The organism is Flavobacterium sp. H4147 (genome assembly GCF_029360735.1).
Classification (GTDB): domain Bacteria; phylum Bacteroidota; class Bacteroidia; order Flavobacteriales; family Flavobacteriaceae; genus Flavobacterium; species Flavobacterium endoglycinae.
The window spans coordinates 1,153,428-1,211,098 of record NZ_JARKNB010000001.1 but is presented as its reverse complement, the minus strand read 5'-3'; the positions used below and the strand labels follow the sequence as shown (position 1 = coordinate 1,211,098).

50 protein-coding genes and 1 tRNA gene (2 of these 51 cut by a window edge) are annotated in these 57,671 nt (G+C 31.9%); 21 read left to right on the top strand and 30 right to left on the bottom strand.

Annotation, left to right across the window (positions count from 1 at the left end; all coding sequences use genetic code 11):
• The 6 genes from P2W75_RS05360 to P2W75_RS05335 all read right to left on the bottom strand — a co-directional run.
• Positions 1-2,025, bottom strand: the 5' portion of a protein-coding gene (locus P2W75_RS05360) for a helix-turn-helix domain-containing protein (protein WP_276379330.1). It extends 255 nt beyond the left edge of the window; the window shows 2,025 of its 2,280 coding nt (coding positions 1-2,025); its start codon is at positions 2,023-2,025; the stop codon falls past the left edge of the window.
• Positions 2,026-2,134: 109 nt separating this feature from the next.
• Complete coding sequence (locus P2W75_RS05355; RefSeq protein ID WP_207298465.1) at positions 2,135-2,710, bottom strand: OmpH family outer membrane protein; 576 nt, start codon at positions 2,708-2,710, stop codon at positions 2,135-2,137.
• A gap of 646 nt (positions 2,711-3,356) precedes the next feature.
• Positions 3,357-4,205 (bottom strand): bifunctional 2-polyprenyl-6-hydroxyphenol methylase/3-demethylubiquinol 3-O-methyltransferase UbiG, encoded by an 849-nt coding sequence (locus P2W75_RS05350; RefSeq protein WP_276379328.1) that lies wholly within the window; start codon positions 4,203-4,205, stop codon positions 3,357-3,359.
• 220 nt (positions 4,206-4,425) lie between these two features.
• Positions 4,426-6,297: a tRNA uridine-5-carboxymethylaminomethyl(34) synthesis enzyme MnmG gene (gene mnmG, locus P2W75_RS05345; protein WP_276379326.1), complete on the bottom strand. Its 1,872-nt coding sequence runs from the start codon at positions 6,295-6,297 to the stop codon at positions 4,426-4,428.
• Between the two features lie 537 nt (positions 6,298-6,834).
• Positions 6,835-7,254, bottom strand: coding sequence for an rRNA maturation RNase YbeY (gene ybeY / locus P2W75_RS05340; protein ID WP_276379325.1), 420 nt, complete (start codon positions 7,252-7,254; stop codon positions 6,835-6,837).
• Positions 7,251-10,664 (bottom strand): DUF4175 family protein, encoded by a 3,414-nt coding sequence (locus P2W75_RS05335; RefSeq protein ID WP_276379323.1) that lies wholly within the window; start codon positions 10,662-10,664, stop codon positions 7,251-7,253. Before P2W75_RS05335 ends, ybeY begins: the two co-directional genes overlap by 4 nt.
• A 163-nt stretch (positions 10,665-10,827) precedes the next feature.
• Here P2W75_RS05335 and gltX point away from each other — a divergent pair, with 163 nt between their 5' ends.
• Both gltX and P2W75_RS05325 read left to right on the top strand, forming a co-directional pair.
• Positions 10,828-12,333, top strand: a complete 1,506-nt coding sequence (gene gltX / locus P2W75_RS05330; protein WP_276379322.1) for a glutamate--tRNA ligase — start codon at positions 10,828-10,830, stop codon at positions 12,331-12,333.
• A 250-nt stretch (positions 12,334-12,583) separates the two neighbouring features.
• Positions 12,584-13,567, top strand: a complete 984-nt coding sequence (locus tag P2W75_RS05325) for an SPFH domain-containing protein (protein WP_207298459.1) — start codon at positions 12,584-12,586, stop codon at positions 13,565-13,567.
• 20 nt (positions 13,568-13,587) lie between these two features.
• Here P2W75_RS05325 and P2W75_RS05320 read toward each other — a convergent pair whose 3' ends face one another.
• From P2W75_RS05320 to P2W75_RS05300, 5 genes are all read right to left on the bottom strand, one after another.
• The gene (locus P2W75_RS05320) at positions 13,588-13,842 is read right to left on the bottom strand and encodes a DUF6327 family protein (RefSeq protein WP_276379320.1); all 255 of its coding nucleotides are present in this window, start codon (positions 13,840-13,842) and stop codon (positions 13,588-13,590) included.
• Positions 13,843-13,847: 5 nt separating this feature from the next.
• Positions 13,848-14,198, bottom strand: a complete 351-nt coding sequence (locus tag P2W75_RS05315; protein WP_276379318.1) for a competence protein — start codon at positions 14,196-14,198, stop codon at positions 13,848-13,850.
• Between the two features lie 77 nt (positions 14,199-14,275).
• Positions 14,276-14,602, bottom strand: coding sequence for a YtxH domain-containing protein (locus tag P2W75_RS05310; RefSeq protein ID WP_207298456.1), 327 nt, complete (start codon positions 14,600-14,602; stop codon positions 14,276-14,278).
• Positions 14,603-14,694: 92 nt separating this feature from the next.
• On the bottom strand, positions 14,695-15,171 hold the full coding sequence (locus P2W75_RS05305; RefSeq protein WP_276379317.1) for a hypothetical protein: 477 nt from the start codon (positions 15,169-15,171) through the stop codon (positions 14,695-14,697).
• Positions 15,172-16,145: 974 nt separating this feature from the next.
• On the bottom strand, positions 16,146-18,263 hold the full coding sequence (locus tag P2W75_RS05300) for a glutamine--tRNA ligase/YqeY domain fusion protein (protein WP_276379315.1): 2,118 nt from the start codon (positions 18,261-18,263) through the stop codon (positions 16,146-16,148).
• Between the two features lie 118 nt (positions 18,264-18,381).
• Between P2W75_RS05300 and folB the strand changes: the two genes are divergently transcribed.
• Both folB and P2W75_RS05290 read left to right on the top strand, forming a co-directional pair.
• Positions 18,382-18,741 (top strand): dihydroneopterin aldolase, encoded by a 360-nt coding sequence (folB, locus tag P2W75_RS05295; RefSeq protein ID WP_207298453.1) that lies wholly within the window; start codon positions 18,382-18,384, stop codon positions 18,739-18,741.
• A gap of 94 nt (positions 18,742-18,835) precedes the next feature.
• Positions 18,836-18,906, top strand: a tRNA-Cys gene (locus P2W75_RS05290).
• 503 nt (positions 18,907-19,409) lie between these two features.
• On the opposite strand, the gene P2W75_RS05285 is transcribed toward P2W75_RS05290, so the two are convergent.
• The 3 genes from P2W75_RS05285 to rnr are packed head-to-tail and all read right to left on the bottom strand — an operon-like array spanning position 19,410 to position 22,979.
• On the bottom strand, positions 19,410-20,090 hold the full coding sequence (locus P2W75_RS05285; protein ID WP_207298452.1) for a LysE family translocator: 681 nt from the start codon (positions 20,088-20,090) through the stop codon (positions 19,410-19,412).
• Between the two features lie 12 nt (positions 20,091-20,102).
• Entirely contained in the window at positions 20,103-20,771 is a 669-nt protein-coding gene (locus tag P2W75_RS05280) for a head GIN domain-containing protein (RefSeq protein WP_207298451.1), read from the bottom strand.
• 24 nt (positions 20,772-20,795) lie between these two features.
• The gene (gene rnr / locus P2W75_RS05275) at positions 20,796-22,979 is read right to left on the bottom strand and encodes a ribonuclease R (RefSeq protein ID WP_276379313.1); all 2,184 of its coding nucleotides are present in this window, start codon (positions 22,977-22,979) and stop codon (positions 20,796-20,798) included.
• A 110-nt stretch (positions 22,980-23,089) separates the two neighbouring features.
• Here rnr and P2W75_RS05270 point away from each other — a divergent pair, with 110 nt between their 5' ends.
• Complete coding sequence (locus P2W75_RS05270) at positions 23,090-23,323, top strand: putative signal transducing protein (protein ID WP_207298449.1); 234 nt, start codon at positions 23,090-23,092, stop codon at positions 23,321-23,323.
• An 825-nt stretch (positions 23,324-24,148) separates the two neighbouring features.
• On the top strand, positions 24,149-24,580 hold the full coding sequence (gene rpiB, locus P2W75_RS05265) for a ribose 5-phosphate isomerase B (RefSeq protein ID WP_207298448.1): 432 nt from the start codon (positions 24,149-24,151) through the stop codon (positions 24,578-24,580).
• Between the two features lie 149 nt (positions 24,581-24,729).
• Here rpiB and P2W75_RS05260 read toward each other — a convergent pair whose 3' ends face one another.
• Positions 24,730-24,999, bottom strand: a complete 270-nt coding sequence (locus tag P2W75_RS05260) for a DUF1294 domain-containing protein (protein ID WP_207298447.1) — start codon at positions 24,997-24,999, stop codon at positions 24,730-24,732.
• 96 nt (positions 25,000-25,095) lie between these two features.
• Here P2W75_RS05260 and P2W75_RS05255 point away from each other — a divergent pair, with 96 nt between their 5' ends.
• Together P2W75_RS05255 and P2W75_RS05250 are read left to right on the top strand one after the other, a co-directional pair.
• Positions 25,096-25,917, top strand: coding sequence for a Bro-N domain-containing protein (locus P2W75_RS05255; RefSeq protein ID WP_276379311.1), 822 nt, complete (start codon positions 25,096-25,098; stop codon positions 25,915-25,917).
• A 126-nt stretch (positions 25,918-26,043) separates the two neighbouring features.
• On the top strand, positions 26,044-28,167 hold the full coding sequence (locus tag P2W75_RS05250) for a Tex family protein (protein WP_276379309.1): 2,124 nt from the start codon (positions 26,044-26,046) through the stop codon (positions 28,165-28,167).
• 107 nt (positions 28,168-28,274) lie between these two features.
• Here the strand turns inward: P2W75_RS05250 and P2W75_RS05245 are convergent, their stop codons facing one another.
• The 8 genes from P2W75_RS05245 to P2W75_RS05210 form a co-directional block, all read right to left on the bottom strand.
• Positions 28,275-33,803, bottom strand: coding sequence for an Ig-like domain-containing protein (locus P2W75_RS05245; RefSeq protein WP_276379307.1), 5,529 nt, complete (start codon positions 33,801-33,803; stop codon positions 28,275-28,277).
• 26 nt (positions 33,804-33,829) lie between these two features.
• Positions 33,830-34,129 carry a hypothetical protein gene (locus P2W75_RS05240; protein WP_207298443.1) on the bottom strand — a complete coding sequence of 100 codons (300 nt, stop codon included), beginning with the start codon at positions 34,127-34,129 and terminating at the stop codon, positions 33,830-33,832.
• Between the two features lie 16 nt (positions 34,130-34,145).
• A complete protein-coding gene (locus P2W75_RS05235; RefSeq protein WP_276379306.1) occupies positions 34,146-34,649 on the bottom strand; it encodes a GNAT family N-acetyltransferase in 504 nt (167 codons plus the stop codon).
• Between the two features lie 12 nt (positions 34,650-34,661).
• The gene (locus P2W75_RS05230; protein ID WP_276379304.1) at positions 34,662-35,180 is read right to left on the bottom strand and encodes a phage tail protein; all 519 of its coding nucleotides are present in this window, start codon (positions 35,178-35,180) and stop codon (positions 34,662-34,664) included.
• A 30-nt stretch (positions 35,181-35,210) separates the two neighbouring features.
• Entirely contained in the window at positions 35,211-35,732 is a 522-nt protein-coding gene (locus P2W75_RS05225) for a phage tail protein (RefSeq protein ID WP_239023327.1), read from the bottom strand.
• 24 nt (positions 35,733-35,756) lie between these two features.
• Entirely contained in the window at positions 35,757-36,266 is a 510-nt protein-coding gene (locus P2W75_RS05220) for a phage tail protein (RefSeq protein WP_276379302.1), read from the bottom strand.
• 37 nt (positions 36,267-36,303) lie between these two features.
• Positions 36,304-36,969, bottom strand: a complete 666-nt coding sequence (locus tag P2W75_RS05215) for a hypothetical protein (RefSeq protein WP_276379300.1) — start codon at positions 36,967-36,969, stop codon at positions 36,304-36,306.
• 226 nt (positions 36,970-37,195) lie between these two features.
• On the bottom strand, positions 37,196-37,372 hold the full coding sequence (locus P2W75_RS05210; protein ID WP_035646675.1) for a twin-arginine translocase TatA/TatE family subunit: 177 nt from the start codon (positions 37,370-37,372) through the stop codon (positions 37,196-37,198).
• A 210-nt stretch (positions 37,373-37,582) separates the two neighbouring features.
• On the opposite strand from P2W75_RS05210, the gene P2W75_RS05205 reads away from it, so the two are divergent.
• The 8 genes from P2W75_RS05205 (at position 37,583) to P2W75_RS05170 (ending at position 46,799) form a co-directional block, all read left to right on the top strand.
• Positions 37,583-38,083, top strand: a complete 501-nt coding sequence (locus P2W75_RS05205) for a peptidase (protein ID WP_276379297.1) — start codon at positions 37,583-37,585, stop codon at positions 38,081-38,083.
• A gap of 11 nt (positions 38,084-38,094) precedes the next feature.
• Positions 38,095-39,579, top strand: a complete 1,485-nt coding sequence (locus tag P2W75_RS05200) for a GH3 auxin-responsive promoter family protein (protein WP_276379296.1) — start codon at positions 38,095-38,097, stop codon at positions 39,577-39,579.
• 130 nt (positions 39,580-39,709) lie between these two features.
• Positions 39,710-41,389: a hypothetical protein gene (locus P2W75_RS05195; protein ID WP_207298436.1), complete on the top strand. Its 1,680-nt coding sequence runs from the start codon at positions 39,710-39,712 to the stop codon at positions 41,387-41,389.
• Between the two features lie 8 nt (positions 41,390-41,397).
• Positions 41,398-42,387, top strand: a complete 990-nt coding sequence (locus P2W75_RS05190; protein WP_276379295.1) for a hypothetical protein — start codon at positions 41,398-41,400, stop codon at positions 42,385-42,387.
• Positions 42,388-42,463: 76 nt separating this feature from the next.
• Entirely contained in the window at positions 42,464-43,012 is a 549-nt protein-coding gene (locus P2W75_RS05185; RefSeq protein ID WP_207298434.1) for a hypothetical protein, read from the top strand.
• 151 nt (positions 43,013-43,163) lie between these two features.
• Positions 43,164-44,435, top strand: coding sequence for an oligosaccharide flippase family protein (locus tag P2W75_RS05180; RefSeq protein WP_276379294.1), 1,272 nt, complete (start codon positions 43,164-43,166; stop codon positions 44,433-44,435).
• The gene (locus tag P2W75_RS05175; protein ID WP_276379293.1) at positions 44,435-45,697 is read left to right on the top strand and encodes a hypothetical protein; all 1,263 of its coding nucleotides are present in this window, start codon (positions 44,435-44,437) and stop codon (positions 45,695-45,697) included. The genes P2W75_RS05180 and P2W75_RS05175 overlap by 1 nt, the downstream gene beginning before the upstream one ends.
• Entirely contained in the window at positions 45,687-46,799 is a 1,113-nt protein-coding gene (locus P2W75_RS05170) for a glycosyltransferase family 1 protein (RefSeq protein WP_276379292.1), read from the top strand. The genes P2W75_RS05175 and P2W75_RS05170 overlap by 11 nt, the downstream gene beginning before the upstream one ends.
• Before the next feature lie 7 nt (positions 46,800-46,806).
• Here the strand turns inward: P2W75_RS05170 and P2W75_RS05165 are convergent, their stop codons facing one another.
• Positions 46,807-47,583, bottom strand: coding sequence for a 2OG-Fe(II) oxygenase (locus P2W75_RS05165; protein ID WP_207298430.1), 777 nt, complete (start codon positions 47,581-47,583; stop codon positions 46,807-46,809).
• A 136-nt stretch (positions 47,584-47,719) separates the two neighbouring features.
• On the opposite strand from P2W75_RS05165, the gene P2W75_RS05160 reads away from it, so the two are divergent.
• From P2W75_RS05160 to P2W75_RS05145, 4 genes are all read left to right on the top strand, one after another.
• Positions 47,720-48,808, top strand: a complete 1,089-nt coding sequence (locus P2W75_RS05160) for a DUF1972 domain-containing protein (protein WP_276379290.1) — start codon at positions 47,720-47,722, stop codon at positions 48,806-48,808.
• Between the two features lie 466 nt (positions 48,809-49,274).
• Positions 49,275-50,108 (top strand): O-antigen ligase, encoded by an 834-nt coding sequence (locus P2W75_RS05155; RefSeq protein WP_276379287.1) that lies wholly within the window; start codon positions 49,275-49,277, stop codon positions 50,106-50,108.
• Between the two features lie 31 nt (positions 50,109-50,139).
• Complete coding sequence (locus tag P2W75_RS05150; RefSeq protein WP_276379285.1) at positions 50,140-51,084, top strand: hypothetical protein; 945 nt, start codon at positions 50,140-50,142, stop codon at positions 51,082-51,084.
• A 108-nt stretch (positions 51,085-51,192) separates the two neighbouring features.
• Complete coding sequence (locus P2W75_RS05145; RefSeq protein WP_012023123.1) at positions 51,193-52,176, top strand: UDP-glucuronic acid decarboxylase family protein; 984 nt, start codon at positions 51,193-51,195, stop codon at positions 52,174-52,176.
• 56 nt (positions 52,177-52,232) lie between these two features.
• Here P2W75_RS05145 and P2W75_RS05140 read toward each other — a convergent pair whose 3' ends face one another.
• From P2W75_RS05140 to P2W75_RS05115, 6 genes are all read right to left on the bottom strand, one after another.
• Positions 52,233-53,420 (bottom strand): glycosyltransferase family 4 protein, encoded by a 1,188-nt coding sequence (locus tag P2W75_RS05140; protein WP_276379279.1) that lies wholly within the window; start codon positions 53,418-53,420, stop codon positions 52,233-52,235.
• Positions 53,420-54,508 (bottom strand): non-hydrolyzing UDP-N-acetylglucosamine 2-epimerase, encoded by a 1,089-nt coding sequence (gene wecB, locus P2W75_RS05135; RefSeq protein ID WP_276379277.1) that lies wholly within the window; start codon positions 54,506-54,508, stop codon positions 53,420-53,422. The genes P2W75_RS05140 and wecB overlap by 1 nt, the downstream gene beginning before the upstream one ends.
• 165 nt (positions 54,509-54,673) lie before the next feature.
• Positions 54,674-55,201 (bottom strand): ORF6N domain-containing protein, encoded by a 528-nt coding sequence (locus P2W75_RS05130; protein WP_276379276.1) that lies wholly within the window; start codon positions 55,199-55,201, stop codon positions 54,674-54,676.
• A gap of 41 nt (positions 55,202-55,242) precedes the next feature.
• Positions 55,243-56,553 (bottom strand): phenylacetate--CoA ligase family protein, encoded by a 1,311-nt coding sequence (locus P2W75_RS05125; protein WP_276379275.1) that lies wholly within the window; start codon positions 56,551-56,553, stop codon positions 55,243-55,245.
• Complete coding sequence (locus tag P2W75_RS05120; protein WP_276379273.1) at positions 56,553-56,855, bottom strand: HigA family addiction module antitoxin; 303 nt, start codon at positions 56,853-56,855, stop codon at positions 56,553-56,555. The genes P2W75_RS05125 and P2W75_RS05120 overlap by 1 nt, the downstream gene beginning before the upstream one ends.
• Before the next feature lie 11 nt (positions 56,856-56,866).
• A complete protein-coding gene (locus tag P2W75_RS05115; RefSeq protein WP_276379271.1) occupies positions 56,867-57,148 on the bottom strand; it encodes a type II toxin-antitoxin system RelE/ParE family toxin in 282 nt (93 codons plus the stop codon).
• 96 nt (positions 57,149-57,244) lie between these two features.
• Between P2W75_RS05115 and purD the strand changes: the two genes are divergently transcribed.
• Positions 57,245-57,671, top strand: partial view of a phosphoribosylamine--glycine ligase gene (gene purD, locus P2W75_RS05110; protein WP_276379269.1) — the beginning only. Its footprint extends 848 nt past the window's final position; 427 of the gene's 1,275 nt are visible here — the first part of the coding sequence; it begins with the start codon at positions 57,245-57,247; its stop codon lies off the right edge, out of view.

Genomic DNA, 57,671 nt, shown 5'->3' with positions numbered 1-57,671 from the left:
GAGTTCGTGCGTTTCTTCGACAGTAGTTTTTTTTGGGCCTTTTTCGGCTGTTTTATCAGCTTTTTTGGCAGTATAACTACTGAGAGGTTCTTCCACGTGAAACATATCCGTATTGGCGCTTTTTTGCTCGTCTCTAATTTTCGAAATCTTATCAGATTTATAATTTTTTATGGCTGGAGAAGATAAACTGTCTTTGTTAATGGTTTCACGGGAAACCACAATATCCATCAAAAGTCTGGCTTTCATTAACCTCAAAACAGCCTGCGTCTGCAGGTCATCTAAAAATGCTAATTCTTCGTAGAACTCTTTAACTTTTTTAAACTTCTGAATTTCAGCCATTTTATTCAAAATATCAGTAACCAATTTATCCATCGGTTTAAAGAAATAATCGTAGGCTGCCTCTACCCTTTCTTTTACAAACACCAAATCAACGGTTTCTCCACCAAAAATCTTATTGAGCTGCGCAATAAATTTTTGAGCTGGATTCACGAGCTGTTCAATAGAATCTAAGCGTTTATGAGCCCATGCCGAATGTTTTGATTTTTCAGATCCTGTCGCATTTTCATTATAACTAAAACGATGATTTCGCCATTCTTGTGCAAGATCTGTCCAGTTGAAACTGTCTATCAAATACTTATGAATAAAATTTTTGGTTTCGAAGTGAAGGGAATTTTTAAGATCGTTTTCGTTTGCTTTGTTCAGAGCATAGTCCATTACATCTTGATCATTTGAAAGTCCATTCATCTGCATTGCAGAAAGCAAAATAAGCCCATTTAAGGACGTTAAACGAGAAAGCGCTACATAGGCTTGCCCCGGAAGGAAAACTTGCGATACATCGAGCGCAGCTTTTTCAAAAGTTAATCCCTGGCTTTTATGAACGGTAATTGCCCACGCCAATTTGATTGGATAATGCGCAAATGTACCTAAAACCTCTTCTTCAATGTCTTTTGTAAGTTCATTTACTTTGTAACGGATGTTTTTCCACTCGTATTTTTCAACTTCTATGGTTTTATTTTCTTCTGGAAAGTGAACAAAAATTTCTTGATCAGAAAGTGATTTTATAACGGCCATTTTTCCGTTGAAATATCGTTTTTCAAATGATAGATCGTTCTTAACAAACATTACCTGTGCTCCTACTTTGAGTTTGAGGTTTTCTTCAACTGGATAAATTTTTTCTGGAAAATCGCCTACTACAAATGGCAGAAAAGTAAATTCATTTCCGCTCAGATCATTGATTGCTTGTTCGTTAATAGTATCTGCTTTTGCATTATGAGTTGTTAAAGTTATGTATCCCGGATTCAATTTTAAATCAAAATCTGCTTTTACATATTGGTTTAAAACCTCGATATCTTCTTTACTGATCTGATTGTTTCGAAGGTTGTTCAAAACCGAAATAAAAACATCATCACTCTGGCGGTAAATCTTTGATAATTCGATATATAACGGTGGATTCTGTTGTACTACATGCGAATGAAAAAAGAATTTTCCTTTATAATAATTTCGCAGTGTTCGCCACTCTTCATCACGAATTACGGGCGGAAGCTGTAATAAATCTCCAATAAAAAGCACCTGAACACCTCCAAAAGCTCTCGTATCTCTACGAACGGTCTGCATCATAAAATCGATAGCGTCCAGCAGATCAGCGCGCAGCATACTGACTTCATCAATGACCAAAAGCTCCATATTTCGAATCACATTTCGCTTTACATTGTTCATTTTGAAATGTCTGCGAAGTGATTCTTTGTTTTCAAATTTTACGGTTTCAGTAAACTGAGAACTGTCTTGATAACTAGGAATAAAGGCTGAAAATGGCAGCTGAAACATCGAATGTATCGTTACACCTCCTGCATTTAATGCCGCAATACCTGTAGGTGCTACAACAACTGTATTTTTGTGTGTAGTGGCAATAATTTCGCGCAATAAAGTAGTTTTTCCTGTACCGGCTTTTCCAGTCAAGAAGATCGATTTTTGCGTCTGATTTATGAATTGTAAGGTGTAAGCAGCTGCTTCAGAAACGTTTTGCATTATGCAGATATTAAACGTCAAAAATATCGCATTTTTATAAAAGAAAAAAACCTAAATCAGCAAGTGATTTAGGTTTTTCCAATTTTAGTTTTAGTTAGTTTGGCATTTTTTATTTTTTAGCCTCTTCTTTTGCTGCTGGTTTTTCTTCAGCTTTTGGAGAAGCTTTGTATTTGTCATTCAAAGCTTTAATAACCTCTTTTGTGATGTCATATTTATCTTCAGCATACAATACAGTTGCTGCATCACCAGTACCATAGATGTATGCATAACCGTTTTTCTTACCGTATTCTTTGATGAATTTTTTAACTCCGCTTATCAAAGAGTCCATTTCAACACCACTTTCCTGCTGTAATTGCTGTGATAATTGTTGTTGAGCGTATCCTAACTGCTGCTCTCTTTTTTGTAATTCAGCACCTCTTTGTTGTGCCCATTGCTGGCCATTTGCCTGCGCCTGGCTTTGAAAATTAGCAGCATCTTGTTTAAAACGATTAATTTCAGCTTGCAATTGTCTACCTTTTTCTTCTGCCTGAGCTTTGTATTTGGCTTCAACATCTTTTGCCTCAGTGTATTCTTTCATTAAAAGTGAAGTATCGATATAAGCTGTTTTTACTTCCTTAACTTCTGCCGTCTTATTACACGAAACAGCCAAAATTGAAAGTCCGATAATTACTAATGCTTTTTTCATTTTCTAAATTTCTATTTTTTTATGTATTGAAGACAAAAATATAAAAAAATAAATAGGATCGACATAAAGTTTAAAAAATGCTGGAATTTTAGCATATTAGTTTTTTTTATGGATCATATTTATTCTATAATCTATAATTATTAAAAATGGCTTTCATATCTTTTCTTAAAACAATCTTCTCCAAAAAGGAATATAAACCCACCATTTTATCCAATATAATGCTTTAAAAACGCTTATTTTACGTTTTTATTACTTTTGAAGTACAAAAGTTAGATGAAAGGTATTTTTCCTCTAAAATTTGAAAATTTTATCTGATGGCTTAAAAAAATTCAGCCATTTAAATTTTGGGAAGCATACTTTCAATTTTAAAAAATTACCACACACAAAAATTCAATCTTAAAATTTAAATTTTCATTTTTTCGAAGTCGGAAATTAAAAATAAATAAAACGAACAAAACCTTAAAAATTTGAGAAAAAATGAACCATTTTTCAAGTATTAGTTTTCTTTATCGCTACTCGATTAACTATAAAGCAACCCTATAAAAAGTGGCTTTAATAGCTTTTACTAGAGCGGTTTTCTCAGAAAAGACAATACAAACACCTCAATAACACGAAAAAAGCGCCTTAAAAGCGCTTATTTTACGTTTTATTTGTTTTTTAAGACATAAATGTGTGACGAATACTCTTTTGTACTCGAAGCTTTCATATTTGATTTTAAACCAACAAAAAATGCTTTGACAAAATTCATTTTTCCGGTTTTATATTTTTCAGATAAAAGACTCACGTAAAAAGAATCAAATTTCATGGGAAGTATTTTTTCTAATTTCATATCGACTTTTTCAAAAAGCGACTGAATGGCTTTTTTTGAAAAATGCCAAAAGTGAATCGGCACATCAAAAGCGGCCCAAAATTCTCCGTAATGTTTCGCGTCGTAAGATTTAAAATTTGGAACCGCAACAATTAATGTTCCAGTTGGTTTTAAAAGTCGCTTCAATTCTTGGATTTGTAATTCTAAATTTGGGATATGTTCCAAAACATGCCACATCGTAATTACGTCAAAAGAATTATTTTCAAGTTCACTGGTTTCTTCCACAAATGAAATTCCTTTTTGCTTTGCAATATTTTTTGCTCGGTCGCTTGGTTCAATTCCAAAAGTTTCCCAACCGTCATTTTTTGCCGTCAATAAAAAATCTCCTGTTCCGGCTCCAATATCTAAAATTTTTCCTTTTTGAGATTGTTCGGAATTGATCAAATTCAATTTGTTTTTTAAAGCAATACTTTTTACAAAATGATATGCTTTTTCAAAAAAGGAACGTTTGTTATCTGTGTGCGAAATATAATCTTCGCTTTCGTAATATCTTCCTAAATTTTCTAATTCGGGCTGCGGAGAAGTAATCAGCATATCCAGATTTTCATCATAGTACAAATCGAAAATTTCTTTTGAAACAGAATGGTCTTTTACAGTAAGAAAATGTTTTTTGTTTAAAACGTCCATTTTTTAATTCTAGTTATTTTTTGGTTTAATTGTATAACAAATCCTAAAAACGAAAATTTTCATTTTTAGGATTTCTATTCTATATTTTATTCTTCAAATTTATTTTGAAAACCGAGATTATTAAATTTTTAAAATAGTTTCACGTGGAACATTTTTAGTTTCAGTCGCAGTTTTAAGTTTATAGTAAAACTATGACTGAAAACTGCGACTGTCTACTTTTTTATCTTCCCATATAAATCAAAAGCACAGAAATATCACTTGGTGATACACCGCTGATTCTTGATGCCTGCGAAATTGTAACCGGACGAATTTTGCTTAATTTTTGTTTCGCTTCAATCGACATTGATTTAATTTTATGGTAATCGAAATTCTCTGGAATTTTTACTTCTTCTAAACGATTTAGTTTATCAGCATTATTTCTTTCCTTTTCGATATATCCAGAATATTTAACTTGAATTACGGCTTGCTCTACAATTTCTTTATCAAGATCATTTTCTTTTATGTATGCATCTACTTTTTCAAATTTCAACATATCCTCCAATTCGATCTGTGGACGTGAGAAAACTTTAAACATTTTATCTCCTTGTGAAATTGGCGCAGATTCTTTCTCAACTAAAATTGGATTTGTTTCGGCAACCGTAACACTTGTTTCTTTAAAGAACGCAACCATCTTTTCAGATTCATTTAATTTGTGTTCCATTCTTCGCATTCTTTCTTCAGAAGCTAAACCAATTTCATACGACATTGGCGTCAATCTGAAATCGGCATTATCTTGTCGCAACAATGTTCTATATTCTGCTCTTGATGTAAACATACGATACGGCTCTTCTGTTCCCTTCGTAATTAAGTCGTCAATCAAAACTCCAATATAGGCTTCATCACGTTTTAAAATCAAAGGCGATTTTTCATGCACTTTCAAATGCGCATTTATTCCGGCCATCAAACCTTGCGAAGCTGCTTCTTCATATCCTGTTGTTCCGTTAATCTGTCCGGCAAAATATAAACCTTCAACTAACTTTGTTTCCAAAGTATGTTTCAATTGTGTCGGCGGAAAATAATCATATTCGATTGCATAACCTGGACGAAGGAATTTCACATTTTCAAAACCGGCAACTGAACGCAAAGCTTTAAACTGAATATCCTCTGGAAGCGAAGTTGAAAATCCGTTTACATACACTTCACAAGTTTTCCATCCTTCCGGTTCAACAAAAAGCTGGTGACGTTCTTTATCTGCAAAACGATTAATTTTATCTTCAATCGAAGGACAGTATCTCGGACCTAAACTTTTTATCCTTCCGTTGAACATTGGCGAACGATCAAAACCTTCTCTCAAAATATCGTGAACATTCAATGACGTATACGTCATATGACAAGAACGTTGATGCGTTAACGGAACCGTTAAATCCGAATAAGAAAACTTATCCGGTTTCGCATCTCCTTTTTCTTCGTTCATTTTCGAATAATCCAAAGAACGACCATCGACTCTTGGAGGTGTTCCTGTTTTCATTCTTCCCGCTTCAAATCCTGCTGCGATCAAATCTTCGGTAATTCCGGTTGCGGCACTTTCTCCTGCTCTTCCTCCACCGAATTGTTTTTCTCCAATATGGATCAAACCATTCAAAAAAGTTCCGTTTGTCAAGACCACCGATTTCGAACGAATCTCAACTCCAAGAGAAGTTCTGATTCCTTTTATTTTTCCGTTTTCGATAATCAGCCCTTTTACCATCTCTTGGTAGAAATCCAAATTTGGAGTTCCCTCCAACATCATTCTCCATTCTTCTGCAAAACGCATTCTGTCACTTTGAACTCTCGGTGACCACATTGCAGGTCCTTTTGATTTGTTCAGCATCTTGAACTGAATTGCAGTTCGATCTGAAACAATTCCTGAGTATCCACCAAGCGCATCAATCTCACGAACGATTTGTCCTTTTGCAATTCCACCCATCGCAGGATTGCAAGACATTTGCGCAATGTTTTGCAAACTCATTGTAACCAGCAAAGTTTTGGAACCCAAATTTGCTGCCGCTGCCGCGGCCTCGGAACCGGCATGACCGGCACCCACAACAATAACATCGTATTCTTCTAAAAACATTTTTGTTTTATTTTTTCTCCGAAAATCGTTCTAAAAACGTTTCAGAATTACTTTTTCTTTTCTGTTCCACGTGGAACCAAATATTCTAAACTCCATTTTAGAAACTCCAAATTCCAAAACAATTATGTTTCACGTGGAACGATTCGCTTCTTTTTAACTCTCTAAAATCTAATTTAAATTTGTTTCACAAACTCAAATCAAGATATTTTTTTACATTCAAAACGTTTCACGTGGAACACAATTTTCAGGTTAAAAAATCAAATTTCTCAGTTCAAACAGAATCGTTCCACGTGGAACGAATATTTAAAATCTTGAAAAATTGAAAATTTTCTCTATTACATGTTTCACTTGGAACGTTGTTTTAGAATCAAAAAATATATAAAAAGAGCTTCTTATTATATTTGTTCCACGTGGAACTAAATAAAAATCACTTATCTTTTATCTTAAATTGTTTCACGTGGAACTAAAACTTTTTTAAAAATTCAGAAAACGTTTCACGTGGAACAAAAATTTTCATTGTTTTTTTTAGATGTTTAATTAGCGTTCCACGTGAAACATACTGATTTTTTCATCTTCTTTAGAACGCATTAATTCTGCATCCTCATCTGATTTATCTTTATATCCACAGTAGTGTAATATACCATGCGCAAGAACTCGCTTTAATTCTTCTTCAAAAGAAACATTAAAATCCTTAGCATTGTCCTCTACTCTTTCTACAGAAACAAAAATATCTCCGCTGATTTCATTACCAACTGTATAATCAAAACTGATAATATCAGTTAGTGTGTCGTGATTTAAATACTCTACATTTATTTTATGCAGGTATTCATCATCGCAAAATATATAATTGATTTCTCCCTCATTCTTCTTTTCAGAAACAATTACTGAACTTAACCAATCGTTATAGGCTTGTTCGTTTTCTAAAGTAAACTCGGTTTCGTAATTAAAGTTTATCATTTTGTATTAAAATATTCTTGAACTTTTTGATTAAAATTTGAGCGCAAAGGTAGCGATTGTCTATTTAAAATTTCTACACTATTTAAATATTCAGTTAATGAGCTTGGTAACGCATTTGATTTATTAGAAAACTCAGCTTTATTTGTTTCAGATTGGCGCTTCGTATCTTGGCCTTGTTCCTGAACTGCGTTGTTTAATTTCCATAATTCTTGTTGGATATTTAGAATTCTCTGCAGGTTTTCATTCTTAAAACCTTTATTCAAAATTTGTTTTTCTGAAGCTTTCATCTGTTCAATTACAGGTCTACCTTGTGCATCTAATCCTTTTTTAGATAATTCTTTTTGCAATGCTTCACGAAGTTTTACCTGTTCTTTGTAAATCTCCATAATCTTTTCAGCATCTCCTTCTCCATCCTCACCTTCATTTCCGTCATTGCCTTTACCTCCACTTTTATTTCCCTGTCCATTTTTACCTTGTCCGTCTTTTCCATCTTTCCCAGATTCCCCTTTTCCGTTCCCATCTTTACCCTGACCATTTTGGTTACCTTGTCCTGGTTTTCCTTCTCCGCTTTTTCCCTGCTGTCCACTTCCAGGTTTATCACCGGGCTTCATTCCTTCTTTCATTTTATCAGCCAGACCTTTTTGTTTTTGAATAATATCCGGTAACTGCATTCCTTGTCCGTCGCCTGGTTTTGGTTTTCCTGTTCCCGGTTTAGACATTTGCATCTGCATATTATTTAAAAGATCACTTAAAAAATCTGCTAGTTTGTTTGCTGATGATACCGCATATTGCTGATGAGAAACTCCTTTTGGTATTTGAACTTCGGTTAAAACTTCAATTGCTTTGTCCATATTATATTGTACGTTTCCAATTTCCTTAGTTACATCTTCGGCAATTTTTGGATTTCTAAGTGACATTGCAAACAAGCTGTCATCAACATGTCTGAATTGTTGTTTTAAATTCTGCTGTATTTTTATGTTTTTAGTAAAGGCCGAAGAACCTAATTTCATCGATTTAAATTGTTTCATTACATCTTCTTGTGATAATGAAAATGCTAAAAGGTTATCCAAAATCTGACGAAGCATGGCAACATCTTCTTCTAATTGTTCCTGCTCTCCGCCTTCCATACTCGAACTCATTTCCTGAGCCATGCTTTTCATTTTCTTTGAAGCACTCTTTTGTTTCTGTTTTGCTGAAGAAGAATTGTTTTTACTTAACTCTTCTGAGGCTTTATTCAAATCATTTTTTACATCTTTTTCTTTTGAAGCATCTGATGGAATATCCAAAGGAGCTTTCAAACTTTTGTTCTCGTCTTTTAAATCTTTAAGATCTTCCTGAATTTTATCGAATGATTTATTGATATCATCCTGCTTCTCTTTGGTATTTTCTTTGTCTTTATTAGATAACTGTTCCTGTTGTTCTGATAGTTTATTTAATTTCTCAGCAACTTGTTCTGCTTTCTTTTCTACATAAAAACGTTTCGTTAATTCAACTAATTGTTCTAAATTACGAGATTGGTTTTTACTAATTTGTTTAAACTTTTCCATCTTATCAAACAGTTCTTCGCTGTTCAATTTGTCGTTTAGGTTCTTTAGTTCATCTAATAGCTTTTGATTTTTCTCTAAATCTTTCTCAGCATTATCTAAACGTTTTTGTAAATCATCAGCCGTTTTATCCTTTTTGTCAGAGCTGTATTTATCTAAATTCTTATTCATTTTTTCAGCAAATTGTTTCATCATTTCGTCTTGTTGTTTCTGACGTTTGATAAAATCATTTACTTTCTGCTGATCTTTGAACTCTAAATTATCTTTTTCTTTTCCTGTATTTTTCAGTTTATCCATTTCAGAAAATTGCTTTTCTTGATTCTTCAATGACTTCGATAAACTGTTTATGTTAGCATTTTGCTGTTGCAATTCTGCATCCTGAATTTCATCTGTAGTAGAAACTCGATCTGAAAATGTAGAAGATTTTGTGCTCTTGAATCCATGCAAAACATCATTATCAAAAACCTCAAAATAGTATTCATAAGATACTCCTTCCTGAACTGCAAGGTTGCTTGGGAAGTTAAAAACAAACTGATCGAACACTGCCTGCTTTACTGGAATGGTTCCTCGTTTTGCAGTTTGTGGTTTGTTACGTTCGTAATATACTATCTGTAATTTTGATAAACCGTAGTCATCACCTAGTCTTCCTAAAACATAATTCTTATCTAATTTTAAACTATCTGGAGCTGGCGAAACGGTAATTGTTGGATGCTGATCTTTGATAACTGACAGCTGATAATCTAATTTTTCGTAGTTTTTGACCTTATTATTTGAAGTAAGAATTTGATATTCTGTATTTTGAACTATATTTTTAGCCAGTTTAAATTCGTTTTCATCCTTTTTAAAGTTAAAAGTTGAGTGCTGATCCTTCCAAACTACCTCTTGAGTTGACTGCGTATTCATTCTCCAAGTTACAGTTGTCCCTTCTGGTACGATTGCATTTCCAGTTCCCTGAATAATTTCTGATTTCTTTTTTAGGTAAGATGGAAAGTTTAAGATCATTTCGAAGTTGGCAATTGAAGGAACAGTTATCACTTTCAATTCGTATTCATTTGATGAAACTGAATTTCCTTCAAAAGAAAAAGCAACATTCGAAGTTGGTTTTTCAATCTTAAATTCGAACTTTCCAGTTTGCGAAGATTCCATAAAATAGCTTTCATTGCCAATATGGATCATGACATTTTCGGGAACAATATTTCCTTCTGTTTCTACTTTTACAATAAAATCTTTGTTTTGCTCGGTCTGCAAATTGTTATTTAAAACTACAAATTTGAAAGGAGCCGGCGGTAAAAATGAAGCATTAAAATGCACTACTCTATTAAAACTCTGCGAAATTATATTGCTGTTTCCAGAGATAAAAAACACAGCAAACAACAAAACCGGAATCAAAGCCAATGGCAAATACTTCTTATTCGATTTAAAATTAATCGCATTCCCAAACGGAATTGGCTGTAAAGAATTTGCTTTTTGCTCAATTGAAGCCAGCATCAATTCTGAACTTTCAGCAGAATTTTCATTTGAAGAAAGCTGTAAAAAGTTCGTCAGCTTATCACTTACTTCTGTAAAATGGTTTCCAATAATTGCCGAAGCCTGATTGTAATCAATTCCTTTTTGAAGTTTGAATAGTTTAAAAATTGGAAATAATATAAATCGAAACAGCAAGAAAACTTCGACTGCAATAAATAACCAAAATAAAAGTGTTCTTCCCACAGGTTTCAGCCATAGAAAATATTCCACAAAAAGTGTAAATAAAAAATATAAAAGACCAAAACCAATAAAAAGAAGTGCTCCTTTTATCAGTTCATTCATATAATATTTCTTTATAAATCCTTCTAACTTCTGATATATTGCAGATGATGTTTTCAAAATAAAATCTCTTTTAATTATAACCTATAAAAGTAGTAATTATTAATTAGATAATGATCAATTAGAAAATTAGTCAATTAAGCTTAACACAACGCATTATCTAATTTTCTCATTACCGAATTTTCTAATTCAGAGTTGTATCTTTGCAACAAAATTTATACAAATGTCAAAGCAAGTTCGTGTGCGTTTTGCACCAAGTCCAACAGGACCATTACATATTGGTGGTGTTCGTACTGCCCTATTTAATTATCTATTTGCAAAAAAACATAACGGTGTTTTTTATCTGAGAATTGAAGATACAGATCAGACTCGTTTCGTACCTGGTGCCGAAGAATACATCATGGAAGCATTAGAATGGTTAGGAATTTCTCCTGAAGAAACTGTTGGAAAAAATGAAAAATTTGGTCCGTACAGACAAAGTGATCGTAAAGATTTATATCAAAAATATGCCGATCAACTGATTAATTCTGGTTGGGCTTATTATGCTTTTGATACTCCTGAAGCATTAGATGCTCATAGAAAACAGCACGAAGCCGAAGGAAAAACATTTATATACAATCATCATAATCGCGAAAAGTTAGATACTTCTTTGGTAATTTCTACAGAAGAAACTTCGGAAAGAATTGCAAAAGGAGAACATTATGTCATTCGTTTTAAAACTCCTGTTGATGAAACTTTGCATTTGAAAGATATTATTCGCGGTGATGTTAAGTTTGAAACTAACTTACTTGATGATAAAGTTTTGTTCAAAAGTGACGGAATGCCAACGTATCATTTGGCCAATATTGTGGATGATCATTTAATGGAAACTTCACATGTAATTCGTGGTGAAGAATGGCTGCCATCTATGCCACTTCACGTTTTATTATACAGAGCTTTTGGATGGGATGCTCCAGAATTTGCACACTTACCTTTAATTTTGAAACCAATTGGAAACGGAAAATTATCTAAAAGAGATGGTGACAAATTAGGATTTCCTGTATTTCCTTTAGAATGGAAAACAGAAGAAGGCGTTTCATCTGGTTACAGAGAAAAAGGATTTTTCCCAGAAGCAGTTGTAAACTTCCTTGCGTTGCTTGGATGGAATGACGGAACTGACAAAGAATTATTTTCTCTTGAAGAATTGGTTGAAGCTTTTGACTTGAACAGAGTTCATAAAGCGGGAGCAAAATTTGATCCTGAAAAGAACAAATGGTTCAATCACCAATATTTAATCAAACAAAATGATGAAGATTTAGCAAAAAGCTTCTCTCCTATTTTAGAAGAAAAAGGCTTCTCAACTTCGCTTGAAGTGACAACTCGTATAGTTTCTTTGATTAAAGAAAGAGCACATTTCGTCTCTGATTTTTGGGATTTAACTGATTTCTTTTTCCAGGCACCAACTGTTTATGATGAAAAAGCAAGTAAAAATTGGAAGGAAGAAACACCAGCTTTAATGCAGGAATTGATTTCAGTTTTAGAAAATATTGAAGATTTTACTTCTGCAAATATCGAAACAATTGTAAAAGACTGGTTAACAAAAAATGAAATTGGAATGGGTAAAGTAATGCAGCCTTTCCGTTTAAGTTTGGTTGGAGCACTTAAAGGTCCTCACCTATTTGACATTGTAGAAATCATTGGAAAAGAAGAAACTATTTCTAGAATTCAAAAAGCTATATCAAGTTTATAAAATAATTTACCATTAAGATATTAAGTTTATTAAGCTCAACTTGATTGTAAAAAAAGTTTTTAGGTTCATAAGCTTAGCTTAATTATCTTGACAAAGCTTGACTTAATTTACTTAATGCCTTTAATGGTAAAAAAAATGAAACGCTAAGAAATATCTACAAAATGTTCTTAGCGTTTTTTTAATATTTGATAATTTTAATTTAGAAGAATTTTCGTAATTTACCAAAATCATAAATATAAATTAAACAACCATGGGTACAGCATTTATTATCTTATTAGTATTCGCATTTTTTATTTTCATGTCTTCATTTTTTACTGTAAAGCAACAATCTTCAGTAATTATCGAGCGATTTGGAAAATTTCAAAGTGTTAGAAATTCAGGATTACAATTAAAAATTCCAATTGTTGACAGAATTGCAGGACGTGTAAATCTTAAAATTCAACAACTTGATGTTATCATCGAAACCAAAACAAGAGACAACGTTTTTATCAAAATGAAAGTTTCTGTTCAGTTCAAAGTGATTCAGGAAAAAGTATATGAAGCTTTTTATAAATTAGAATATCCTCATGATCAGATCACTTCTTATGTATTTGATGTGGTTCGTGCCGAAGTTCCAAAACTAAAATTGGATGATGTTTTTGAAAGAAAAGATGACATCGCAGTTGCAGTAAAACGTGAATTGAACGAAGCAATGTCTACTTATGGATATGATATTATCAATACTTTGGTTACTGATATTGATCCAGACATTCAGGTAAAAAATGCAATGAACAGAATCAACGCTGCTGATAGAGAAAAAACTGCAGCAGAATTTGAAGCAGAAAGTTCAAGAATTAGAATCGTTGCAAAAGCAAAAGCTGAAGCAGAAAGTAAACGTTTACAAGGTCAAGGTATTGCAGATCAGCGTCGTGAAATTGCAAGAGGTCTTGTAGAAAGTGTTGAAGTTTTGAACAATGTTGGAATTAATTCTCAGGAAGCTTCTGCCCTAATTGTCGTTACGCAGCATTATGATACATTACAAGCAATTGGTGCCGATGCAAATTCTAACTTAATCTTACTTCCAAATTCTCCACAAGCCGGAAGTGATATGTTGAATAATATGGTAGCTTCTTTTTCAGCATCAAACCAGGTTGGTGAAATGATGAAAAAGCACAGCAAAAAAATAGAAAAGCCAAAACCTATTCAGCCTCAATCTGGATATGAAGATGACATTCAACCAGATGTGCAGCAATAATGACAAAATAAAAAAGAGGCTTAACTGCCTCTTTTTTTATTTATAAACCAATTGATTATAAAGGGAATAATTGATTGTAAAATTTCTGGATATGATTTCTTAACATAATCTGTATAAGATGAAACAAATCCATTAACTAAATTTTGTGGTGTAATACTGTCTTTGGTTTTCTGAAAACTTAAAACCAATTTCTGATAATTGATGTCTTTTTCCAACTTCAGGATTTCTAAATCTCTTTCAATTTCAGCATAAGATGAGTATTTTTTTTTCTCCATAATCCTTAATCATTAAAAAATATTTCTGAAAATTTCTCTAAAATTGGGCCTTCGACCATCTTATCTTTTATAAAGAAAAGTAAAATAGTAAATACTAAATACATCCCTCCTACTGTTAAAAATCCAAGTGCATTACTTTCAAATAAAGAACCAAATGCATAAGCAGCTGCAAAAGATCCAAAAATCATTACCATACTAAAACATAATAAAATCAACGTAAACTTAAATATTAAAGTTGTTGACTTCATTGCTACTTTAAAACCCCATAATTTATAATAAGCTAAATGACTATCTATGTAGACTTTTGTTTGTTCTTGAATTTTTTCGGTGTTTTCTTTTAATTCTTCGAAAGCCATAATTGGAATTTTAAAAAATAAAAAAGCACAAAACTTCCTTATAAAATAAGCAAGTAATGTGCTATTTGTGATTATTATTATTTTTGAAGTTTAGCGTTTTGTGCTTTTAAATCAGCTAATTTAGATTCCAAAAAAGTGATCACTTCTTCTGTTTTGTAACTTACATTTGACAGTAATTCTGTTAATGTTCCATCAAGATTTTGAGTTGCACTTGTAAACTTTTCACGAAGAACTTCAGAACTAGCATCAAAAGAATCTTTTATATTATGTTTCGCATCATCAATACCTTCCTTAATTTTTGCTCGAGTTTTAGATCCTTTATCTGGAGCAAATAAAATTCCGATTGCCGCTCCCGCAGCTGCTGCAGCTAAAATGGCTGCTGCTGTATTTAAGTTCTTAGACATGATATTACAATTTTAAATTATTAATAAAGATACTCTTTTTTGAACTTATAAATTTCTGATTAATTGTTATTTACAAAAAATTAACAATCTAATTAATACACATAAGTTGTAGCTTCGTATTTACCATCTTTCTCAGCTATACTTACAAACGGCGAACCATTTGATGCTGACTTACTTTTAATTCTCATAGCAGTTTGCTTTTGATTTGCAATTGGCGGTTCACCTTTTGTCCTCGTCGACACTCCTGTAAATGTTCCTGTTTGCTTAAGTCCTATTGTCTTTTCTTGAGGCAAAACAGTTACCATTTTATAATCGTCTTTTGAATCAACTACTATTTTATCAGAAATTTTCTGAGTTTGTTTTGTTTGTTTATTTGTAATAGATGAAACAGCATGTTTACTGATTTTAACTTCTTCTGAACTTCCATTCAATGAATAGTAAATTAATCCATTTTCATTTTTAATGAAATTAACATCAAGTTGTTCACCATTATGTTTTGTAATTTGATGTGTTTGAGAAATTGCAACATTTGCAAATAATAGCGCTAGCGTAAAATATAAAATTTTCATGATTATTAGATTTAAATTAAAAATTGTCAGACTAGAAATTTAAAAACTAAACTTTCACACAAATTCAACATTATGGAATTTTATACATTATGATGCAAATTGAAAAATACCTTTTACGCGAAATATTATCAAAATTACATCACAATAAAAATGAGAACATAAAATTGTCTTTTTGGGAAATCAATTTTGAAAATATACTGTAATAAAAATTACGAGTTTTTAAAAACAATAAATTTCAGTTTAGATTCTTTAATGGCAAATTTTAATTTTTTACAAAAATCATCTCTGACTTTAGTATTGAGTTAAAAATAGCAGTTTTATAAACAATTGTGTGTTAACAAGCCGTTAAACTGACTAAAATAACAGCAAAAATTAAAATAAAGACCCTAAATAAACAATAATTCAAAAAACGAGTTATCTATTAAATCATTTAAAAAAGTGTCTTAAAATCAATTTATGAAGGTAAAAATTAATATATAAAAACTATTATTTTAAAATTTATAATCATTTTTATAAATAATAATTAAAAACTAAATTTTATAAAAAATAATAATCAAAAATTATGGATACAAAATCGAAATCAGAAACTTTAAAATAAGAAAAAATTATGATTTTAAACTTTATGGTCAATTTCATAAATAATAATTAAAAACTAAATTTTATAAAAAATTCATAATCTAAAATTATAATTATGAATTTTGAGATCAAAAATTTAAAAAATAAGAAAAAACTTTAATTTTAATTTTTTGACATGAAATTGAAGTTATAAAAAGTAAAAAATCGAAATAAAGAGTTTTAAAGAATTAAAAACAAAAAAAGGTCTTCTCTACTCGACTATTTTTTATTTTATCTTAAAATTAATTTATGAAAGCCAATTTTAATCTATAAAAATTATAAAATTTAAATTATCGATAGTAAATCTATATAATAAAAAAAAGCGCTTATAAAAGCGCTTTTCATAAATTTAGTTGATATTATTTCTTAACCATTTCAGAAAGAATTTCAATTTCTCTTTCCGAAGCATTTTTTGGTGGATTTGAATATAATTTCAAAATTTCATCCTCAAATTGATTCCTCAAATTTTCACTTTCAATATCTCTTAAGTTCAAAAGTGCTTTTGATCTTACATAAGTAGATTCACTTTTTAAAGACATTGAATACAATTTTTTGATATCTTCTTCTTCAAAATCTGCAGATTTCCAGTTTGAATACTTCAAAATAAACTGAGAAAACAACAGCGAAGCCTTATTATTGTTGATATTTTTCTTTAATGAATTTTGCAATAAAGAGAAACTTGAGATATTTTTGATGTTCTCCCCTATTGCACTTTCAATTGCAATACGATCAGCTTTTGTTTCAACTTTAAAATATTTGTTGATTTCTTTTAAAGAATTATTGATGCTGTTTTCTTCTTTTTTACCTTTTTCTTCCCAAGCATCTTTCAATCCAACTGTTTTGTTAAACACTAATTTTGAAGGAGTTGAGTCTTTATCAACAGTAAAATATCCTAAACGTTGAAACTGAAATTTATCTTCATTTTGAGCTGTTGATAAACTTGGTTCAACATATCCAGTCACAATTTCTAGAGAATTTGGATTCACAAAATCTAAGAAATTTTTCTCTTTATAACTGTCTGGAGCTTCATCTGTAAACAAACGATCGTACAAACGAACTTCTGCTTCCAAAGCATGTTTGATAGAAACCCAATGTAAGGTTCCAGATACTTTTCTTTGGCTTGCTTCTGTTCCGCTTCCGCTTAAAGAATCAGTATCATACGTCACATGTATTTCAGTAATATTGCCTTCAGCATCTTTTATAACTGATTCTCCTTTAATGATATAGGCATTTTTAAGACGCACTTCTTTTCCTAAAGTCAAACGGAAATATTTAGCTGGAGCTTCTTCTAAAAAGTCTTCTCTTTCAATATATAATTCACGAGAAAAAGGTACTTTTCTGAAACCTGCATTTTCATCTTCTTGATTATTTTCAGCTTCTAACCACTCCTCTTTTCCTTCTGGATAATTAGTAATTACCAGTTTTACAGGATCTAAAACAGCCATTACACGAGGTGCAATTTTGTTCAAATCTTCACGAATACAGAATTCTAAAACCGAAACATTAATCAAATTATCACGTTTTGCAATACCAATTGTATTAGCAAAATTACGCAATGAAGCAGCTGTATAACCACGTCTTCTTAATCCAGAAATAGTTGACATTCTTGGATCATCCCAACCGTTAACATGCTTTTCTTTAACTAGTTGCTGTAATTTTCTTTTGCTGACAACAGTATGCGATAAGTTACGTCTAGCAAATTCTCTTTGTTTTGGACGAAGCTTATTATCCTCAAAAATCTGATCTAAAAACCAATCGTATAATTCGCGGTGAGGCAAGAATTCAAGCGTACAAAATGAATGAGAAATCTGTTCCAAATAATCACTTTGTCCGTGTGCCCAATCGTACATTGGATAGATTTTCCAAGCATCTCCAGTTCTATGGTGATGTTTGTGCAAAATTCTGTACATGATTGGATCACGCATTAACATGTTTGTTGATTTCATGTCAATTTTTGCACGAAGAATATGTGTACCAGCCTCAAATTCACCGTTTTTCATTCTTTCGAATAAATCAAGGTTTTCTTCAACTGAACGATTTCTGTACGGGCTGTCAGTTCCTGGAGTTGTTGGAGTTCCTTTTTGAATCGCCATTTCTTCAGAAGATTGACTATCAACATACGCTTTATCTTTTTTAATTAAGAAAACGGCCCAATCATATAATTGCTGGAAATAATCTGAAGCATAACATTCTTCTGCCCAAGTATATCCTAACCATTCTACATCTTTTTTAATAGCATCAACAAATTCCTGTTCTTCTTTTTCAGGGTTTGTATCATCAAAACGTAAATTCACAGGAGATTGATAGTCAATTCCTAAACCAAAATTTAAAGCAATAGAACTAGCGTGCCCAATGTGTAAATAACCATTAGGTTCTGGTGGAAAACGAAAGCGAAGTTTAGTATTTGAAAGACCTGATTTTACGTCTTCCTCTATGATTTGTTCAATAAAATTGAGTGATTTCTCTTCTGATGCCATTATTTTATAGTAATTTTAGCAAAGATAAAAAAGTTTATAGTTTATAGTTTATGGTTTATGGTTTTCTTTGGAAACTTACTCTAAACTTGAAACTTAAAACTTGAAACTAAATTTTAAAATGGGAGTTATAAAACTTAAAAATATCCGTACTTTTTCTTACCACGGATGTTTAATTGAAGAAGGAAAAATTGGATCTGATTATACTGTTGATCTAAAAATTAAAACCAATTTACAGAAATCAGCCGAAACAGATCATCTTTTAGACACGGTAGATTACGTTCATTTGAACAAAATTGTAACCGAAGAAATGGCTATTCGTTCGCATTTATTAGAACATGTAGCCAAAAGAATCAATATTCGCGTGCTGGCAGAGATAGAAACAGTAGAAAAAACAACAGTTTGGGTTTCTAAAATTAATCCTCCTATTGGTGGTGATGTTGAGTCAGTTACTATAAAAATGACAGAATTTAGAAAGTAATTGTTAGATTGAAATCTGTATTTTTTTAAAATAGTTCATTTGAAACTTTTGAATTTTAAAGATTTTAGTTACTTTTGCCAACCGTTCAAGTAATGGCGTCGTGGCCGAGCGGCTAGGCTGGGCTCTGCAAAAGCTCCTACTCCGGTTCGAATCCGGACGATGCCTCAAAACCTTCAAAGCAATTTGAAGGTTTTTTTTTATGTTTAATTTTTAGAAAAAATTAATTAAAGATATTGGTTAGAATCCAAACCATGCCTCAAACCTTCAAAGCAATTTGAAGTTTTTTTTATGGATAATTTTTAGAAAAAATTAATTAAAGATATTGGTTAGAATCCGCACAATACCTCAAACCTTCAAAGCAATTTGAAGGTTTTTTTTATGTTTAATTTTTAGAAAAAATTAATTAAAAATATTGGTTCCAATCCGCACGATACCTCAAACCTTCAAAGCAATTTGAAGGTTTTTATGTTTAATTTTATAAGTAAACCCGACAGGTTTTAAAAACCTGTCGGGTTTGTTATTTAATCCACAATATTGTTATTACCCTTCGTAGAAATGACAAACTGAATCTGCAAATAGTCAACTTTGTCAAAGTTTTTAAACACCACTTATAAACATAAAAAAACCTCTGAAAATCAGAGGCTTTATATGATTTTGGTTATTAACAACTATTTATTTTCTATTCTTTCGAAAGCATTTTTAACCATTTCTTTTTCTTTTGGAAACCATCCTTGAGTTATTAACACTAATCCGAAAACCATTAAAACAATGCTGATTGCTTTTTTGATTTTTAGAATATTATTAGGTGTCATTTTTGATTTTAATTGTTTGGCTAATAGAATTTTAAAACAATCAACCAACAAATAAGCAATAATTACTGAAGTAAAAAAAGTAATCATTCTTGAATTCTGCATTTCTAATTTTGGTCCTACAGAAATAATTACTGCTAACCAAAAACCAAGAACTCCAATGTTGATAACGTTCAGTAGAAAGCCTTTTACAAATAAACTTCCGTAATTTCTTTTTATAATATCTCGATCAATTTCTTCTTCATTTATTTTTTCTTCTTTTCGTAATCTCACAAACGAAATGATTCCGTAAGCAAGCATTATAATACCGCCAAAAATAAACAATGCCGGCTTATCTTTTAAACTGGAAATCAATCTGTAACTTCCAAGATAAGCAATTGCAATGAAGAAAATATCACCTAAAACTACACCACAGTCAAAAACTAATGCGGCTCTGAATCCTTTGGTAATACTGGTTTCTAATAGTATAAAAAATACCGGACCTACCATAAAGCTTAAAAAAAGTCCCCATGGCAGTCCAGCCAGAATATCATTTATCATCAAAATAGATTGTTATTTTACTTGTTCAATTTTTCCACCTAAAACTGTTTTCTGATTTATTTGTTTTGGATTTCCATAAATGTAAATAGAGCCTCCTGCGCTCACTTTTGCATCTACAAGGGTTGAAGCCTTAACATCGGCTTTTCCGCCCGCAGAAACGCTTACTTTCGTTTGAGACGTGGCTAATTTACTTCCCAGGAAATATCCTCCAGCTCCTAATCCTGCTTCAAGGTTATCTGCTTTACCTGTTGCGGTAATTTCTCCACCAGAAACAGAACTTACTTTCAGTTTATCAACGTTCAAATCTACATTAATTTTTCCACCTTCCTGTGCACTTACTTTAAAAGAAGTTGCTTTTATGGTTTCATTGCTGGTAACAGTAGCGCCTTCATTTACATCAATCAGCTCTAAATGTTTGTAATACAATGTTACATCAAGATCATTTCCTGAAAGAAGTTTTGGAAAAGGCATTCTTAATTTTAAAATACCATTTTTATTAACAGCTTCTAATTCTGCTTCTCTTGTTCCTTTAATAACAATTTTATTTTCAGATGACGGTACTAGTTTTACAGTTAATTTATCGTAAACTTTAACGGTATCAAAATCTCCTAATTGCTTAGTAACCTGACTAAAAGACATTTGTACAAATAAAATTGCTGCTCCTATAATTAGCTTTTTCATACTTTTATTTTTAAAAATTAATACTTATTCTGCTCTTCTTAAAAAATGAAAATCTAGTTGTTTTTTAACTAAATCGGCATTTTTTACTTTAACATAAATTTCGTCTCCTAATTGTAATAAACGGTTTGAAGTGGCTCCAACCAAAGCGTATTGTCTTTCGTCAAAAGTATAATAATCTTCTTTTATTTCTCTGATTCTCACCATTCCTTCGCATTTATTAGAAACGATTTCAACATAAATTCCCCATTCAGTAACACCAGAAATAACTCCAAGGAATTCTTCGTCTTGATGATCCTGCATGTATTTCACCTGCATGTATTTAATACTATCTCGCTCAGCGTTTGTCGCTAAATTTTCCATATTTGAACAATGCAGACATTTGGTTTCGTAGGTTTCTTCATCTACAGAAGCTCCTCCATCTAGATAATATTGCAGCAAACGATGTACCATAACGTCTGGATAACGACGGATTGGCGAAGTAAAATGACTGTAATAATCAAAAGCTAAACCGTAGTGACCAATATTATCTGTCGAATATTTGGCTTTGCTCATACTTCTAATAGCAAGAGTATCAATAAGATTTTGTTCTTTTTTACCGTTTACTTCTTCCATTAAAGCATTGATTGATTTGGAAATATCACCTTTAGATCTGAAATCAATTTTATAACCAAACTTCGCAATTACCGTTTGCATCGCAATCAATTTGTCTTCATTTGGCTCATCGTGAATACGATACACAAAGGTTTTCTTTTGTTTTCCAATGTATTCAGCCACTTTTCTATTGGCTAAAAGCATGAATTCTTCAATCAAATGATTGGCATCTTTTGATACTTTGAAGTAAACACCTTCAGGTTCTCCTTGTTCATCCAGATTAAATTTTACTTCGACTTTATCAAAAGAAATGGCGCCTTGCTGCATTCTTTTCTTTCTTAAAATCTTCGCTAATTCATCTAGTTTTAAAGTAGCTTCCACTATTTCATCTGAAACAACATACGAATCTCCAGTAATTGAAATATCAACTGGAATGGTATTATTTCCTTTTGTTTCAATAATATGCTGTGCTTCCTCATAAGCAAAACGCTGATCTGAATAAATTACAGTTCTTCCAAACCATTGGTTAATAACTTGAGCTGTTGGAGAAACTTCAAATACTGCAGAGAAAGTATATTTCTCTTCATTTGGACGTAAGGAACACGCAAAATTAGATAACACTTCTGGAAGCATTGGCACTACTCTATCTACCAAATACACCGAAGTGGCTCTTTGATACGCTTCATCATCCAGAATAGTACCTTCTTCTAAGTAATAGGAAACATCGGCAATGTGAATTCCGATTTCGTAGTTTCCGTTCTCTAACTTTTTGAAAGACAAGGCATCATCAAAGTCTTTTGCATCTTTCGGGTCAATCGTAAACGTAAGCGTATCACGCATATCACGACGTTTTGCAATTTCAGATTCCTGAATTGAAGTATCTAGTTTTTGGGCAAACACCTCTACTTCTACCGGAAAATCTGCTGGTAAACCATATTCAGCTAAAATGGCATGAATCTCAGTATTATGTTCACCAGGTTTACCCAATACACGAATTACAGATCCAAACGGACTATCGGCTCTTTTTGGCCAGTCTTCAATCTTCACTAAAACTACATCTCCATTTTCTGCTTCACCAATTTTATCTTTTGGAATAAAAATATCGGTATACATTTTAGGATTGGCAGTCGAAACAAAGGCAAAGTTTGGCTGCATATCAATTACACCAACAAACTCTGTTTTATCTCTTTCGATAACTTCAATTACTTCACCTTCAGGTCTTTTTCCTTTTCTTCTGTTATAAACGTAAACTTTTACTTTGTCTTTATCTAATGCACGATTCAAATTATTGGTTGGAATAAAAACATCTTCTTCAAACTCATCACAAATAAAATATGCCGTTTTTCTACTCGTCATATCTATTGTTCCTTCGTAATAATCCTGACTTACTGCTTTAATTAAGTATTTTCCAGGTTCTGTTTCTATAATTTTCTTTTGAGCGGCAAGAATTTTTAAATCTTTTATAATTTGATTTCTGCTTTTTGTATCGTCTAATTCAAGCTTAGCTCCTATTTGTTTGTAATTGAAAGGTTTATTAGCATTTTGCGATAAAATCTTTAGTATTTTTCCAGAGAAATCCTTCTCTTTTTTTATCGGCTTTCTAATTTTCTTACTCATATATCTTTTCTTATAAGGTTTAAAATTACAAATAAGAAATCAGATTACAGATTTTAACAATTAGAATTATTAAAATTATAACTTTTCGTACATTTACAAAAAGACCTAAAATGGAAAGCTTTAAAACGATAGCCGTATTCAATTATCTGCACGAAACAGTGGTTCTCAAACACTTACTAGAACAAGAAGAAATCCCTTATTTTTTTGAAAACGAAATGACACTTTCAGTCGTTCCACTATATTCAACGGCGCTGGGCGGCATCAAACTCAAAGTTCATCCAAACGATTTCGAGCAAGTTCAAGAAATCCTCGACAATCTCAACAATCCTCTCAAAATCGTCTGAAACAGAAATCAATTTCAAAATTCAATTTCGAATTTGAATGGGTAAAATTCAATTCAAAATAAAATTTTTTCCTTTTCAACTTTTTTAGTTTTCAACATATATTAAATACAACAAAAAAGATTTTTAAAAATTTAAAAAAATTTGATGGTTATTATAGCTTGTTAATATGTCGAATAAATTTTTTTTTAAAGTCATTGAAATCTCGTTTTACTTATTTATTCTGAGTTATCAACATAGTTATTTTTAGTTAAATAATTAATTTATAAGACTTTTTGTATTTTAATTAACAACGGTTGACAACCAAAAATGAATTCATTTTGTAAATAAGTTGATATGTTCATAGTTGTTGAAAATGGTATTTTTGATATTGATAACTTTTCCAAAAATTCATGAAACTTTTCTTGCATATTTAATTTCGATTTTGGATTAAGTATTTTTCTGAAACAACCAAAAAAAACTTCTAATTTTCTTTTCGAACTTATTAACATTTTCTGTTAATTTAAAGTTAACTGAATATCAACGAATTACAAACTCGTATTAACACCATAAAATTTTAACAAATATTCTGCTTTTTATTTATTGATTTTGAGATAGTTATAGAGTTATGAAAATTGTTGATAACCTATAAGGTTTTGAAAGTAAGGGAGTTGTAATTAGTCACTAATTCAAGAATTTTTTAAAGACGTGAGGTATTAAAGTTATAGAATTTTAAGATTGTTGATTATTCGTGAATTCGTGGCTGAAATCTATATTTTCCTTTCTAAAAAGATTTACTTCCGTATTCTTTAATTAAATTTGCAGTACACAACTTAATAGTACATAAAAATGAAAATTTCGATAGGAAACGATCACGCAGGACCCGAATATAAAAAAGCAATTGTTGAAATGCTTAAAGCTAGAGGATATGAAGTAACTAACTACGGTACAGATACTGATGCATCTGTGGATTATCCAGATTTTGGACACCCAGTTGCTAATGATGTATCTGAAGGAAAAGCCGATTTTGGAATCGTAATCTGCGGAAGCGGAAACGGAATCGCAATGACTGTTAATAAGCACCCGAAAGTAAGAGCTGGTTTATGCTGGACTAAAGAAATCGCGTATTTAACACGTTTACATAATGATGCAAACATTGTAAGTATTCCTGCAAGATTTACTTCTATTCATCAAGCTGTTGAAATCGTTGAAACTTTCTTGGATACCGCTTTTGAAGGCGGAAGGCATCAAAACAGAGTGAATAAAATTGCTTGTTTGTAAAAAATCCAAAAATTCGGTGCTTCGCACCTATTCATAAACACACCGGGCCGATTTTTTAATTTGTCCGGTGTTTTATTTAAGTATTTATAATTCAGTTTTTTAATATACTATAAAATACCTTTTTGTTGAGTTATCAACAATGTTAATATCTATTTTTTATAGTTTAGAAAGGCAATTATAATCGCTGTTTGAATTGCTATAATCAATGCAAACTTCACAATAAAAGAAGTTTTACTCGTTTTATGTTTAAATAATAACATTGCTGTTAATAACCCTGGTGAACCACCAGTTAAGGCCATGAGAAACAAGGTTTTTTCGGGAATACGTCGGTTATTTTTTCGAGCCTGAGATTTGTCATAGCCAGCAATTATAAAAAGAACGATATTTATAAATAAAAAATACAGTAATAAAATTTCCATTCGCCAAAAAATAATGACAAAGATATTATTTTGGCAGCACATCTAAAATCCACAAATTGAGTAGTAAATATTTAAAAAATTTAATTTGTAATTGAAATGAGTCCAGTACAATTGTTTGAACAGAAAAAAGTAAGAAGCCATTATGATGCTGAAAATGAAATTTGGTATTTTTCTGTAATTGATGTTATTCAGATTTTAACTGATAGTGCCAATCCAAGAGATTATTGGTATAAAATGAAAATTAGAGTTAAAACAGATGATGGACTTGAACTGTCGACACTTTGTCGACAGTTCAAAATGCTAGCTGAAGATGGAAAAAATCGATTAACAGACACTGCAGATACCGAAACTCTATTACGCTTAATTCAATCTATACCTTCGGCAAAAGCTGAACCTTTTAAACAATGGTTGGCTAAGGTAGGTTATGAAAGAATTCAGGAAATAGGAGATCCGTCACAAAGTGTAGATCGCGCTCGTGAGAACTGGCAAAATATGGGACGAAGTGAGAAATGGATTCAGCAAAGAATGACAGGGCAGGAGACTCGTAATAAATTAACCGATTATTGGAAAGAGTCTGGTGTTGAAGGAAAAGATGAATTTGCATTATTAACAAATATTATTCATCAGGAATGGACAGGATTATCTGTAAAAAGACATAAAGAAATAAAAGGATTAAAATCTCAAAATTTAAGAGACCATATGTCTGAAGCAGAATTAATTTTCACTGCTCTGGCAGAACTTTCGACTCGACAAATTGCTGAAAGCGACGAGGCAAAAGGTCTAGTAGAAAATGCAAAAGCTAGCAAAAAAGGAGGCGCGATTGCTAAAAATGCACGAGCAGCATTGGAGGAGAAAACAGGAAAAAGTGTAGTGACCGGAGAGAATTTTTTACCACCAAGTAAAAAAAACTTGGAGTAAACTAGAATTAAAAAATTTAAAAGATTTTATATTAGTTTTGATTAACATATAACAATAATATTACTAAAAAACGTTGCAAAAATTGTAAAACACTTTTGCATCTTTGCCATTCAAATAAAATTAACAATGACCAACATTCAATTCATTGCCAAGTCTGTTCAGGCGCCCGCAGTCAGTATTCAAAACACAGTAAAATTATTAGAGGAAGATTGTACGATTCCGTTTATTTCACGTTACCGAAAAGATGCGACAGGAAACCTTGACGAAACTGTTATTGAGCTGATTGCTAAATTGCAGAAAGAATACGATACGCTCATAAAACGTAAAGAAGCAGTTTTAAAATCAATCGAGGAGCAAAAAGCACTTACGCCAGAATTGAAGAAAAAGATCGAAGACAGTTTTGATTTACAAGAAATTGAAGATTTCTACCTTCCGTATAAAAAGAAGAAAAAAACAAAAGCAGATGTAGCGCGCGAATTTGGTTTAGAACCTTTAGCAAAACTCATCATTTCTGAAAGTGATGTTGATATCGATTTTATTTCGACACAATACATTAATGAAAATGTTGTCAACGAAGAAGCCGCTATTCAAGGCGCAAGAGATATTGTAGCGGAATGGATTAATGAGAATATTTATGTTCGTAAACAGCTTCGTAGATTATTTCAGCGAAAAGCGACGATTGCTACCAAAGTGGTTAAAAAGAAAGCTGAAGAAGAAGGAGCACAGAAATTCAGTCAATATTTTGATTGGGAAGAACCTTTGACAAAAGCACCAGCACATCGTTTGTTGGCAATGCTTCGTGCAGAAAATGAAGGTTTTATAAAAATGAAAATAGATGTTGATATCGACGATGCCTACGATGTTATTGACGAAATCATCATTAAAAAGCAAAACAATACAACAGCGCATTTACAGCTGGCAATTGAAGATAGTTATAAACGTTTGTTGAATCCAGCAATTGGAAATGAAACGCTGCAAGAAGCAAAAGCAAAGGCAGATGCGAATTCTATTCAGGTTTTTGCTAACAATTTAGGTCAGTTATTATTGGCGCCGCCGTTGGGAGAAAAACGTATTTTAGCAATCGATCCAGGATTTAGAAGCGGTTGTAAAGTGGTTTGTCTGGACGAAAAAGGCGATTTATTATACAACGAAACAATTTATCCGCATGCGCCTCAAAACGAGGAGACAATGGCGATAAAGAAAATTCGTTCGATGGTAAACGCGTATCAAATTGATGCAATTTCGATTGGAAACGGAACAGCTTCTCGTGAAACCGAATTTTTTATCAAAAAAATAGCGTTCGACAAACCAATTCAAGTATTTGTGGTTTCTGAAGCTGGAGCTTCGGTGTATTCGGCTTCAAAAATTGCAAGAGAAGAATTTCCTAATTATGATGTAACGGTTCGTGGTTCAGTTTCTATTGGAAGACGACTTTCAGATCCGTTGGCTGAATTGGTAAAAATCGATCCAAAAGCAATTGGAGTAGGGCAGTATCAGCATGATGTTGATCAAGCGAAATTAAAAGAAGAATTAGATAATACGGTTATTCGATGCGTAAACTCGGTTGGAATTAACATCAACACCGCAAGTAAGCACTTATTAAGTTATGTAAGCGGAATCGGGGAGAAGCTGGCGGAAAACATTGTACAATACCGTTCTGAAAACGGACCTTTTGAAGATAGAAAACAGCTGAAAAAAGTGCCTCGTTTAGGAGATAAAGCCTATCAGCAGGGAGCGGCGTTTATTAGAATTACAAATGCTAAAAATCCGCTGGATAATTCGGCGGTGCATCCAGAGGCTTATTCGGTTGTTGAAAAGATGGCGAAAGATTTGAATATTTCTTTAAATGACTTAATTGCCAATAAAGAGAAAACAGCGCTTATTAAGCCCGAAAAGTATGTAACACCTGAAATTGGTTTACTTACGCTAAAAGATATCATTAAAGAGCTTGAAAAGCCCGGATTAGATCCGAGAAAGTCGACTAAGGTATTTGAATTTGATGCGAACGTAAAATCGATCAAAGATTTGAAAACCGGAATGATATTACCAGGAATTGTTAATAACATCACCAACTTTGGTTGTTTTGTTGACATTGGTATTAAAGAAAGCGGTTTAGTGCATATTTCTCAACTAAAATCAGGTTATGTAAGCGATGTAAACGAAGTGGTAAAATTGCACCAGCATGTTGATGTGAAAGTTACTGAAGTTGATGAAGACAGAAAGAGAATTCAGCTGACAATGATTTTGTAAAAAATTCCAATTTTATAAATTCCAAATTCCAAAATTTTGGAATCTTTGGATAAAAAAACTCCCAAATTACAATTTGTAGTTTGGGAGTTTTTATTTATTAAAGTGTTTTATTTCTTAAGTATAAATTTCTGAGCTTTAAATCTGCTGTTATCTATATTCTGGATTAAATATATTCCATCAGCAAGATTTTCTAAATGAATACTATTAATTATTCCTTCAGTTAAAACAACTGATTTTACAATTTTTCCAGATGAATCAACGATGATATAATTTCCATCATATTTCGTTACGATATTCAATATTCCTTTACTTGGAATAGGATACATTTTAAAGTCGGCAACTTTAAATTCATCCGTTCCTAGACTGGTTACTGTAATACAATTAGAAGAAACAGTGCATCCTCCAACTGTAATTTCAACTTTATAATCTCCTGCCGCTGATGGCGTAAAAGATTGGCTGGTTTCACTTGCTAGCAACATGTTTGGACATTTATACCATTGATAAGCAGCGCCTGATTGACCTGCAGTTAATACTCCAGAGTTTAAAATAACTGTTTTTACAATTGCAGATGAATCGTTAATTGTTAATACCAATGTTTTTGTACTACATCCTACAGTATGAGTATACGTTCCAGATGATGTATATGTTGTTCCGTTTTCAGCCCAAGTATAGCTGTCACATGCAGTTTCCGTCTGAGTTGAATTTGTTGAATTTGTAATGGTTAATACTAAAGTTTTAGTATCACATCCAACAGTATGCGCGTATGTTCCCGAAGAAGTATACGTTGTTCCATTTTCAGCCCAGGTATAACTGTCGCAGGCGGTTTCCGTCTGAGTTGAACTTGTAGAATTTGTAATAGTTAATGCTAACGTTTTGGTATCACATCCAACAGTATGCGTGTATGTTCCCGAAGAAGTATACGTTGTTCCATTTTCAGCCCAAGTGTAGCTGTCGCAGGCAGTTTCCGTCTGTGTTGAACTTGTAGAGTTTGTAATAGTTAATGCTAACGTTTTGGTATCACATCCAACAGTATGCGTATACGTTCCAGATGACGTATACGTTGTTCCGTTTACAGCCCAGGTATAACTGTCGCAGGCAGTTTCCGTCTGAGTTGAACTTGTAGAATTTGTAATAGTTAATGCTAAAGTTTTAGTTTCACATCCTACAACAGCTGTGTAATTTCCAGAACTAGTATAAGTTGTTCCGTTTACAGCCCAGGTATAACTGTCACAGGCAGTTTCGGTCTGAGTCGAACTTGTAGAATTTGTAATGCTTAATACTAACGTTTTGGTATCACAACCTACAGTATGCGTATATGTTCCAGAAGATGTGTAGGTCACGCCATCTTCAGCCCAAGTGTAGCTGTCACACGCAGTTTCTGTCTGGGTTGAATTTGTAGAATTTGTAATGGTTAATACTAACGTTTTAGTATCACATCCTACAATATGTGTGTATGTTCCCGAAGAAGTATACGTTGTTCCGTTTTCAGCCCAAGTGTAGCTGTCACACGCACTTTCCGTTTGAGTCGAACTTGTAGAATTTGTAATAGTTAATGCTAAAGTTTTAGTTTCACATCCTATAACAGCTGTGTAAGTTCCCGAACTAGTATAAGTTGTTCCGTTTACAGCCCAGGTATAACTGTCACATGCCGTTTCCGCCTGCGTTGAACTTGTAGAATTTGTAATTGTCAATACTAAAGTTTTGGTATCACAACCTACAGTATGCGTATATGTTCCAGAAGATGTGTAGGTCACGCCATCTTCAGCCCAAGTGTAGCTGTCGCATGCAGTTTCCGTCTGCGTAGAACTTGTAGAATTTGTAATGGTTAATGATAAAGTTTTGGTATCGCATCCTACAATATGTGTGTATGTTCCCGAAGAAGTATACGTTGTTCCGTTTTCAGCCCAGATATAACTGTCGCAGGCTGTTTCCGTCTGTGTAGAACTTGTAGAATTTGTAATGGTTAATGATAAAGTTTTGGTATCGCAACCTACAGTATGCGTGTATGTTCCAGAAGATGTGTAGGTCACGCCATCTTCAGCCCAAGTGTAGCTGTCGCATGCAGTTTCCGTCTGTGTAGAACTTGTAGAATTTGTAATGGTTAGTGATAAAGTTTTGGTATCACAACCTACAGTATGCGTATATGTTCCCGAAGAAGTATACGTTGTTCCGTTTTCAGCCCACGTATAACTGTCGCAGGCAGTTTCCGTCTGAGTTGAACTTGTTGAGTTGGTTATGGTTAAATTTAAAGTTCTAGTATCACATCCTACTTTGTGTGTGTATGTTCCAGAAGATGTGTAGGTAACGCCATCTTCGGCCCAAGTGTAACTGTCACATGCCGATACTGTTTCAGGAGTAGATGTCGTAGAAGGAGTAACAACAAGATTTAACGTTTTGGTATCACATCCAATAACTGTTGTATAAGTTCCCGAACTAGTATAAGTTGTTCCATTAACTGGCCATGTATAAGAATCACATACTGAAATATTTTCGGAAGGAGATGTTGTTGATGGTGTTCCAGTAACGGTTTTTACCAATACTCTGTCGCTTGCACAATAAGCAGTTTCGCATGCAACGCAATATGTTGTATTATTTGCAGTAGGGGTTGCTGATACAGAATTTCCAGTGGCAAAACTTGTTCCTCCAGTCATCGAAGTATACCAAACAGCATTCGTACCAAGTGGGCAAGAGGCATTCAAAGTTACAGCTGTGCTTCCTAAACAAGGAATATTTTGTGTATCTGTGGTAACGGTAGCGCTCGCCGGTTTGATTGATGTTGTTGTAATATTAGAGTTTACTGTTGCAAAATTAGTACCGCTTACAGTTGCCTGATTTGTTACCGAACAAGTATTTTGCGGTAACGTTGCCGCATCATTAATTGTTGCACTAAAAGTAATTATAGTAGATTTTCCTGCAGCTATAATAAATGGTCCTGCAGACAATGTTGAGTTTACTGCATTAACAGATGCTTTTTTAGCTGTAGTTGAAGATGTACTTGGTGTTGTTGAAGAAGCTGCAATAGTTTCTGGAGCAGTACTGGTTTCTTCAACAGGAGTATTTTGATTTTTAGCCATTTTTGAAGCATTGGCATTATCAGGAGGAGTAACCGTTCCAGGATTTATTTTTCCATTTCCACCTTCATCAATTGCTGTTCTTGTGCTTGAAGGATTGTTTCCATTCCAAAAACTTGTCAAGGCAGAAGTTCTATTTCCTGTCCCAGCAACATAAACCGGGATACCTTGTAAAATTACTTCACTATTAGTACCTTGAGATAATACGTCAAAAGTAGCCACTACACCAGTCGCTGTATTGGTCGTATTATTACTAATTTTTGATGCATTTATCATTGTACTAGAAGCATTATCTGCATAAGCAACTACACCAACATTTGCATATGCATTTGTCACCACATTAATAGTATTACCTGTTATTGTAGCGTCAATTCTTCCTGAACTTTGTATATTGTTATCATTTGAATCAGCGAAAATTCCATATTGACTTGCATTATTAATAGTGTTATTTGCTATTTCAGTAATGTGTTTCGCATTTCCGCTTACAGATGCATAAATTCCATTACAAATTGTACCAAGACCTCCACCATCAATCGTATTATTGTTTATACGGCCTTTCATTGTTCCAGATCCTTGGTGCCCTACGCTACATGCATAAGTACCATTAAAACTAGCCTTAATAGTATTATTTATAATGTTGTAATTTACTGTTGCAGCTCCAGTAGCTTGTAATGATAAACCATTGCTTCCAGGGCTTACAGTAGCAGCATTTATGATATTGGCATCAGTAGCGAGTGTATTTCCTCCAATTTGAACAGTATTTGTAGAAAATCCATCAAAGTTTAAAGCTAAACCAGTAGTTTTTGAATTTGAAAAATCATTTTTCTTAAAAACTAAAGTATTGTTTGAAGTCCCTTTAGCTTGAAAAATAAAGTTACTATCTCCGTTTGATCTATTAAAAGAGTTTTTAAACTGAGATCCTGTAACATTTAGAGTTAAGGATGGACTTTGGGCTATACCATTATATCCAAAAAAACCACGTCCCCAAGAATTATTAACAGTTGTATTGGTTATAGAACTTGTACCTTTTAAATCTAATGCAAATATACCTCCAACATATGGGTTACCTCCATTGGCACTTCCACAATTGCTTAAAGTACTGTTGTTTAAAACAAAATTATTTACATTATTAAGATTGATACCCACAGAATTTGTAGTACCAGAAATGGAAATATTTTCTAAGGTTACACCACCAGAAATGTTTTTAAAATGAAGCGCTCCATTGGAATTCGAATTATCATCTTCTGGATCGCTAACTATTACAGATGAAGTATTTGCATTTGTAAAGTTCATGTTTCTAAGTGTAATATTAGCACATGTAATAAACTCTGCACCTCTATCCGAGATATTTTGAATTGTACCTCCAGATCCTGCCGTTGTTCCGGATCCCGTAACCTCAAAACTTCCAACAGTATTTGTTATTGAAATACCTTTTACATTTCCGTTTGTCGAAATACTAGTAAATATACAATCGAGTGTACCTCCACCTCCGTTAATATTTACAGCTTGCGAATTATTTGTAATAGCAATAGTAGCATTTTTTATTTTTAAATTTCCAGCATTACTTCCAGATAAAGTTCCTGTAAGTGCTACTGCCTGAATATCATTATTTGTACCTAAGGTTATTCCAGCAATAATAGGATTTGATGTTCCTGTCGAAGGCAGTGCATTACTATAACTAGGTACAGATAGACTTAATATAGATTGCAGACTTGATGTTGCTCCCTGACCAATAACTTTCTGATTATTATTTAAAGTTAAAAGTCCAGAAAGTGTTCCGCTGTAAATAAATACTGGGCTTGCATTGCTAGCACTCGTATTTCCCGTTAAGCTTTTATAGGGTGTGGCTAAAGTTCCGTTTCCTGCAGATGCAGCATCTCCTTTAAAAAATATGATAGGAGTAGTTACAGTAATATTTACAGTAGCAGTTGAGGTTTTTCCGCTTGTATTGGTTACAGTATAAGTAAAACTATCTGATCCAGAATATCCAGCATTTGAATTGTAAGTAAAAGAACCATCTGCATTTATAACAACAGTTCCCTTTGCTGGATTTGTTAAAACAGAAGCCGTCATAGTGCTACCTTCTGGATTTGCGTCATTTGCTAAAAGACCTTGAGCAGCATTTACAGTAATACCAACGTTTCCGATACAACTATAGGAATCATCATTGGCAATAGGAGTTGTTTTGAAAGAATTTGGAACTAATGTTAAATTAGAATCCAATATATCTTGAAAAGTAGTTCCAAGCGCGTCAGTGCCATTATTGGTAATAGTAATGGTAAAATCAAGCTGAGATCCCGGTTTTGCATTTCCGCCTCCGTTTACAGCCACAGCATTTGTAACCGTAATAGCAGGTGCTACAGCCAAGGTACTTTTTGTATTTTCTTTATTAATAGGCCTTTTGCTTTTATTAGGCTCAATCTGCTTTATAAAAACTTTTTCAGCTTTAGCTAGTTGCTCAATAACAGGAGCAACAAATTTTTTAGTAATAATGCTATTGTATTTCATTCCGAAACTTAGAAATCCAACTAGTATTATTATAACTAAGAGTTTGTTATTTTTCATTTTTTTTCACTTTAAAATTGGCCTAATTAAGAAAATACGGCTTCATATTTCATTCCCACTTCATCAAAACCAAGTGGAGAAAGAAATAACTCTAAGCTGCCTTCTTCGGGATGTATTATGTTAAAAATACCTTGCTCGTAATATTCGTTTTTTTGATTTGTACGAAAAACTAAAGAAAAGGGAGTTCGTTCTAAAGGAGAATAACCATTAGATTCTGTGACCGAAATTAGTTCGGCATCGAGCTGAATTTCTTCGGAAATTTTAAAGATAAATACTTTGTTTACAAACGGATTAAAGTTGTTTACAGAGAGTAAAGATATATCCATATAGTACAATTAATTGTTATTCAATTTGTTTGGAACGCCATTCCATTAAATGGTAAACACCATTTGTTTCACTAATTTTTATAAATCCAAGTCTTTTATATAATTCCATTGCAGGATTAAAAGTTTCCACATGAATGGTTACGCTTAAATTACTATCAGCAGCTTTTTTAAGTATTTCTTTTAAAATTGAACTGCCAATACTTTGATTTCTCCATTCAGGTAATATGGTGATGTCTATAATTCTAACACCTTTATTTTCAAAAAAGTAATCAATATATAATCTTCCAACCGGGATGTTTTTCTTTTCAATTACATAGAATTTTCCCCCTAAGTAATTTTTTTGATAATATTCATGCTGGGCTGAAAACTGATGTTCAATAAAGAGTCTTTTTTGTTCATCATTCCAATTCGTTCCTTTTTCCAGCTCCTCTTTTCGTGTACTTCCGTAGATTTCACGAAGTAGAGCTATATCATTTTCATTGATATCCCTAAACTTGATATCTTGTATATCTAAATTCAACTGTACTATAAATTATGTTCTTGGAGGGTAAACACCCTGAAGGGCAATACAAAAATTCAAGGTTAAGTATGGCATCATATTGTTATGAGGCTGTGTTCCTCCAGTTGGTGCAATGGTATTAAAACCCATTTGTACCGTTTGACCTCCAGTGTCTGTATAAACTCGAATAGGATTTCCTCGTCCTAAACTATTATTAGCAGGAGAAGTTGATTGCGAATTAAGCGGAGCTGCCATTACTGAATGTGAGTGATTAGGAATTTCAGATTCTAAAAGAGTAACTGTTTCGCTTCCGCTTTGTTCTGCTAGGTTGTGTAATGATAATCCAGGTCCTTGCCCTGGGTGCATAGGTGCATTTCCCTGCATATTAGGCAGTGCAAAATTACTTTTTCCATCACCTCCATACATTGTTCCTAAAAGTGAAAAAAGCGCTGTGTTTTGAGATAATGGTAAAATTTGGCCATTGCAAAAAGCCCAGCCTTTTGGTGCAAAGTTGAATGGAAATATGCGTATTTCAGCTACAAAAGGATCCATAATATATTTTTCTTTTTATTAAAAATGAATTTAGAATTGAGGGTATAATCCATACAATGAAATAATAAAACTCACACACAAATACGGTTGAAAGTTACTGTGAGGCTGACTTCCGCCTGCAGCAGTAATTATTTGATTATTTAATGCTGTTGTGGGAGCAGCACTCGAATACATTTTACTTCCCGGAGGATTGGCACTAAACTGCGCATTTACAACACTAGCAGTATCAGCCAGATTTGTAGTGGCGAGCAGACTGTGATTGTGTGACGGAATTTGATTAACCGATAAAGTTACCTCCTCAACACCGCCAGTTTCAGCCAGCTGATAATTAGTTCCAGTAGCGGGATTTGTACCGTTATGAATAGGAAGTCTTCCGCGAAAATCAGGTAACCCAAAAGTTTCCTGGCCATCACCGCCGTATGTAGTTCCAATTAAATTAAATAAAGTTTCATATTCCGAAATTGGAATTATTTGTCCTTCGCAAAACATCCATCCTGCCGGAGCAAAATTTCCGCCAAACATTCTGATTTCACCAACGTAAGGTTGTGCCATTTCTTAAATTTTACGAATTAATAATTATGTTTGAGAAGGAAAGATTCCTTGTAAAGCGATGCAAAAATTTATAGTCAGATATGGCTGCATATTTAAATGCGGTTGACTTCCTCCAATATTGGAGATAGAGCCAGCATTCATGGCAGTAAAATTTTGATTTTGACCGCTGTAAACTAAATTAGGGGCAGTATTTCCTAAAAAATTAGTATTACTCGGAATATTGGTAATGACCGCATTATCTTTTGCCTGAAAGCGATGTGAGTGTTGCGGCATTTCTCCAATAGTAACAGTATGGCTTTCTTCACCACCTTTTTGGCCTAAATTGTATCCGCTTCCAACATGAATTGGTGTTCTCCCTCTTAAGTCAGGTAATGCAAAATTGACTTGCCCATTACCACCATACGTAGTTCCTAACAAAGCAAATAATGCCTGATTTTGATTTATAGGTAATAATTGTCCATTAGCCATTGCCCATCCTTGTGGTGCAAAAGAAAACGACATCATTCTTAATTCAGCTAAAAAAGGCTCAGCCATATTGAAATATTTTTAAATGTTATTTTTAATTTTTTTATTAAGCCAAAATAGAATCTACAGAAAGTGTATGCTCAGAGATTATATTTTTTTCGAATATTTTATTGTTTCCTTCTTTTACGACGATTTTAGTAATCGTTTCTTTTTCAGATAAAATAGTTTTTAATTCAACACTTCCCATTGGAGTTATATAGCCAAAGGGATTTACGGGTTGAATTGAAGAAGGAAATAAATATTGAGACAAATCAATATTGGCATTATACTTTTTGAATTCTGTTTTAGCTTGAGAAATAGCTTCTAATTCGAAACCAGATAAAGATCGTATGGTTCTCCATTCTCCATTTTCATTTTTACCAAAGCACAATAAAACGTTGTCTAGTTTCTGCGAATTTTTGATAAGATGCATAGAAAACATTTTCAAACGTCCGTCTGGAGAAGTATAACAATAGTCAGATGCAGACTCGTAACCTATTTTCTGCCAGTTTACGATAGTTTTATTATAACAGCTTAGAAGCGACTTGTCGAAAAGAAAATTATTTGAAAAAGAAGATTTAGAAAATTTAGACAAAAGATTTTCTCCTTTTTCTGTTTCTAAATCTAAAAAACTAGTGAAGGTATTTTGTGCTGTTATAGAACCGCAGGCTAACGTTGCAGCTCCTGCGAAACTAACATTTTTAATAAAACGTCTACGAGTTAAATCGGTCATATTCACTACTTTTAAGGATAAATTTTGGGATAAAAGTAGTAAAATGAAGAATATATTATAATTTTTTGTTAAAATTTATAATAAAAAATCCCGTTTTGCGTTAATTTTTTCCTTTTTTAAAGAAAACTTCTACAAAGGATAAATTCGAATTTTGCGAAAATTCTAACATAAAAAAAATCCCAAACTACAAATTTGTAATCTGGGATTTAAATACGTTCGAATTTTATTATTTTGTTTCTTCTTCTTTTTTAGAAGCAGCAGGCTGATCATCTTTAGCAGCATTTTTAAATTCTTTAATACCGCTTCCTAAACCTTTCATTAATTCTGGAATTTTTTTACCTCCAAAAAGTAATATCACAATACCTACTATAACAAGGATTTCTGTAAGACCTAATCTTCCCATGGTTTTATATTTAGTGCCGAAGCAAATTTATTTCTTGATTTTCATCGCAAAGGTATATAGAATATACGAACAACAAGAGTTTTTGGATTAAAATATTTATTTTTAGGTGCGTTAAATATTTTATAAAATGATTAAATTACAAGATTTGCCTATTTTTATCAGGCATCAGCAATACGATTAATTATTATATTTGCTTGTATATTGAACAAAATGAAAAAGAAAAAACGCAGTTTTAGAAAAAAATTATTTACAAAAAACCGATTGGTTATTTTGAATGAAAACACTTTTGAAGAAATTTTTTCGCTGAAACTCAACCTAATGAATGTTTTTGTGACTTTTACTCTAGGCGGTATTTTTCTTATTTCAATTACTACTTATATTATTGCTTTTACGCCGCTTCGGGAATTTATACCAGGTTATTCTTCTTCTGATTTAAAAAAGAATGCGACAGCATTAGCCATAAAATCAGATTCGCTTGAAAAAGCTTTAAAACAAAACGAAGCCTATATAAAAGGAATTCAGAAAGTTTTAAAAGGTGAATTAGAATATGCAAAATTCAACAAAGACTCGATTATAGCAGAAACAGAAGAATCTTCAGATGTTGATATGAAAGCAACCGAAGATGAAATCAAATTAAGAGAAGAAGTCGCTAAAATAGACAAGGAGCAGAGCCAAAGCAAAACGGGAAAAAAGAAAAGTGACAAAAAATAATACCACAAAAAATGTCGATTAAATCAATTGCGGCAAAAATATTTGCCCGAAATATATACAACCAAACCCTAAAATGGGCTAACAAACCGGTTGAAACTCAATTAGAAGTTTTTGAGAGTTTGATTAAAAATGCCAAAGAAACCCAGTTTGGAAAAGATCATCATTTTAGCGCTATAAATACAATTGCTGATTTTCAAAAAAACGTTCCCATTAGGGATTATGAAGATTTGAAAGCCTATATCGAAAAAGTAAAAGTGGGCGAAGAAAATGTTCTTTGGAAAGGAAAACCGATTTATTTTGCTAAAACTTCTGGAACTACTTCCGGTGCCAAATATATTCCGCTTACCAAAGAATCAATGCCGTCGCATATTAGTGCGGCCAGAAATGCGATTCTGCACTATATTCACGAAACGGGAAATGCAGATTTTGTTGATGGAAAAATGATCTTTTTGCAAGGAAGTCCTATTCTGACTGAAAAACACGGAATTAAATTCGGACGACTTTCTGGAATCGTAGCGCATTTTGTTCCGAAATACCTGCAGAGAAACCGTATGCCCTCTTGGGAAACCAATTGCATCGAAGATTGGGACACAAAAGTAAATGCCATTGTCAACGAAACGATTCAAGAAGACATGAGTATTATTTCGGGAATTCCGTCTTGGGTTCAAATGTATTTTGAGCGTTTACAAGAAAAAAGTGGTGGAAAAAAGATCAGCGAAATATTCAAAAACTTCAATTTGTTCATTTACGGCGGTGTAAATTACGAACCATATCGCGCCAAATTTGAACAAATGATTGGTAAAAAAGTCGACAGTATAGAATTGTTTCCAGCTTCTGAAGGATTTTTTGCATATCAAGATTCTCAGAAAGAAAAAGGAATGCTTTTATTGTTGAATTCAGGTATTTTCTACGAGTTCATAAAAGCCGATGAATTTTTTACCGAAAACCCAAAACGATATACCATTGGCGAAGTTGAGGTAGGTGTAAATTATGCTTTAATTGTGTCTACAAATGCCGGACTTTGGGGTTATAATATTGGAGATACGATTCAGTTTACTTCTTTAAAACCGTATCGTGTTATAGTTTCGGGACGTATAAAACATTATATTTCCGCTTTTGGAGAACACGTTATTGCCAACGAAGTCGAAAATGCAATGAAAGAAGCAACCGCCGGAAGCAATATTGTAATAAATGAATTTACCGTTGCGCCGCAGATCACGCCAGCCACCGGATTACCATATCACGAATGGCTGATAGAATTTGAAAAAGAACCGGATAATATTCAGGCTTTCGCCGAAGCTATAGACGACTCCATGCGAAAGCAAAACATTTATTATGACGATTTAATTACTGGAAATGTATTGCAGAAAGTAGTCATAACTAAAGTTTCAAAAAACGGATTTCAAGAATACATGAAATCACAGGGAAAATTAGGCGGACAAAATAAAATTCCGAGATTATCCAATAACAGGGATATTGCGGATAATTTGAAATAAAAAATTTCAGACCACTATCTAACAATTTGTTAAATACCGTTTTATTAAAGTTACATATATAATTCCTACTTTCGTTCCCTCGAAAATTCGAATTATCTTCTTAAAAAGAAGATTCTAAAATAGTAAAGACATGAAAGAAACCAAACATATATCAAGATCAAGAGCGCAGGAATCATCTGCAGCTATCGAAAAAATGTACATTACAATGCGCCATTTATTCAACCGTGGTTTTTACAAACCAATGGGAGTTTCTGGTGATAGTTTAAGAGAATCATTACTGGCATTACGCCCTGAAATATACGGAAATATTGCCGAAGAAAAAGTAGAACTTAACGGACTTTTATACGTTATAGAACGTCTTCCAATAGGAATTGAACAATGCCGATTCATCAATTTAACTTCTGATGAAGGCTATTCAAAATCGCATTTTCAGCCGATTGTTCCTCCAAAAAGAAGAAGAAACTGCTACAGAATCGACGAAGAACAAATGAATGTTGAAATCACGCGCGGTCGTTCGGATATTTATGATATTCTGACGCATTTGACTTTTATTTTCATTGAATCACATAAAATTAAAAACAGAGTTTTAATTGATGATGGCGGAGAAGTTTCACGCGACTGGCAGAAATTAGAACAAGCTGTAATGCAGACAAAAAAGCTTTCTCAGATTGAAAAAGAAAAAGCGATTTCTCACGTAGCCAATATTTTAGCCAGAACCTTTGAAGAAGTTTTGGATATTTACGACGCTTTTGGTTCAGAAAATGCACCAGATCGTTTCCTTCATGTCATTTATTGGTTAGGAAAATTAGCAATCGAAGAAATTGTCGAAAACAACAAACGAACGATTACTTTTAGTCCCGTTTTACGTGAACGTCTTGGACATCATATTCACGGAGAAATCTGGGCAACAAATATCAAAGAAGTTTTAAAAGAAAATAATCTTTTAAAGCGTCCAATACATGTTATTAGTGCCAATATGCACAGTGTGATGAATTCGATTTTTGCAACTCCGTTGTTAACATCCAAATACAAAGGCAAAAATGATTTCTTTATTTATGAAGAATTAAGCAACTCAGGTTCAAAAGAAATCAGAGGGCAAGTCGAAGAATTGGCACTGAAAAACGGAATGATTTCCTTACCAGATTGTTCGGGAACGAACATCGATGTTCAGATTTTTGATACCGCTAAAATCGACTGGTCAAAAACCGCATTTTCGCATGCCAATGTAGGAGAAGAAAAACCAGTTATAATCGTAATGGATTATGCTTTTGGAGAACAGGCTTACGAAACGATCGACGAGCTTTTAAAACCGTATAAAAAAGAAACTTTACTAAATGTAAAATCAGTTTCGATTATGGGTAAAGCCGGAATTCTAGAAGGAGGAAAAGGCGATATTATGATTCCGTCGGCACATATCAACGAAGGAACAGCCGATAATTATTTCTTCGAAAATGAATTAACAGGCGCTATGTTTGAAGGAAATGATATTGACATTTACGAAGGTGCAATGGTTACCGTTTTAGGAACATCATTACAAAACAGAGATTTATTGAAGTTTTTCCACGAATCTACCTGGGGTGTAATTGGTCTGGAAATGGAAGGATCCTATTATCAGAAAGCCATTCAGTCGGCATCAAAAATCAGAAAAAGCGTTCCTCAGGATATTAAAGTTCGATATGCCTATTATGCTTCAGATAATCCTCTTGAAACAGGAAGCACATTAGCTTCAGGCGGACTTGGGACAACAGGCGTAAAACCGACTTATCTGATTACAATCAAAATTTTGGAACAGATTTTCAACATAAAATAAAATTGTAAATGAGTACAAAAGTACCGCAGAATACAGAAGATCAAGAAATTGATATTTTTCAGATTTCGAAAAGTATAGGTAATTTTTTCGACCGAATGAATACCAAGATTTTCCGTGCAATTCAGTTTTTTATCCGCAATTGGATTATTCTTTCAGTTTTAGTTGTTGTGGGTTTTGGTTTGGGACTTTTTCTGGATCACACTCAAAAAAGGTATAAACATGAAATTATTGTAACACCTAATTTTGAGAGCACAGACTATTTATATTCTAAAATTGATTTAATTGATTCAAAAATTGACGAATCTGATACGCTTTTTTTAAAAAACGTTGTTGGAATTAAATATCCCGAAAGCCTTAAATCTATTGAGATAAAACCTATTACCGACATCTATAAATTGATTGAAAATAAACCGGAGAATTTTGAACTAATAAAATTGATGGCAGATAACGGAGATATCAAAAAAATTATTGAAGATAATCTAACAAGTAAAAATTATCGATATCACCGAATTTTAATTATGACAGATGGCTTAGTTGATAATAAAAAAATAACAGATCCGCTTTTGAATTTTTTAAATAAATCAGACTTTTATAAAAAAATTCAGCAAGCGCAATTGATTAATGTTAAAGCAAAAATGGCGCAAAATGAGGCAACTATTTCTCAGATTGATGGTGTATTAAAAGAATTTTCTACCAACAACAATTCTCAAAAAAGTGACAAATTAGTTTATTATAATGAGAATAGCCAGCTTAATGATGTTATTAAAACAAAAGGCGATTTAATAGGTGAACAAGGAGGTCATAGACTTGAATTAATAGGGTATGACAAAATTATAAAAGATATTAGTACAACATTAAATATTGAAAAACAAGGAATCCTGTACGGGAACAAGAAATTGCTTCTTCCTTTTTTATTTGTTTTTATGTACATTTTATTACAATTTTTTAAAGCTTTTTATAGAAAACAGAAGTTATTAATTGTCGAGAAAAATGTCTAAAAATTTAAATAGTATAAATTAAAGGAAAGCTTTTTTATTAAAGTTTAAAAACTAAATTAGCCAAAAAAATTTTAAAATGAGAACAAAACTATTTTTTGCAAGTTTAATTTTATTTGTAACGTTTACTTCTTGTAAGAAAGAAGCTGGGAAAGATGAGGTTAAGCCAGTTGAAGTTGAAACAAAAAACAATAACTTTCAGGTAACTTTGACAGCAACAGTAAAAACAGACGATAATTTTCAGTTATATTATAGTCAAGATGCCTATGAAGTTCCTTATAAAGAAGAAAATTCGGTTTGGACTGCTGTAAAAGCTAATGATAACCCGCAGGATATTGTTTTTAATCTGCCTGAAGATGTAATTCCAAATTACATTAGAATTGATTTTGGAACAAATGAAGGACAAAAAGAAATCGTAATCAAAAATTTCAGAATGAAATATTACAGTAAAAGTTTTGAAGCTAAAGATTCATTATTTTTTAACTATTTCATTCCGAATGATTGTGTAAAAATTATAGACAAGAAAAATTCTGTTGTACAAAATATCAAAACAAAGGAAGGAAAATATGATCCGTTGTTTTATTCAGAAAAAGCACTTTACGATCAAATACAGTTAATTGTAAAATAAAGTTACTTTACCAATATGTAAGAGCCACAATTTTGTGGCTCTTTTTATCTGGTTTCGATATAAAAATATTATGTAAGATTCTTATAATTAAGTACATAATTTTAAAATCGACTTAAAACTTATACTAATATTGTAAGCAAATCACACTATCTTGTTTAAAACAAATTACCAAAATATAATACAGAATAACCGAATTAGAAATTTTGTTATTTATGGAATTGGTCAGATTGTTAATCTGGTAAGTCCACTTTTGGTGATGCCTTATTTAGTGATGATTTGTGAAAAAGAAGGTTTAGGAAAAATTGGAGTTGGATTTTCGTTTGCTTTAGTATTAAATGTTTTAATTGATTACGGTTCTTATATCAACGGAACCAAAGAAATATCAATTAACAGAAATAACCCTGAAATAATAAAAAAGAAAATAGTTTCAATTTATGTAATGAAATTGTTTTTGCTTGTAATTTTAATATTTACCGCTTTTTTGGTTATTTCTTTTATACCGTTTTTTAATAAAGAACAAGCGGTTTTTATTTTTAGTTTTTTATATGTAATTGGCCAATTAATAAACCCAACCTGGATTTTTCAAGGATTGGAAAATTACAAATGGATTTCTTTTATCAATATTATTTCTAAAGCAATTTATGTGGCCGGCATTTTTATTTTTATCCATAAAAAGGATGATTATATTTATGCCAATGCTTATTTGGGATTGGGATTAATAATTTCGAGTTTAATTGGATTAATCAGTCTGATAAAAAAATACAATTTACGATTCTATCACAATGTTAATCAGGATGCTTTACGATTGTTGAAAGAAGAATTTTCGCTGACTTTTTCTCAATTGTTTCTTTCCTTTTATCAATATCTGCCCATAATGATAATTAGTTATCTAGGAGGAAATGGCATGGCAGGACAATATAGAATTATAGAACAAATTGTAATGACTTTTAGAACTTATTTGCAAATGTTCTTCAACTTTATTTATGCCGATGTTTGTTTGCAGATACACATGAGTTTAAAAAACGGAATTTCAAACTGGTTGAAATATAATGGGTTAAATTACTTATTTGTTTTATTTTTAGTAATTATTGCATTTGTGTTAACAGAGCCAATTTTGTTATATTTTAATATTCCTTCAAATGAATTGGAATCTATGATATTCTTTTTCAGATTGGGTTTGATTATACCAGTATTCATGGCAATTTCCTTTGCTTTAAAACAATTACTTTTTGCATTAGACAAGAATAAAGTATATATAAATATTACGATTGGTTCCTCTATTTTTAGTTTGCTTGTGTTTTTTTTATTAGTGAAAAATATTGGATTACAAGGCGCTTTTTTAGCTACAATTAGTATCGAACTAATGGTGCTCGTTTTATATGGCATAGTTTTAAAACCAATAATTAGATTAAGCAAGGAATAATGAATATCACGATTTATAAAAGCTTCCCGTACCAAATTTTATTTTTGCTTTGCATTATTGTTTCCTTGTTTGCTAATTACGAACTTACTTTTGCCATTTGGTCTTTAACTTTACTATTAACGATTAAAAGAAAATACTCTGCGGTTATAATAAAATATTCCGCTATTTTTCTCTTAATACTTTTGGTTGCAATTGTTTCTACTTTATTCAGCAGAACAACCATTTTTTTATTCATTAGAGATTTTACGTATTTAGTTAAGCCCATTTTGGGATTATTGGTTGGGTATCAACTGTGCAGATTCAGCAGCAAATTGGGAGTAAAAGTATTGGTTTATTCAGGATTAGCGATAGCCATTATGCACTTGGCAATGTTACTTATTGCCGTAATTCAATTTAGATCTTTAAGTGTAAACCTTTTAAGAGAACATGGAGGTTATTTCAGTGATTATGAAATCTACATACTCATTATCCTTATTTTTTATAAAAACCTGAAATTAGAAATTCCAAAACATCAAAGAATACTCTTAATTGCAATAATAGGGTTATCAAGTTTTTTATATCTGGCACGTACCAACTTGATTCAGTTTATAATTCTTTATTTGGGTTTAAAAGGATATTTGACTTTGAATAAGAAGTCCTTAAAAGTAATTTTGTTTGTCATATTAGCCACAATTGTAGGCTATACAGCCATTGTTTATATCAATCCAAAAAGGGAGGGTAAAGGAATTCAGGCTTTTTTGTATAAAATTAAAATTGCTCCTCAAGAAGCTTTTAAAACTAAAATTGACAAAGATGACTGGAAAGATTTTAATGACAATTACAGATCGTTTGAAAATATAATTGCCGTTAACCAAGTTTCGGCCAAAGGAAATAGAGCTATATTTTTTGGAGAAGGTCTAGGATCGACGCTTAATTTGGGTAGAAAAGTATGGACTAACGATCACGAATATGTTCAATATATTCCAATTGTACACAACGGATATATGACTGTGTTTTTAAAATCGGGAATATTAGGAGTTATATTTCTTCTGATTTTTCTGATCATTTTATACAGACAAAGAAAATCTGATTTCGGAAACGTTCAGGCCATAAATTATTTATTAATCGGGTCAAGTGTTTTTCTGATCGTATCTAACTGGGTATTTTTAGGATTATATTTAAAATTAGACAACAAATCGATTATAATAGGATTCTTGATTGCACTTAGAGAAGTAATGATAAGAGAGCATAATAGTCAAAAAATAATAAAAAATGAATATTAAAAACTCAACCAGTATTTTTGTTGACTGTCATGTTTTTGATGCTGGCTTTCAAGGAACAAGAACATATATACAAGGCTTATATTCTGAGTTGATTACAAAAAAAGATCTTCATTTTTTTTTAGTTTCTTCTAATCCAGATCATTTGGAAAATGTCTTTGGCAATCATTCAAATGTTACCTATTTAAAATATAAATATCAAAATAAATTTCTAAGATTACTTGTTGATGTACCGCAGATCATTAAAAAAAATAAAATTGATTTTGCTCATTTTCAATATATTGTTTCGCCATTTAAAAGATGTAAATACATTGTTACAACACACGATATCTTGTTTGTTGATTTTCCTCAATATTTTTCTTTTTTCAGCAGAATACTAAATACGTTTTTGTATAAACAAAGTGCTAAATCGTCCGAAATAAGATTAACAGTTTCCAAATACTCGAAACAAAAAATCCAGCAGCATTTTGGATTATCAAATTATGAAATTACCCCAAATGCAATTGATGACGTATTTTTTGAAGATTATAACAAAGAGCTAATTAAGAATGAAGTAACTCAAAAATTTTCATTAAAAAATTATATTATTTATGTAAGCCGATGGGAGCCAAGAAAAAATCATCATTTGGTTTTAAAAGCTTTTTCAGATCTGGAATTATACAAAGAATATGAGCTTCTATTTATAGGAAATGATACGGTCGGAAATCCTCAATACGATAAAATTTTTGATACACTAGATTCTGAAATAAAAGAGAAAATAGTTACCTTAAAAAACACTGATTTACAAACCATGTTATTATTATTGCGAGGAGCAGATGCATCTGTTTATCCTTCTATAGCTGAAGGTTTTGGAATTCCTCCATTAGAATCAGTGGCTGCAAAAATCCCGACAATTTGTTCGAATAAAACGGCAATGTCTGATTTTAGTTTTTTCAATGATTTTTATTTTGATCCAAATAACCAAGCTGAATTTAATATAAAACTCCAAAAAATTTTAAAAGAAAACGTAAACTCAGATTTTGAAGCTATATCGCAAGAGATTAAAGAAAGATATAGCTGGAAAAAATCAGCCGAGATACTATATAATCTTATAAAATCAGATTAATAAATTTTTATTGATTTTTCGCAGTATTGCTTCCAAACAATTTATTTTTCGTTTGCACTAAAAAATTATAATTTTTAGCAAATTGCTTTTTTAAAAACGAAGCATCTTCTTTTGGAAACCAATCGGTTGTTCGTGGTTTTTCAATTTGTCTTTTATGAATTTGATAAGCGTATGTGGCAATAGATGTTCTAAAACTTCCCTCAGGAAAATTAGTCATATCATAGCCGTGAAGCGTATAAGGAGCACATTGTTGAATAATTAAGCGATTAAAAGGAACATCTAGTTCAGCTTCTTCTTCTGTTCTTAAATCACGTATTTTTAAACCGCCTTTATATTCTGGTTTCCAATCTTTATTTAAATACAAAAGTAAATTTAATTCTCGGTACCAATCTTTGTTAATCGGATGATAATTAAAGTCTAAGTGCATATCCAAAAAACTATTTTTTTTGCCCTGATGCAATCCTCCACCGTGATTTTTTGGGTCAACAAAAATTGATTTTGAAGTGATATAAGATATGATTTTATTGAATCTTTCAGACGAAAGATCTTCATATAACTCGCGTAATTCAGGGCCTAATTCCTTATAATTTGATTTTTCAAATTTATTGTTAGCAAAAGAATAATCGCGGCTTTTATTGTTGAGTTCAGGAATACTTTTATGGGCGTTCAGCAACTTTTCTTCTTCACAAAAGCCATCAATAATTAAATGCGGAAATGGACTAGCAGTTAAATATTTTAAACGTAAATCATCTAAATGGTTTTCCAGATATTCAAAATTAATCATAAGTGCTATTTTAACTGCTTATAAACAAAAGTAGAAATTAAATTAATTATTCATTAATTAAAAATGAATTTGTTTGTAATTAAATTATTAAGAATTTAAAAATCATTATTTTTGATTCCCGATTGATAAAATTTACATGAAAATAGCCATTCTTGGTACTAGAGGAATCCCAAATAATTATGGAGGATTTGAGCAGTTTGCTGAAATTTTTGCTGTTTATTTGGCACAACAAAAACATCATGTTTATGTCTATAATTCACATAACCATGTTTTTCAGGAGAAACATTACAAGGGAGTAAATATTATTCATCAATACGATCCTGAAAATAAAATAGGTTCTGCTGGACAATTTATTTATGATTTGAATTGTATTCTGGATTCCAGAAAAAGAAATTTTGATATCATTTTACAACTAGGCTATACTAGTAGTTCTATTTGGTCTTTTCTACTTCCTAAAAAATCAATTATCATAACCAATATGGATGGATTAGAATGGAAGAGAAGCAAATATTCTAAAATAACCCAAAGATTTTTAAAATTTGCCGAAAAAAAGGCTATAAAAAACAGTGATTATCTAGTAGCAGATTCGTTGGGAATTAAACAGTATTTAGAAGATAAATACCATATTGAAGCAACTTATATTGCATATGGAGCAGAGTTGTTTTTTGAGCCGAAAGAAGATTTGCTTTCACAATATAATGTCAAAAAAAACAATTATAACTTGCTGATAGCGCGTTTTGAACCCGAAAATAATATCGAAGTAATTCTAGATGGAATTGCCGATAGTCAAGATGATAAAATAATATTGGTTGTTGGAAATAACGATAATGGTTATGGAAACTATCTCAAAAAGAAGTTTTATAATCATCAAAATATACGCTTTACGGGAGGAATTTACAACAAAGAACATTTAGATAATCTGAGATATTTCTCTAATCTTTATTTTCATGGACATTCTGTAGGAGGAACAAATCCATCTTTGCTTGAAGCAATGGCCGCAAAATCATTAATTGTAGCTCATAACAACCAATTTAATCGCGCTATTTTACAAGAAAAAGCATTTTACTTTTCGAATGCGGCAGATATTAAACATCTAATAAAAACGATAAAGAGAGAAGAGCAGCAAGAGATTATACAGCATAACTTCGATGAAATACTTCAAGAATTTAATTGGAACAAAATAAATGAATCATACCTTAGATTATTTGAAAAAAGTCTTCAGTAAAATAGATGAATTATGGAACAATAAAACTTTGGTGGTTTATCTCATAACCGCAATGTTAGTTGCTCTTCCATTAAAACATAGTATTGGAAGTATAACCTGTATTGTTTTTTTACTTGTTTCTTTTTTCAAATCAAAAAAAGTAAATTTCTCATTTCCTAAAGTTTTAGTACTTCCATTTCTTTTATATGTTTTGATGCTTATGTCGCTTATTTGGACAATAGACAGCAAGCAGACAATTAAAGGATTACAAAAAGAAATATTGTTTTTATTAATTCCGCTGGCTTTTTGCGGATTACCCAAAATAAATCGAAATGATGTAAATAAAGTTTGTAAATGGTTCAGTTTTGCAATTGTAGGTTTTGCAGTTTTCTATTTTTTAAGAGCAATTGTAAGATTCATAAATTCTGGAAACAAAGATGTTTTCTTCTATCATGAATTAGTTACTTTAGAACTGAATGCAATTTATATGTCTGTTTTTGCCTCTTTGGCCATGTTTTTTTTCTTGGTAAAAGGAAAATCAATTGCAGATAAAATAGCATTTTTGATTCTTATTGTTTTTATATTTTTATTATCATCCAAGAATATCATTATAGTCGATTTAATAATGATAATAATGTATTATTCATTTTTCTCTGCAGTTTCTAGAAAAACAAAACGAAAAATACTCTTGTCAGTAATTATTTTATCTATAAGCTCTGTACTTTTTATTAAACCGGTTAGAGACCGATTTATGATTGAGTTTGAAACCATATTTGTGGATGGTTCTTTAAATAAAACGACAAAAGAAAATCAAGGACCAATTTATAATATTAGCTTAAAACAAGCTTGGACTCAAAATCAATTTCAACAAAATGACTTTTTCCCGGGAGCAGCGTTTCGACTTTTTCAAATTAGGATTTTTAAAGAAATGCTTGAGGAAGAAAATATTTTTTTTACAGGATTTGGATTAGATGCTTCACAGAATAAAATAAAAGAAAAAGTAAAAGAACATAATTTATATCCAAATTATGGAGAATTTAATTTTCATAACGAATACATTCAAATATTCTCAGAATTAGGAATATTTGGCTTTTTGATAGTAGTGGGTATGTTATTTATTACGATTAGAAAAGGAATTTTAAATAAAGATTTTATCCATATTGCTTTTTCCGTAACAATGATAGTCTTATTTACAACAGAATCATTTTTGAGCAGACAAAGAGGAATAATCTTTTTTATAATTTTTTATTCAATGTTGAGTATAATGAGTAGTTCTAAAGAAACAGAAACTGAAAAATCTCTCAACAAAAATAAATTTTAAAAAATCATAAACTATATAACCTTTAAAAATTATGAAACATTTATTCCTAACTCTAACGGCATTAGTTAGTTCAATATCTTTCAGTCAAAATACCTTTCCGACAACAGGAAATGCGGGTATTGGAACCACATCTCCAAATGCAGCACTTCATGTCAACAATGGAGATATTTCGGTCACAGGACAAAATCAAAGAATTGCTTTTGTTGCTAATGATAATTTTTCAAATGGATTAGGATCAATTGCTAACTATGGAATGTCTATTTTTAAAAATGCTTCAAATCAGCCTATAGTTGCTCATTCAGGTTACTTTGGATTATATTTTTATACAAATGCTGGAGCAGAAAGAATGAGAATTACTCCTGACGGAAATGTTGGTATCGGGACAAGTACTCCAAGTGTAAAACTGCAGGTAAATGGAGATATTTCGAGTGTAGGTGAAAATCAAAAAATTGGTTTTGCAACAACTGATAATTTTACAAATTCTACAGGTACAATTGCTCATTTTGGAATGTCAATTTTTAAAAATGCAAGCGGATTACCAGGCGTTTCTCATTCGGGTTATTATGGATTAAATTTTTATACAACAGGTGTTGAAAGAATGAGAATTAAAGATAACGGATATGTAGGTATAGGTTCAATTAATCCCGATGAAAAACTAACAGTGAAAGGAAAAATTCATGCGGAAGAAGTTCGAGTAGATATTAATGTTCCTGCAGATTATGTATTTGAAAAATACTATACAGGAAAATCAGATTTAAAATCGGATTATAAGATGCCAACGTTAACTGAAATTGAAAAGTTTACTAAGGAAAATAATCATTTACCAAATATACCTTCAGCACAAGAAATTAAAGAGAATGGATTACAATTAGGAGAAATGAATAATCTGTTGCTTCAAAAAATAGAAGAGTTAACCCTTTATATTATAGAACAAAATAAAAGGATTGAAACTCTTGAGAAAAAGATAAATAAGTAATTGATATTCTAAATATGTAAAACTGTCTAAAATTATTGGGCAGTTTTTTTTTGGAATAGTTTTCAGAATCTCCAAATGAATTACATTTGTGTTGTATAAATAACTATTATGAAAAGAATACTTATTACAGGTGCGGCAGGTTTTTTAGGATCGCATTTATGTGACAGATTTATCAAAGAAGGATACTTTGTTATTGGGATGGATAATCTGATTACTGGAGATCTTAAAAATATTGAACATTTATTCAAATTAGAAAACTTCGAGTTCTATCATCACGATATTACTAAATTTGTTCATATTCCAGGTGATCTAGATTATATATTGCATTTTGCGTCGCCAGCAAGTCCAATAGACTATTTAAAAATTCCGATTCAGACTTTAAAAGTGGGATCTTTAGGAACGCACAATTTATTAGGATTAGCAAGAGTAAAAAAAGCCAGAATTTTGATCGCATCAACATCTGAAGTTTATGGTGATCCTTTGGTTCATCCACAAACAGAAGAATACTACGGAAACGTAAACACAATTGGTCCAAGAGGAGTTTATGACGAAGCAAAACGCTTTCAAGAATCCATTACAATGGCGTACCATACTTTTCATGGAGTAGAAACCAGAATCGTTCGTATTTTCAATACCTATGGACCAAGAATGCGATTAAACGACGGACGTGTAATTCCAGCTTTCATTGGGCAGGCTTTACGTGGCGAAGATTTAACAATTTTTGGAGACGGAATGCAAACACGTTCTTTCTGTTATGTAGACGATCAAGTTGAAGGTATTTACAGATTATTACATTCGGATTATGTATATCCAGTAAATATTGGAAATCCTGATGAAATCACAATCAAAGATTTTGCTGAAGAAATCATAAAACTCACAGGAACAAACCAGAAAGTGGTGTATCATCCATTGCCAATAAACGATCCATTGCAGCGTCAGCCAGACACAACAAAAGCAAAGGAATTGTTAGGATGGGAAGCAAAAGTAAGTCGTGCGGAAGGAATGAAAATTACGTATGAATATTTCAAATCATTATCTCCAGAAGAACTTGCAAAAGAAGAACACAAAGATTTTTCTAGTTATATCAAATAATAAAAAAAGGGAAAATATTCTACAATATTTTCCCTTTTTCTTTTCATAAAAATGAACTAAAAAGCATCATTTTCAATTAATTGTTTCATTTGTTCATCAAGACTGAAATGAGATTTCGCATGAAGAAAAATGTTCTTTTTCATATTTTGAATTTCTTCTTTTCCCACTTCCGAAATTTGTTTTAAAGCGTTGTTTAAACCTTTAAAATCTTCAACAGGAACAACCCATCCCAAATTATTTTCTTCCACAATATTTTCGCCTTCACCGCCGCCAAAATATAGAACTGGAAATCCTAAAGCTGTATATTCAAATATTTTGGAAGGAACAGAGCCGTAAATTCTTGTTTTAAGAGGAACCAACGCAATATCTAAATTTTGCAAAGTTTCGTGCAATACATTTCGCTCTAACATTCCATGAAAAATAATTTTTGCATTTGGGTTGTGATTTAGATAATTTAAAATTTCTATTCTTTCGGCACCATCACCAAAAATATGCAATTCAACATTTAGATGTTTCAAATCCAATTCTTGGATAAGTTCAAAAACACCTTGCGCAACTCCCAATAAACCAGCATAAAACAATTTAATAGGTTCATTTGAATTGTGTTTTTCTTGTAGTACATTGTCAATAAAATGATCAGGATAATTACGATATAAAAAGCATTTCTTCTCTGGAAATATCGAATGAATATGATTAATAATTTCATTAGATTGTCCAAAAATATGATTTGCCTTTTTGTAGATAAAACGCTCTATAAGACGTAGAAATTTATGCGAAATACTGTTTTTCTTTAAAACGCCAAGTTCAATAGCTGCTGTTGGCCAAAGATCAGAAACATTTAGAATTATTTTTTTTCTTCTAATCCAAAGAGCGAAAACAGCAGTAAAAGACAATAACAAAGGAGGCGATTGTACAATAACTTTTTGAGGTGTTTTTGCAAACAATAAATAAAAGAATAAAGTAGTCGAAAAAGAAAGCGTCGAAACAATTCTTTTAAAAATATTAGAACTGTTACTCGGATAAATCCAAAGACGTTTTAAAGTGATATTTTCAATTTTTTCAGTTACCGAAAATTTGCCTTTATATTCTGGAAAAAGTTCTCCCTTAGGATAATTTGGAAGTGGTGAAATAACCGAAACACTATATCCGTTTTGATCGAGTTTTAAAGCCAATTGCTCAATCCTGTTGGCGGCTGCACCTTTTTCCGGCGGATAATAATTGGATATAATAAGAATATCTTTCATTATTTTTTATCCAATAAAATTGAAATAATCCTTTCGGATGCTTTTCCATCCCATAAATCCGGAATACCACTTTTTCTGGCACCATTTTGTAAAAACGAACCAAAAACCGTTTTCAGATTTTCCAATGCAGTTCCTACAATAGTATTAGAACCAATAGTTTCTGTTTCAGGTCTTTCGGTATTATCACGCATTGTAAAACATGGAATTCCAAGAACTGTCGTTTCTTCAGAAATTCCACCGCTGTCTGTAATAACCGCAAAACTATTTTTAATTAAATACATGAAATTCAGATAACCTTGAGGCGAAACAAAAATGATATTTTTAAAATCTGTTTTACTCTCTTTTAAAATTGCCTGAGTTCTCGGGTGAATAGGGAAAATTATCTTTTTGTCATTTACCAGCAGATCGATTCCGTGCAATAATTCGATCAATGAAGAAACTTCATCAACATTTGCAGGACGATGCAGAGTTAAAATGATATAATTTTTTTCGTGTAATTGATGGTCATTCCAAAAATCAGGAGCCGAAATTCGGTTTATATTTTGATATAAAGTGTCAATCATGACATTGCCCACAAAGTGGACATTTTGAGGATCTGAACCCAACTTTAGTAAATTTTCTGATGCCGAAGTTGAGGTTGTAAAAAAGTAATCGGTAATACTGTCTGTCAGCATTCTGTTGATTTCTTCGGGCATTGTTAAATCTCCAGAACGAATTCCAGCTTCAACATGAGCTACTTTTGTATGACATTTTTTAGCCACAATTGAACAAGCCATTGTAGAGTTTACATCGCCAACAACCAAAACCAAATCAGTTGGATTCTGAATTAGTTCTTTTTCAAAAGCAACCATAATTGCAGCGGTTTGTTCGGCTTGAGAACCGCTTTTTACTTCCAGATTCACATCTGGTTGCGGAATATTTAATTCTTCAAAAAAAGTATCACTTAAATTTTTATCATAATGCTGACCTGTATGTACCAAACGAAATGAGATATTCAAACCTTCATTTTGTTTCTTTTGAATAGCATTAATAATAGGTGCTATTTTGATGAAATTAGGTCTTGCGCCCGCAATTATGGTAATTTTCATAGATTGACTTCAGTAATTAGGACAAACTTGTTTAAGTTTCTTTTGGCAAAAGTAAAGTTTAAATTGGATTTTTTAGAAACTTAACTACTGAATAATTTGTATTAATCTTGATGTCGCAAAATGCGACTTCAAGTTTCTAAGGTCACAATTTGTGACCTTGAAGAATTACTTTTTATATCCAATTTTTACTCTTTCTTCTTCATTTTCTTTTTTCTCCGTTAATTCGTCTAAATAAGAAAACACTAATTCTATATTTTTATCATGATTTTCTAATTTCTTCTGAATCTGAAGAATATCAATCTTAATTTCAGTCGTATCCAAAAGCATTTGTCTCACTTTTGTGAAAATCCGCATAATTTGAATATTGGTTTGTATTGCTTTGTCGCTATTTAAAATGCTTGAAAGCATTAATATTCCATGTTCTGTAAATGCCATTGGGGCATATCTTAAACCCATCTTTTCAGAATTGGAGGTCGCAATTTGCGACCTCCAATTTTCGAATTCTACTTTAGTAAGTTCAAACATAAAATCTTCAGGGAAACGGTTTCGATTCCTTTTAACTTGTTCTTTTAGTCGTTTAGTCTCAATTCCATAAAGTAAAGCTAGATCACGATCGAGCATCACTTTTTGTCCGCGAATAAAATATATTTTGTTAGAAATTGTTTCTTCAGAAAGAAGAGATCGATTATCCATAAGTTTTTAATTAAAAAACAAATGTAAGATTTTATTTATATTTATAAACAAGATTGAAACTGTTTCAATTTTCCTCGATTGGTTCTTTCTAAAACCGTTTTTCGGTTGAAACTGAAGTTTAAATTTGGCTCCAAATATAAATCGATTGCTTGTTTTATTTTGTCGATTTGTTCTGAATTTAATTCTTTTTCAGAAACATATTCAATTTCAAAAGTGTCTAATTGAGTTTGTTTGATAATGAATTCTTTGACATTTCCATCATCTTCAATAATGCTTTTGGTTACATAATAAAACGTCAATCCAGGCGATTTTTTGCCGCTTGGTAAAATGGCAACGTCATTTGTTCGGCCAATAAGTTTTTTAAGAATTGGTTTTTGAGGTGTGCTTTTTTCATCGAGAATTCCAATGTCGCCAATTTCATATCGAATGAAAGGATGTGCTTTGTTGAATAAAGAAGTAATCACAATTTTACCTTCGGTTCCATGTGGAACAGGATTATTGTTTTCATCTAAAATTTCGACAAAAAGCGTTTCCGAATTTACCTGCCATTCGCCTTCTGCATTTTCAAAAGCAATTAAATCCAATTCAGAAGCACCATATTCGCGGATAATTGGAATACCAAATTGTCTTTCCAAAAGTTCTTTATCCGATTCAAAAAGCATTTCTGAAGTAACAAAACAGGCTTTTAAGGTTGGGCAAATATCTTTTAAAACAATATTTTTTTGCTCTAAATATTTAGCAAACAAAACAATAGAACTCGTATATCCGTTAATGTAATCGAATTTTTTAGTTCTGAATTTTTTTAGAAATTTTTCAAGAACTTGATCAGATAAATCAAAAACTGGAAAACGAAAACGATGCGTTAGAAAATCCTTGATGCCTTCTTTTTGATACCCAATAAAATCCATTGGAATTCCATAAAAACGTGCTTGATACGAATGGTTAAAATCAATTCCAAACCATCCAAAACGCATAATGATTGAAGACCAAGTTAAAGCGTGAGAATATTTATCTTTACCAAAAACAAAAGGAGTTCCGCTTGATCCGGAAGTTTTGTTGAGGTAAATATTTTTTTTAGAATACCCTTTTGAAAGTCTTTCTTCCAGCGGTTTTTGTAAATTTTGTTTGTTTAAAAGTGGAAGATTTTCCCAATTTTGAGCGGTTGCATTTCCAGCTAATTCCTTGTAAAAGGAATTGTTTTTAAGATGAAAGTCAACAATATCAGTCTTTTTGTTTTCAAGAAAAACAGCAAATTCTTTTTCAGATAAATTGATAATTTCTTCTAATTCAGATTGGGCTTTCTTGATAGGAAAACCATTCAATCGAAGCGAAATGTCGAAAACAGGAATCATTAAACAGCTTCTTTTAAATCGTAACGTTTAATTGATTTTAATTCTTGACCTTTGTTAGATTCTTCTTCTTCAATATCAAAATCATCTTGAAGTCCCAGCCAGAATTTAGCAGAATTTCCAAAATAATGACTTAGACGTAAAGCTGTGTCCGCTGTAATTCTTCGGTTTCCTTTGATAATTTCAGAAATTCTTGTTTGTGGAATTTTTAAGTCTTTAGACAATCGATAAGCTGTAATGTTTAACGGAATTAAAAATTCTTCTAATAAAATTTCTCCCGGATGTATGTTTTTTAATTTTTCCATTTTTAATTTTTTTAATGATAATCAATAATTTCGACATTTGAAGCATTTCCATTTTCCCAGCAAAAAATAATTCGCCATTGATTATTAATTCTAATGCTGTAAAAATCTTTTAGATTTCCGCTAAGTTTTTCCAAACGATTAGAAGGTGGAATTCTCAAATCAGTTAAATTTTGTGAGTTATTGAGCATTCTAAGTTTTCGTCTGCCAATTTGTTGAATATCTATCGAAGGTTTTTTGACAGCAATACCATTCCAGATTTTTTCTGTTTCTTTCGATCCAAATGAAATTATCATACCTTTCGCATTACTAACGTCAAAAGTAAGTAAAATAAATTATTATTTAAGCGTAAAACAGACTATTTTTGCACCACAACTAAAATACAACAACACATGACAATTTTACTATTGGGATCAGGCGGAAGAGAACATGCATTTGCATGGAAAATGACTCAAAGTCCGCTTTGCGAAAAACTTTTTGTAGTACCAGGAAATGCAGGAACCGCTGCAATTGCCGAAAATGTTGCCATATCTCCAACTGATTTTGAAGCAGTAAAAGCATTAGTGCTTAAAGAAAATATAAGTTTAGTAGTCGTAGGACCAGAAGATCCTTTGGTTAAAGGGGTTTACGATTATTTTAAAAACGACGAAAGTTTAAAAAATATTCCAGTTATTGGACCATCAAAATTAGGTGCACAATTAGAAGGAAGTAAAGAATTTGCAAAAGAATTCTTGATGAAACACAATATTCCAACTGCAGCTTATGATAGTTTTACAGCTGAAACGGTAGAAAAAGGATGTGAGTTTTTAGAAACTTTAC

Excerpts from the sequence above, each read along its gene's own strand:
- P2W75_RS05355 (WP_207298465.1), bottom strand. The coding sequence starts at position 2,710 with ATGAAAAAAGCATTAGTAATTATCGGACTTTCAATTTTGGCTGTTTCG.
- P2W75_RS05350 (WP_276379328.1), bottom strand. The coding sequence starts at position 4,205 with ATGGACGTTTTAAACAAAAAACATTTTCTTACTGTAAAAGACCATTCT.
- mnmG (WP_276379326.1), bottom strand. The coding sequence starts at position 6,297 with ATGTTTTTAGAAGAATACGATGTTATTGTTGTGGGTGCCGGTCATGCC.
- ybeY (WP_276379325.1), bottom strand. The coding sequence starts at position 7,254 with ATGATAAACTTTAATTACGAAACCGAGTTTACTTTAGAAAACGAACAA.
- gltX (WP_276379322.1), top strand. The coding sequence starts at position 10,828 with ATGTCAAAGCAAGTTCGTGTGCGTTTTGCACCAAGTCCAACAGGACCA.
- P2W75_RS05325 (WP_207298459.1), top strand. The coding sequence starts at position 12,584 with ATGGGTACAGCATTTATTATCTTATTAGTATTCGCATTTTTTATTTTC.
- P2W75_RS05320 (WP_276379320.1), bottom strand. The coding sequence starts at position 13,842 with ATGGAGAAAAAAAAATACTCATCTTATGCTGAAATTGAAAGAGATTTA.
- P2W75_RS05315 (WP_276379318.1), bottom strand. The coding sequence starts at position 14,198 with ATGGCTTTCGAAGAATTAAAAGAAAACACCGAAAAAATTCAAGAACAA.
- P2W75_RS05310 (WP_207298456.1), bottom strand. The coding sequence starts at position 14,602 with ATGTCTAAGAACTTAAATACAGCAGCAGCCATTTTAGCTGCAGCAGCT.
- P2W75_RS05305 (WP_276379317.1), bottom strand. The coding sequence starts at position 15,171 with ATGAAAATTTTATATTTTACGCTAGCGCTATTATTTGCAAATGTTGCA.
- P2W75_RS05300 (WP_276379315.1), bottom strand. The coding sequence starts at position 18,263 with ATGGCATCAGAAGAGAAATCACTCAATTTTATTGAACAAATCATAGAG.
- folB (WP_207298453.1), top strand. The coding sequence starts at position 18,382 with ATGGGAGTTATAAAACTTAAAAATATCCGTACTTTTTCTTACCACGGA.
- P2W75_RS05285 (WP_207298452.1), bottom strand. The coding sequence starts at position 20,090 with ATGATAAATGATATTCTGGCTGGACTGCCATGGGGACTTTTTTTAAGC.
- P2W75_RS05280 (WP_207298451.1), bottom strand. The coding sequence starts at position 20,771 with ATGAAAAAGCTAATTATAGGAGCAGCAATTTTATTTGTACAAATGTCT.
- rnr (WP_276379313.1), bottom strand. The coding sequence starts at position 22,979 with ATGAGTAAGAAAATTAGAAAGCCGATAAAAAAAGAGAAGGATTTCTCT.
- P2W75_RS05270 (WP_207298449.1), top strand. The coding sequence starts at position 23,090 with ATGGAAAGCTTTAAAACGATAGCCGTATTCAATTATCTGCACGAAACA.
- rpiB (WP_207298448.1), top strand. The coding sequence starts at position 24,149 with ATGAAAATTTCGATAGGAAACGATCACGCAGGACCCGAATATAAAAAA.
- P2W75_RS05260 (WP_207298447.1), bottom strand. The coding sequence starts at position 24,999 with ATGGAAATTTTATTACTGTATTTTTTATTTATAAATATCGTTCTTTTT.
- P2W75_RS05255 (WP_276379311.1), top strand. The coding sequence starts at position 25,096 with ATGAGTCCAGTACAATTGTTTGAACAGAAAAAAGTAAGAAGCCATTAT.
- P2W75_RS05250 (WP_276379309.1), top strand. The coding sequence starts at position 26,044 with ATGACCAACATTCAATTCATTGCCAAGTCTGTTCAGGCGCCCGCAGTC.
- P2W75_RS05245 (WP_276379307.1), bottom strand. The coding sequence starts at position 33,803 with ATGAAAAATAACAAACTCTTAGTTATAATAATACTAGTTGGATTTCTA.
- P2W75_RS05240 (WP_207298443.1), bottom strand. The coding sequence starts at position 34,129 with ATGGATATATCTTTACTCTCTGTAAACAACTTTAATCCGTTTGTAAAC.
- P2W75_RS05230 (WP_276379304.1), bottom strand. The coding sequence starts at position 35,180 with ATGGATCCTTTTGTAGCTGAAATACGCATATTTCCATTCAACTTTGCA.
- P2W75_RS05225 (WP_239023327.1), bottom strand. The coding sequence starts at position 35,732 with ATGGCACAACCTTACGTTGGTGAAATCAGAATGTTTGGCGGAAATTTT.
- P2W75_RS05220 (WP_276379302.1), bottom strand. The coding sequence starts at position 36,266 with ATGGCTGAGCCTTTTTTAGCTGAATTAAGAATGATGTCGTTTTCTTTT.
- P2W75_RS05215 (WP_276379300.1), bottom strand. The coding sequence starts at position 36,969 with ATGACCGATTTAACTCGTAGACGTTTTATTAAAAATGTTAGTTTCGCA.
- P2W75_RS05210 (WP_035646675.1), bottom strand. The coding sequence starts at position 37,372 with ATGGGAAGATTAGGTCTTACAGAAATCCTTGTTATAGTAGGTATTGTG.
- P2W75_RS05205 (WP_276379297.1), top strand. The coding sequence starts at position 37,583 with ATGAAAAAGAAAAAACGCAGTTTTAGAAAAAAATTATTTACAAAAAAC.
- P2W75_RS05200 (WP_276379296.1), top strand. The coding sequence starts at position 38,095 with ATGTCGATTAAATCAATTGCGGCAAAAATATTTGCCCGAAATATATAC.
- P2W75_RS05195 (WP_207298436.1), top strand. The coding sequence starts at position 39,710 with ATGAAAGAAACCAAACATATATCAAGATCAAGAGCGCAGGAATCATCT.
- P2W75_RS05190 (WP_276379295.1), top strand. The coding sequence starts at position 41,398 with ATGAGTACAAAAGTACCGCAGAATACAGAAGATCAAGAAATTGATATT.
- P2W75_RS05185 (WP_207298434.1), top strand. The coding sequence starts at position 42,464 with ATGAGAACAAAACTATTTTTTGCAAGTTTAATTTTATTTGTAACGTTT.
- P2W75_RS05175 (WP_276379293.1), top strand. The coding sequence starts at position 44,435 with ATGAATATCACGATTTATAAAAGCTTCCCGTACCAAATTTTATTTTTG.
- P2W75_RS05170 (WP_276379292.1), top strand. The coding sequence starts at position 45,687 with ATGAATATTAAAAACTCAACCAGTATTTTTGTTGACTGTCATGTTTTT.
- P2W75_RS05165 (WP_207298430.1), bottom strand. The coding sequence starts at position 47,583 with ATGATTAATTTTGAATATCTGGAAAACCATTTAGATGATTTACGTTTA.
- P2W75_RS05160 (WP_276379290.1), top strand. The coding sequence starts at position 47,720 with ATGAAAATAGCCATTCTTGGTACTAGAGGAATCCCAAATAATTATGGA.
- P2W75_RS05155 (WP_276379287.1), top strand. The coding sequence starts at position 49,275 with ATGTCTGTTTTTGCCTCTTTGGCCATGTTTTTTTTCTTGGTAAAAGGA.
- P2W75_RS05150 (WP_276379285.1), top strand. The coding sequence starts at position 50,140 with ATGAAACATTTATTCCTAACTCTAACGGCATTAGTTAGTTCAATATCT.
- P2W75_RS05145 (WP_012023123.1), top strand. The coding sequence starts at position 51,193 with ATGAAAAGAATACTTATTACAGGTGCGGCAGGTTTTTTAGGATCGCAT.
- P2W75_RS05140 (WP_276379279.1), bottom strand. The coding sequence starts at position 53,420 with ATGAAAGATATTCTTATTATATCCAATTATTATCCGCCGGAAAAAGGT.
- wecB (WP_276379277.1), bottom strand. The coding sequence starts at position 54,508 with ATGAAAATTACCATAATTGCGGGCGCAAGACCTAATTTCATCAAAATA.
- P2W75_RS05130 (WP_276379276.1), bottom strand. The coding sequence starts at position 55,201 with ATGGATAATCGATCTCTTCTTTCTGAAGAAACAATTTCTAACAAAATA.
- P2W75_RS05125 (WP_276379275.1), bottom strand. The coding sequence starts at position 56,553 with ATGATTCCTGTTTTCGACATTTCGCTTCGATTGAATGGTTTTCCTATC.
- P2W75_RS05120 (WP_276379273.1), bottom strand. The coding sequence starts at position 56,855 with ATGGAAAAATTAAAAAACATACATCCGGGAGAAATTTTATTAGAAGAA.
- P2W75_RS05115 (WP_276379271.1), bottom strand. The coding sequence starts at position 57,148 with ATGATAATTTCATTTGGATCGAAAGAAACAGAAAAAATCTGGAATGGT.